Genomic DNA, 57,110 nt, shown 5'->3' with positions numbered 1-57,110 from the left:
CCTGTCCAATCCGCTGCAGTCCATAACCATGTCCGCTGCCCTGCTTCGCCCGCAAAACGAACGTGACATCGAGCTGAACCGGCACATTATTGCTGCGGGCAGGAAAATGAATCGCATGCTGGCTCAGGTACGCGACCTCAACCAGTTGCAGTCAGGCAACAAGATCAGTATCAACCCGGTAGCGACCAATCTGTCGGCTCTGCTCAAATCGGTTCTGGAAGACGAGCAGAAGCTATATGCGGATCTGATCATTGAAGCCCGGATCGAACCCGGCATACATGCGATGGTTGACGCCGAACGCTACACCGAGGTTGTTGCGCACCTTCTGAATAACGCAAGCCAGCAGAGTAAACCCCATACACCCACTGTTATTAATCTGCAAAGGCAGAATGACACCAGCAAGCTGACCGTCAGCAGTCAGATTGACCCGCTCAGCGCAGAACAGATGGCAGGACTTTTTCAGCCCGTGACCAGTGATAGCGCCATGCCGGAGCAAAGCGGCCTGAGCATGGGACTGTACATCTGTGCGGCAATCGTCCAGGCGCACGAGGGTTCCGTATGCGCCGATCAGGCGGATGGCTCGATTGATTTCTGTCTGACACTGCCGCTGCTGGAGCCGTGAGGCAGACGCCTTTCTCCTGATTGCGCGGTGCTGGCGGGTGTGCCCTACGCTCGTCGGACGCCCCTGTCAATAAACAAGCATTGCCCGTAGAATACGCGGTCCGGTTTTCTGGCCCGGTACAGCGCCCGATGACCACCCATTCTTTTCCCGCAGGACATTCTTTTGATCTCCACCGCCAATATCACCATGCAGTTCGGGGCCAAGCCTCTTTTCGAGAACGTGTCAGTCAAGTTTGGCGGTGGTAACCGTTACGGCCTGATCGGCGCCAACGGCTCGGGTAAATCCACCTTCATGAAAATCCTTGGCGGTGATCTGGAGCCCTCGGGCGGTCAGGTGATGCTCGAGCCCAATGTGCGCCTGGGTAAATTGCGTCAAGACCAGTTCGCTTACGAAAAATACAGCGTGCTGGACACCGTCATCATGGGTCATGAAGAACTGTGGAAGGTGCATGCCGAACGGGACCGCATCTATTCGATGGCGGAAATGAGCGAAGAAGACGGCATGAAAGTCGCCGAGTTGGAGACCGAGTTCGCTGAAATGGACGGCTATACCGCTGAATCCCGTGCTGGCGAGCTGCTGCTTGGCCTGGGCATTCCGTTAGCCCAGCACAGCGGCCCGATGAGCGAGATCGCCCCCGGCTGGAAGCTGCGTGTGCTGCTGGCCCAGGCGCTGTTTTCCGATCCGGAAGTGCTCTTGCTGGACGAGCCGACCAACCACCTGGATATCAATACCATTCGTTGGCTGGAAAGTCAGTTGACCATGCGCAACAGCACCATGATCATCATTTCCCACGATCGCCACTTCCTCAATAGCGTATGTACGCACATGGCGGACCTGGATTTCTGCGAGTTGCGCCTGTTCCCAGGCAACTACGATGAATACATGATGGCCGCAACTCAGGCCCGCGAGCGTCTGCTCTCCGACAACGCCAAGAAGAAGGCGCAGATCGCCGAGCTGCAGACCTTCGTCAGCCGCTTCTCCGCCAACGCCTCCAAGGCCAAGCAGGCGACCAGCCGCGCCAAGCAGATCGACAAGATCCAGCTCGATGAGGTCAAGCCTTCCAGCCGCATTAGCCCCTTCATCCGCTTCGATCAGAACAAGAAGCTGCACCGCCAGGCGGTGATCCTTGATCAGGTCAGCCAGGGTTTCGACGGAGAGGCACTGTTCAAGAACCTGAGCCTGCAAATCGAAGCCGGCGAACGGGTAGCGATCATCGGGCCCAACGGCATCGGCAAAACCACTTTGCTGCGCACACTGGTGGACGAGTTACCGCCAATGTCCGGCACCGTCAAATGGGCCGAAAGTGCCGACCTGGGCTATTTCGCTCAGGAACATGCCGACGATTTCAAAAACGACTGGACCCTGTTCGACTGGATGTCGCAGTGGACCACCGGTGGCGAGCAGCTGGTGCGCGGCACCCTGGGCCGTATGCTGTTTTCCAACGATGACATTCTGAAATCGGTGAAAGTGATTTCCGGCGGTGAGCAGGGCCGCATGCTGTTTGGCAAGCTGATCCTGCAGAAAGCCAACGTGATGATCATGGACGAACCGACCAACCACCTGGATATGGAATCCATCGAGGCGCTCAACCTGGCACTGGAAAACTACCCCGGCACGCTGATCTTCGTCAGCCATGACCGGGAGTTCGTATCCAGCCTGGCAACCCGCATCATCGAGCTGAACGAAAACGGCGTGACCGACTTCAACGGCACCTATGATGATTACCTGCGTGAACTGGGTGTGGCGGTATAAGCCTCAGTTGCCCAGTACACGCGCCAGGTATTTTCCATCCAGCAGCAGCCTGTCAGCCCAGAACAGCTGATGGGTTGCCACTATCAGCCAGAAGATAGTCTGGTACGAGGTCTTCCGGGTCTTGTGCCGGAAACGCTGCTGGGCAATCAAGGCCCCGGGCCACCCCCCTAACAGCTCGGACAGGTGCAGCAGATTCTCAGGGGTACGCTGACCTGACTCGCGGGCACTGCGCTTGTCGGATCGGTACATCAGAAAACTGATCACGCTGATTGCCAAGTACGCTGCCAGCGGCGCTATCCAGCCCTGTTGCAGGTACAGCATCAACGAGCCGGACCCTGGAAGGGCGCAGAGCCCGACCCAGATCATCAACTTGAGTGGCAGATTCTGAATACCGGCAGTGCGCGGAATACTTTTGCTCTGCGGTTTCCTCGCAGCGACCGGAGCCGGTCTTTCACGCTTGTCAGCTCCCGCTTCCCGAGGCTTGCGACGGATCGATGCCATATCAATACTCAGCCCCTCACCACGCATGTGCGTCGCTCGCAGACGGCCTTGCTCATCCTTGCCTGCCAGATAAAGAACAGTGTCGCCCTGACTTGGCCGCGCGTCGCCACGCATCACGGAGATATGCACGAAAAGCTTTGCGCCGCCGCCCTCCGGCTGGATAAAGCCAAAGCCCTTGTTGTCATCCCAACTCGATAACGTGCCCCGTTGTTCCATCAACTCATTTCCATCTGGCTGCCAGTTGCGGTCAGGATATTGTGCGTCAGCTTCACCCATTGCGAAAGCAGCGCACGCTCAACTCACATTTGCTCTCGGAAAGTCGTTACTGGCTCCCAGGCCCACGATACGGAACTTTTACCCGCTGAAAGCGCTCTGAATTAGGCCACAGGACAACACAGGCCATTCACCATGGGAACATCTCTATTGACCAAGGAAGAACTTCTCGCGCAACCAGCCGATGAGTACATGAGCGAATCCCAGCTGGCATTCTTCAAGCACCTGCTGACCACAGAGCGTGAAGAGCTGCGCGAAAGAATAGATCGCGACTTTCAGGGGCTGCGTGAATACGAAATGCCTTCCGATCCTGGAGACGTGGGCAGTGCCGAGGAACAGCGTCAATCGCAGCTGCATATGCTGGAGCGCGAAAAACGGCTGCTCGACAAGATCGATCAGGCGCTTGATCGTGTTGCCAGCGGGGAATACGGCTGGTGTGCGGAAACAGGTGACCCTATCGGGCTGCGTCGGCTTCTACTGCGCCCGACTGCCACACTCAGCATCGAAGCCAAGCAACGCCAGGAGCAACTCGAGCGCCATGTTCGCGAAGTATGACCTTTTACAGGACCGGCACAGCCGGCAGGAGTATTCCATAGTGAACCCCGACCATCAGATAACGTCGAAGCGCCTGCTTGCGGCGTTACACCGGTCGCTTGAGCTCGCCAAGCCGGAAGTGCCTGGTCTGGCATGGCTTATACCGCTAGCCGAGGGTTACCTCGATCCGACGGGGATTCATGTTGTATGGGTTTTCAATACGCGCGCCAGCCTCACGAACGCTCTGGAAGCAGGTAGCGGCAGGCTGTTGTATCAGCTGACCGCAACCGCACTGCGTGAGGCGCATATGCAAGTGGATGACATAGCCGTGAACGTGCACTTCGATACTGAAGAAGACTGTCAGCATGAGAACCAGGGCAACTGGCAGTCACGTCTTTCAATCCGCTACTATCCGGCCCGGGAAATGGACGAAGTGCAAGCAGGTCAGGGAGGAGACATATCCTCGAAACTCCCCTCTGCTTCTTGATCCTGCACCCCTCCATACCCGATGTGTTTCTGTGAGCAAGTCGACTGCTCCTCCTCTGGAATCGGCCCCTTCCTTTACTCAGCCTCAAATTCAAGGTTGTTTCACCGTTCTGTAACCATCCCGTCATCCTCGGCGCGCAAGTTGATCAGGTACTCACACAGCGGAGAACCACAATGTCTTTTGATTCCGATTTCGAAGATGGCAGCAGCTCGGTACGTAAACAGCGCCGGCAGAATGAAGATCGCAAGCGCATGGCCTATCGCAGGGCGATCGAGGAGTATCGGGAAAGTCAGGCGCTGCACGCCCAAGTATGCGACTTCCCGGACATCATCGAAGCGAGGCGTCCGGGTATCTGGATGCATTGATTATCCGGTTTACCGCTATCAGGCATTGAACTGCTCTGCCAGGCCCCGTATCTGAGCCCGTTCGGAGCGGAGAAATGCCAGAAAAGCCTGGGCCACAGGGCTGAGTCGCTTGCCACGCGCATGCACAGCGCACCAGCTGCGATACAGCGGCAGCTCGGTGAAATCCAGGCGCACCAGAGCGCCACTGCGGATAAATGCCGAAGCCGCGTGGCCAGACACAAGAGCGATACCCAGGCCAGCTATTGCTCCCTGGATCAGGCTTTCGCTTGAGCCCAGTTGCATTGATTGCTGTAGATGCACCCGTTTTTCCTGAAGAAAATCATCACTGGCCTTGCGTGTTCCCGAGCCCGGCTCACGCTGCAGCACCATCACTCCCTCGATCTCGGCAAGCGATAGGTCGCTGCGCCGTGCCAGCGGATGATCCGTATTGGCCACGGCGATAATCGGGTTGTTAAGGAATGGAAAGAACTCCAGAGCCCGGTCCTCCGGCACCAGCCCCATCAGCACTACATCATCCAGATTGTCGCGCAGGCGTTGAATGACCTGGCCCCGGGTGGCGATTTCGAGCCGGAATGACACTCCCGGATAGTGCTCACGAAAGGCAGCGAGCAGGTGAGGTGTCAGGTACTGAATGCTGCTGACCACGGCCAGACGCAGCTCGCCCTGCAAATTGCCCTGCAAAGTCGAAAGACTCATATCCAGACTTTCCAGACGCGCAAATATATCTTCGCTGGCCGCCAGCAGACTGTTAGCCGCTTCGGTGAGGTACAGCTTGCGGCCTACATATTCGAACAGCGGCTGCTCGACCTGCTCTTCCAGTTGCCTGATCTGCTGGCTGACTGCCGACTGGGTAAGGGCCATGTCCTCCGCTGCGCGGCTGAAGGAGTGGCAACTACATACTGCGCGGAATACCTGAAGCTGCCGTAGCGTCATCCTCAAAAGTGTCTTACGCACTCTGGTCTACCCTTGTATTGCGACTGTTCCACCTATGTATAAGCAATTACTAATGGATAATCCAATTATTATTCATTTCTCTTGCTTTTCTCTCTGGCGTACTTTGCCTGTATCCGGTCACCATCAGGAGGAACCAGGACGTGATCAAGAAAATCCTCATAGCCAACCGTGGCGAAATTGCCGTTCGTATCGTGCGCGCCTGCGCCGAAATGGGCATTCGCTCTGTGGCTATCTATTCCGAAGCAGACCGCTTCGCGCTCCACGTCAAACGCGCCGACGAGGCCTACAGTCTTGGCAGCGATCCCCTTTCCGGCTATCTCAATGCCCGGCAACTGGTCAACCTGGCAGTGGAGACCGGCTGTGATGCACTGCATCCCGGCTATGGCTTTCTGTCGGAGAACGCCGAACTGGCGGAGATCTGTAGTGAGCGCGGGATCAAGTTCATCGGACCTGCCGCCTCGGTCATCCGCGGCATGGGCGACAAGACCGAAGCTCGGCGCAGCATGATCAAGGCCGGCGTGCCGGTAACACCGGGTACCGAAGGCAATCTGGCCGACCTGCAGGAGGCTCTGAAGGAAGCCGAGCGCGTGGGCTACCCGATCATGCTCAAGGCCACCTCCGGTGGTGGCGGCCGCGGTATACGCCGCTGCAACACCCAGGCAGAGCTCGAGCAGGCCTGGCCGCGGGTCATTTCCGAAGCCACCAAGGCCTTTGGCTCGGCGGACGTGTTCCTGGAAAAGTGCATCGTCAATCCCAAGCATATCGAAGCGCAGATTCTGGCCGACAGTCACGGCAACACCGTGCATCTGTTCGAGCGTGACTGCTCGATCCAGCGGCGCAACCAGAAGCTGATCGAGATTGCACCCAGCCCGCAGCTGACTCCCGAGCAGCGCGCCTACATCGGTGATCTGGCGGTAAAAGCTGCGCAAGCGGTGGGTTACGAAAATGCCGGTACCGTGGAGTTTCTGCTCGCCGACGGCGAGGTGTATTTCATGGAAATGAACACTCGGGTGCAGGTGGAACACACCATCACCGAACAGATCACCGGTATCGACATAGTCCGTGAGCAGATCCGCATTGCCTCCGGTCTGCCGCTCTCGGTCAAGCAGGAAGACATCCAGCACCGGGGTTTCGCCATTCAATTCCGGATCAATGCGGAAGATCCGAAGAACGACTTCCTACCCTCTTTCGGCAAGATCACCCGTTACTACGCCCCGGGCGGTCCCGGTGTGCGCGTGGATACGGCGATCTATACCGGTTACAGCATTCCGCCCTATTACGATTCCATGTGCCTGAAGCTGATCGTCTGGGCCCTGACCTGGGAAGAAGCCCTGGACCGCGGGCTGCGCGCGCTGGACGACATGCGCCTGCAGGGTGTGAAAACCACCGCGGCCTATTACGCAGAGATTCTGGGTAACGACGAGTTTCGCAGCGGCGTATTCGACACCAGCTTCGTCGAAAGCCACCCGGAGCTGACCCGCTACTCGGTCAAACGCAAACCCGAAGAACTGGCGCTGGCCATTGCCACCGCAATTGCCGCGCACGCCGGACTATAAATTCAGCTATAAGCCGCAAGCTTCAAGCTGCAAGCAGTCCGCGCGCGAGCCGACTACCAGCTTCAGGCTTCCAGCTCATCAGGAGATAAAGAAATGAGCACCACACGCAAGATTACCGTTACCGACACCATCCTGCGCGATGCGCACCAGTCGTTGCTGGCCACCCGCATGCGCACCGAAGACATGCTGCCGATCTGCGACAAGCTCGATCAGGTCGGTTACTGGTCGCTGGAAGTCTGGGGCGGCGCGACGTTCGATGCCTGCGTGCGCTTTCTCAAGGAAGACCCCTGGGAGCGTCTACGCCAGTTGCGTGAAGCGCTTCCCAATACCCGTTTGCAGATGCTCCTGCGCGGCCAGAACCTGCTCGGCTACCGCCACTACAGCGATGACGTAGTAAAGGCCTTCGTCGCCAAAACGGCAGAGAACGGCATCGATGTGTACCGCATCTTCGACGCGATGAACGATGTGCGCAACCTCGAGACCTCGATCAAAGCGGTCAAGGATGCCGGTAAGCATGCCCAGGGCACCCTCGCCTATACCACCAGTCCGGTGCATAACGTGCAAGGCTACGTGGCGCAGGCCAAAGCCATGGCGGCCATGGGTATCGATTCCATTGCGATCAAGGACATGGCCGGTCTGCTGACCCCGTTCGCGACCGCCGAATTGGTCACCGCACTCAAGGCCGAACTCAGCCTCCCGGTATTCATCCATTCCCACGATACCGCCGGCATGGCTGCCATGTGCCAGATCAAGGCAATCGAAGCCGGTGCGGACCATATCGACACAGCGATTTCCAGCATGGCCTGGGGCACCAGCCATCCGGGCACCGAATCCATGGTCGCGGCGCTCAAGGGCACCCCCTACGACACCGGACTGGATCTGGCCTTATTGCAGGAAATCGGCATGTATTTCCATGCCGTGCGCAAGAAGTATCACCAGTTTGAAAGCGAGTTTACCGGCGTGGATACGCGGGTGCAGGTCAACCAGGTGCCTGGCGGGATGATGTCCAACCTGGCGAATCAGCTCAAGGAACAGAACGCGCTGAACCGGATTCAGGAAGTCTTCGAGGAAATTCCGCGCGTACGCGCCGATCTCGGTTTCCCGCCCCTGGTGACCCCGACGTCGCAGATTGTCGGCACCCAGGCGGTGTTCAACGTCTTGGCTGGCGAGCGCTACAAGACCATCACCAACGAGGTCAAGCTCTACCTGCAGGGCCGCTACGGTCAGGCCCCCGGCCAGGTCGACGCTGACCTGCAGCGCCGCGCCATCGGCAACGAACAGGTCATAGACGTGCGCCCGGCCGATCTCATCAAGCCGGAAATGGACAAGCTGCGCGCGGAAGTCGGCAGCCTGGCGCAAAGCGAAGAGGACGTGCTGACCTATGCCATGTTCCCCGACATGGGCCGCAAATTCCTGGAAGAGCGCGCCGCCGGCACACTCAAGCCCGAAGAACTGCTCCCCGTACCCAGCGTATCAGGTGCGCCAGGCAAGCCGATGGTGGAAGACGGCGCACCGACCGAGTTCATCATTGACGTTCACGGCGAAAGCTACCGTGTTGATATCACCGGTGTGAGCGTCAAGGGCGACGGCAAACGCCACTTCTACCTGAGCCTGGACGGCATGCCCGAGGAAGCCGTGTTCGAACCGCTTAACTCCTTTGCCGGTAGCGGCGGGGGCAGCCAGCGCAAGCAGGCGAGTCAACCCGGCCACGTCACCACCAACATGCCCGGTAACGTCGTCGATGTACTGGTCCAGGTCGGCGACACGGTCAAGGCCGGCCAGGCTGTACTGGTCAGCGAGGCCATGAAAATGGAAAGCGAAATCCAGGCCGCCATCGGCGGTACCGTCAAAGCCGTAAACGTGGCCAAGGGCGACCGGGTCAATCCGGGCGAGATATTGATCGAGATAGAATAAGGGCAGCGGCAAGCCCCAAGCTACAAGCCGCAAGATTGATCGGAGTCGTTGACGGGCACTAAGGCCCCACACCACTCCGGATCGCTTGCAGCTTGAAGCTTGCAGCTTGAAGCTGCTTTCCTGGAGGAAAGCATGGGTTTTGATCCGGTAGTACTGTTCTTTGTATTCGGTCTGATCGCCGGTCTGGTGAAGAGCGAACTGAAACTTCCACCGGGGCTGTATGACACCCTGTCGATCATCCTGTTGCTGGCGATCGGTCTGCATGGGGGTGTGGAGCTTGCCGAACAGGCCAGCCCGGCCTTGCTCGGGCAGACGCTGGCGGTCCTGGCGCTGGGTATCGCCCTGCCCCTGATAGCCTTTCCGCTGCTCCGCATGTTGCGCTTCCCACGGGTCGATGCCGCGAGCATCGCGGCCCACTACGGCTCGGTCAGCGCCGGTACCTTTGCAGTGGTAATCGCCTATCTGCTGGCGCGCGACATCATGTTCGAAAGCTATATGCCGCTTTTCGTGGCGGTGCTTGAAGTGCCTGCGATCATTGTTGGTATTCTGCTGGCCAAGGGCATTCGCCGGGATACTGACTGGAAAGCGCTCAGCCACGAAGTCTTCTTGGGCAAGAGCATCATGTTGCTGCTCGGCGGCCTGATCATCGGGGTACTCGCCGGCAAGGAAGCGATTGCTCCGCTCGAACCGCTATATACCAGCATGTTCAAACCGGTACTGGCGTTCTTCCTGCTGGAAATGGGCTTGATTGCGTCGCGCCACCTGGGCAGCCTGCGCACTACTGGTCCGCGGCTGGTGGCGTTCGCATTGGCGTTTCCGCTAGTTGGCGCACTAGCCGGAGCGCTTTTGGGCACCGCCCTGGGACTGACGGTGGGGGGCGTTACTGTTCTCGCCACCCTGGCAGCCAGCGGCTCCTACATCGCGGTGCCTGCCGCAATGCGTCTGGCGCTGCCCGAAGCCAATCCGGCGCTGTCCCTGACGGCATCATTGGGCATTACATTCCCTTTCAATATACTGGTGGGCATTCCCCTTTATCTTTCACTGGCCGAGTGGCTGGCCGCCTGAGGAGCAACCATGAGCATGTCAACCCGCACCCTGCTCACGCTGATCTGCGAAGCAGCCCTGGAACCCAGGCTCATCAAGGACCTGCAGCGCCTTGGAGCGCCCGGCTGGACTCTCTCTGATGCCCGGGGCAGTGGCACCCGAGGCGTGCGCAGCGCTGGCTGGGACAATGACGGCAACATCCGCCTGGAGGTGGTCTGCGGTAGGGAGCGTGCCGAACAGATCGTCCATCACCTGCAGGAACGTTACTACGACGACTACGCCATGATCTGCTATTTGTCAGACGTTGAGGTGCTCAGGCCGCAGAAGTTCTGATATTCCTCAATTCGGGTTATACTACGCGGCTTCATACAGTCAGCAGGCCGCACCCGGACACCGGGACCCGATCTGCTCCGCCAAGCCACGTCAGTAACCCTGCCGTGGCTTGTTGGTTTTTGCCGTAACCGCACGGCACAACAGAAAGCGAGGCACCGATAGATGACCGCATTGGTTGGCGTAATCATGGGCTCCAAATCAGACTGGTCCACCCTGAGTCATACGGTGGATATGCTCGAGCAGTTGGGCATACCCCATGAGGTCAAGGTCGTCTCCGCGCACCGTACGCCGGACCTGCTTTTCCAGTATGCCGAAGAAGCTGCCGGCAAGGGTATTGAAGTCATTATCGCGGGTGCCGGCGGTGCTGCGCACCTGCCAGGCATGTGCGCCGCCAAAACCCATTTGCCGGTACTTGGCGTACCAGTGCAGTCGTCAATGCTCTCGGGTGTGGATTCACTGTTGTCCATCGTGCAGATGCCTGCTGGTGTGCCGGTTGCCACCCTGGCGATAGGCAAAGCCGGAGCAATCAACGCCGCGCTATTGTCGGCAAGCATTCTTGGTGCCAAACACCCGCAATTTCATCAGGCGCTTCAGGAGTTCCGCACACGCCAGACTGACAAGGTGCTGGATAACCCGGACCCCCGACAGGACTGAGGACATATATATGAAGATCGGCGTAATCGGTGGTGGCCAACTGGGCCGTATGCTCGCACTGGCAGGGACTCCCCTCGGGCAACAATTCGTGTTTCTTGACCCTGCGGCGGACGCCTGCGCCCAGGCATTGGGCGAGCACATCCACGCCGACTACAGCGACCGCGATCATCTGCGCCAAATGGCTGATGAATGTGATGTAGTCACCTTCGAGTTTGAAAGTGTGCCTGCCGACACGGTCGCTTTTCTGTCCCAGTTCGTACCCGTCTTCCCCAACGCAGAGTCTCTGCGCATTGCCCGGGACAGGTGGTTCGAGAAATCAATGTTCCAGGACCTCGGCATTCCCACACCCGAGTTCGCCGATATTCAGTCGCAGGCAGATCTGGAAGCGGCAGTTACTCGCATCGGTTTACCTGCGGTGATGAAAACACGCACCCTGGGCTACGACGGCAAGGGTCAGAAGGTGCTCCGGCATCCCGAGGATGTGACAGGGGCCTTCGCTGAACTCGGCAGTGTGCCCTGTATTCTTGAGGGCTTTGTGCCGTTCCAGGGAGAAGTATCTTTGATCGCGGTGCGCGGTCGTAACGGTGAGACAGCCTTCTACCCGTTGGTACTCAACGTTCATGACAAGGGTATTCTGCGCCTGTCGGTGGCCAGCGCTGCACACCCGCTGCAGGCTCTGGCCGAAGACTACGCCCACCGGGTGCTCAAGCAACTTGATTATGTCGGCGTACTGGCGTTCGAGTTCTTCGAAATTGATGGCGGTCTTAAAGCCAACGAGATCGCCCCTCGTGTGCACAATTCAGGGCATTGGACAATTGAAGGCGCCCGCTGCAGCCAGTTCGAGAATCACCTGCGTGCCATAACCGGTTTGCCGCTGGGCTCCACTGCCAAGGTCGGCGAAAGCGCGATGTTGAATTTTATTGGCGAAGTGCCTCCTATCGAGCAGATCACCGCGATCGACGATTGCCATCTGCACCACTACGGCAAGGCATTCAAGGCAGGACGCAAGGTGGGACACGCTACGCTGCGTTGCACTGACAACCAGGCTCTGGACGCCCGAATCGCCGAATTGCAGGCACTGATCGGCGTCTGATCCGGGAGGCAACTCGCGCGGCTATAGGCTGCGTGGTCGCTAGCCCGGGCAAGTGACAGCTGCGATTACCCCTGGCGAGCAACATGCTCTATGCTCGAGGTAATCAGTTGCCAGATGCAGGCAGCCTGCCTCATCGAAAAAAACGGGCCCCTTATGGATTTCAAGGATTACTACGCCACGCTGGGTGTGCAACCCGATGCGGACGATAAGACAATCAAAACGGCTTATCGCAAGCTGGCACGCCAGTATCATCCGGATGTCAGCAGTCTTGCCGGCGCGGAAGAGAAATTCAAGGAAGTGGCCGAGGCCTACGAGGTATTGCACAGCGTCGAGAAGCGCGCCGAGTACGATGAGTTGCGCCAGGCTCGGCAGCAGCGACAGCATTACAGCGGCGCACCACCGGGTGCCTCCGGTTCCCGCGAGACAAATCAGGATTTTGCGGACTTTTTCGAGTCCATGTTTGGCTCTGCAGGTGCACGCCAAACGCCCTTTGACGACAACCGATTTGCTCAGAAAGGGCGTGATGTGGAAATTGAAATGCCGGTGTTTCTGGAAGAAACACTCGAAAACACCAGCAAGCCAGTCGAGTTCATGCTGCCATACCGTGACGAGCAGGGCCGCATGCAGGAGCTCAAGAAGTCCCTGAAGGTAAAGATTCCTGCGGGAGTGCGCGATGGCGAGCGTATTCGCCTCAAGGGCCAGGGCGCGCCTGGCAGCGGCAATGCAGCTAATGGTGACCTGTACCTGCACATAAGGCTGGTACCGCACCCGCTGTTCGATGTGGAGGGGCATAATCTGGTGATTACCGTGCCACTGGCTCCCTGGGAGGCGGCCCTTGGAACCAAGGTCACAATCCCGACACTGGTTGGCAAAATCCAGTTGACCATCCGGCCGGACAGTCAATCTGGACAGCGCCTGCGTATAAAGGGCAAAGGGCTGGTAGGCAAGAGTGGCCCTGGCGACCTCTTCGCAGTGCTGAAGGTGGTCATGCCTCGCCAGACAGACGAAGCCACGCGCAAACTGTGGGCACAGCTAGCTGATAAAGCCGGTTTCGACCCGCGAGCAGAATGGAGCCAGGCATGATGAGCACCGTGACCCATGTACATATCAACTTTGCAGAGCTGCGTCAGTGTGTGAGCATCAGCGAAGACCAGTTGCTTCAGCTCGTTACTGAAGGGATTCTCAACCCCAGGACCGGTCAAGGTCCCGAAGAGTGGGAATTTGACAGCACCAGCGTCAGCCTTGTTCACAAGGCAGAACGCATATGTCACGACCTTGCTGTTGATTGGAGCGACATGCCTCTGGTGCTTGGTCTGCTTGAGGAGGTACAGCAACTCAGGGCAGAAAATACCTATCTGCGGCAGCGCCTTGGCCGTTTCCTGCAGGACGAACAGTCCTGACGCCAGCTAGCTTTGCCCAGCGGGACCTGTAAAAATCCGGTCTTTGTAAAGCGCGTGCACTGCGGGATATTCCTTTTGCGGGAAGCATTCCCGGCCCGCCAATACCCTCTCGCTCCTGAGTATCATTATGCGCCTGCCTCTATTCATCGCTCTATGCCTCAGCCTGTCAGCCACGGTCCATGCGACCCCTCAAACCGTTGACTGGCTCGATCTCCTGCCGGAGGAAGACTATCAAGCGATGCTGGATATGCCCGAGATCGGGCATGACGTCAGTGAGGAGGCCCCCGGCGATTTCAGTACCGGGCTGCGCCAGCGCGACCGAAGCCTGCCCGACGTCATGTACTCTACAAACGTGGTTACAGAACTGAATAACCAGCAACTGCGTATTGCCGGTTATCCTGTGCCACTGGAAAGCAATGAGCGCGGACTCTACACCAGCTTCTTCCTGGTGCCATACGCCGGTGCGTGCATCCATGTTCCACCCCCGCCGCCCAACCAGATAATTCTGGTGGAATACCCCCAGGGCATCGCGATCGAGGATATCTACGAGCCCTTCTGGATCAGCGGCAACCTGCTGATAGACCAGACCAGTAACGAGCTCGCAGATGCCAGTTACCGTTTTACTGCCGACAGGGTATGGACCTACGACGGCGAGTGAAATAGCCTTTGGCCATCGCCCTTACGGGTGGGTCACGATTACCGGCATTCCGTTATGCTAGAGGTCGTGACCACATGGTCACAGGGAATTCTGATGGAGTTGTTCAGATGGAATCGCTAATCGGTTTGGTTGGCCTGGCAATATTGGTTGTTGTGTACTTGCGGCGCTGGCTGCTGAGACGCGAGATCCCCCAGCAGCAGGCAACCTCCTTCAAGGGAGAGGTATTTACGGTAGGACAGGCCAGCATAACGCGCAGAACGAGCGGGCAGCCACCCAGCGCAAGTGTCGTTGTGATGCCGGGTTTCATGGAGAATTTTCTGTACTTCACCGCGTATTACGAAGACCCGGCCATCGAGTTGATTCTGATTACCAGCGCGGACTATCACGTCCCCGTACTCGATTGCCGTCCCGGTGTGCCAGCCTGGAGCAGAGTTCCAGATACGGCCCCAGGTACCATCGCCTATGATGCCGAAGTTATGAATTTGGCACTGCGCAATCTGGTTACTACCGACAATGTCCGGGTCCATGGCCACTCTAGAGGAGGAGCCGTTACCCTGGAAGCGGCACGGCAACAGCCTGCATTGTTCGAGAACATTGAAGTTATTCTGGAGGCCCCCGTACTGCCCCAGGGCAAGCCATATGCCCCGATGCCCCCCCTGGCGCGCTGGTTTGTGCCTTTTTACCTGCCGATGTGGCAGCAGCAACCGATTTCTGCACGCAATCGCGCCATCTGGGGCCCACTGGACGACTCCCGTAAACGGGAGCTGATCATGGGTCTGCCATTTAATCCACGGCACTGCTCCACCATGGTCACCAATCTTAAGGACATGGCAGGCTGGATGGACGCAACCGGAAGTGAGATCTACCGACATGTAAAGCGTGGAGCCATTCTGGTTCCAGGTAAGGATCGGGTGTTGCAAACCGATGCCATGCGCGCAAGCGCCCAACAGGCGGAGAGTCTTCAGGTGATCGAGATCGAGGGCGGGAGCCATTTCGTTGTTCCCGACCATCCCGATTCGATACCTCCATTGTCGCTGGGTTAAAGCATGGCCTATAGCTTCGAGCCCGTAGGCGTGGTGCATTCGTGTTTCCACGAAAAGTTTGCCATACCCCGGCAGCCCAGCCTGGCCGCTGCCGCGCGCGGTGTGATCGAGCTGTTGGCCCCCTATGACAAACCCGAAGCGCTGGCAGGACTGGAACATGTCAGCCATCTGTGGCTGCTATTTGTGTTTCACGCAGCCCCTTCGGGTCCCGATTACCTGCGGGTGCGACCTCCTCGTCTGGGCGGTAATCAGCGTGTAGGGGTTTTTGCCAGCCGGTCGACCCACCGGCCTAATCCCTTGGGCCAATCAGTGGTTCGCCTGGACGCCGTAGAGCCGGGAAAGCTGTTGATTTCGGGCATAGACTTGCTCGATGGCACACCGATACTGGATATCAAGCCCTATGTACCCTACGCCGACCATGTAGCAGATGCCCGCAACGATATGGCGAGTAGTGCACCCGCCCTGGTGCCGGTCGCCTGGAAACCGGCTGCCTGGCAATCTGCGAGAGAACACGCACTGCGCCTGCAGCAACCGGTTATCGAGCTGATCGAGCAATGCCTGGCTCAGGACCCCAAACCAGCCTATCAACAGCCGGGGCCAGAACGGGAATACGGTGTCCGTTTCTGGGATCTGAACGTGCGTTGGCACTATCCACAAGCGGGTTGCATCCAGGTTCTGGTGGTCGAGAAACAGCCCACAGCCAAGGCCTGATCGCACATACAACACCCCCCATCACCGGCTATACTCGAACCTTGATCAATAGCAGGACGACGCCTTTTGTTGTACTACTCCCCCATGCTCCTGGGATTATGTCTACTGGTTGCCGTAGCGATTGCAGCAACTGCCCTGTGGCACATGTCTCGGCCTTACTCCGGCCCCGGATTCTGGATGGCCGGCAGTTGGTCCCTGATCGGTGGGATCATCCTGTTTATCGGGTTCATTCTCACCGGTAGCCCGACGTTGAATGTGCTTGGCAACGCCGGTCAGCTGGCGGGTGAGGCGCTCTTCCTCCTGGGTATTTTCCGTTTCATGGGCCGCCCGTTGCCCTGGTGGATAGTGCCACTTAGCGTCAGCCTGATGGTCCTGTTCAACATCCACTACTGGATGTATGAAGGCAATTCGGATTTTCTGATGGGTATCTATTCGACGATTGCCGGGCTGCTGCCTGTCCAGGCGATAGTGCTTTTATTGCGCGAAAAGTCCGATCCTGCCACCCGGCCCGCCCGCCTGCTGGTAGGCTTCAGTTTGTTGATATATTCGATCGTTACGCTACTGCGCGGATACCTGGGTTACCACGACTGGTGGCACGGCGCGCCCTACGTCAACCCCTATGAGTCGTTCAGCTATTTGTTGCCATACAACTTCGCCATTCCCGCGCTGGTCATGGGGTTTATCGGCGTCACGCTGATGACCATGCAACGCATTCTTGCCAACAGCCAGCAACACGCCGAGCAGGCGCGTAACAGTGCAATGCGCTTCGAACGCTTACTGGGCGCCTCTACCTCGGCAGTCATGATTGTAAAAGCCGGTCTGATCCAGGACGCCAATCTACGCCTGGAACAGCTTAGTGGTCTGTCGAGGGATCGTCTGGTTCACCAATCGGTTTTGGCCCTGTTTCCCGAAAGCAGCCACGACCTGATCCAGAAGCACTTGTCTCGTACCCATGCCAGCCAACTGGATGTGGACGCTGTGCATGCCAACGGTCAACACTTTCCCGCGGAAATCAGCATCGCGCCCCTGGGCGAGAAAAGCGATGATCTGGTCGTTGAAATCCGCGATGTGAGCCATCGCAAGGCACTGGAAGAGCAGCTGCTTCTGCTGGCTACCCAGGATTCCCTGACTGGCGCTCTCAATCGCCGCGCTTTCAACGCCGAGGCCCAATTGGCAATCAAACGGGCGACCCGCTATAAGCGCCCGTTGAGTTTTGCCATACTGGATCTGGACCACTTCAAGCTTATCAACGACAACCATGGACATCTTGCCGGCGATCAGGCGCTCCAGCGTTTCGCCGATCTGTGCCGCGCGGTCTTGCGTGAAGGAGATATCTTCGCGCGTTTCGGAGGCGAAGAGTTTGTTCTGCTACTGGCCGAGACCGACACGACTGCTTCCATGCAGTTGCTTGAGCGGTTGCGAGAAGCAGTGAATGGGCTGATCCTGGAACATGCTGGCGAGCCCTTCAGCTTACAGGTCAGTGCCGGTCTGGCGGGCTGGGAGCCTGGAGACACCATGGAGAGCTTGTTCAAGCGGGCAGACCAGGCACTGTACGCGGCAAAAACGAGCGGACGCAACCGTGTTGTACTCTGGACAGCCAACACCCCCGAGGGTGCTACCGGTATCTGACCGGGGCCCTATCGGCCCGCCCAGACACGACAGGCAAAACCGACAACTGTGCTAGGCTTGACGCTCTGTATTTCCCGAGGAAGTGGCTCGATGTTCGATCTTCGTCATGCTGGCCTTTTGATTCTGGCCGTCGCTATCGGTTTCTGGTTATGGCGCACTCTGGGGTTGCGCGATCGGGCACTGGCGCTGGTCAGGCAGCATTGCCGCCAGGCTGACGTACAGTTGCTGGATGAAAGTATCTATCTGAACAAGGTACGGATAGGTCGCAGCAAAGGTTTGCGCTTTGCCCTGGTACGCCGCTACGGATTCGAATTTACCGTCACCGGCGAGCGTCGTTACCATGGGTATGTCGAGTTGTACGGGCCCCGGCTCCGACATATCGAGCTGGCTCCCCATCCTTTCCCAGGCGGTAGCCCGGACAACGTTCAGGAATCCTTCGGACAACGTCTGAACTGATCGGTCATCTTCGGTTCCACGTGGAACTGCCCGCGACCTGGCGGTATGCTTGCCTGATGACTATTTCTTCCAAAATTGAGCACGTGGCCACCCACCTGATCGCTGGTCCTCTGGGTGCTGGCAAGACATCATTAATTCGGAGTCTACTGGCACAACGTCCGGCGCATGAGCGCTGGGCTGTCCTGATCAACGAATTCGGTCAGATCGGCATAGACGCGGCTTTGTTGCATACCGACGCTGCTGGGGTGCAGCTCGCAGAAATCCCTGGCGGCTGCCTGTGCTGCGTTAATGGTGTACCTTTTCAGGTCGGGCTGAACAGGCTTTTACGTCGTGCCCGACCGCACCGGCTATTTATCGAGGCGTCCGGGCTGGGGCATCCGCAGGCTCTGATGCGTCAATTGGCTGCCGACCCATGGCAGAGCGTATTGGCGTTGCAACCGTTGATCATGGTGATCGATGCGCCCCGGCTCCTGGCAGACGGGAAGCTGAGTGAGCCCCAGCAACTGGCCCTGGAAAGTGCCGGGCTTGCGGTTCTGAATAAAACCGAAGAGCTGACATCCGAGCAATGCACGGCACTGATACTGAAAGTACGCCCGGTACCCACAGTCTGTGCCGTCCAGGGCGTACTGGACCTCTCGCAACTGCCCGTCTCTGTGACATTTACCGGGCACGGTTTCAGTCCTCAGTTGCCCGACGCAACGCTGCCCCCGGGCAAACTCTGGCGTAACGTTGATGACTGGCACTGTCATAGACATCAACAGACAGATCAGCACAGCATTGGCTGGGTAATTCACCCCCATCAGATATTTCATCTTGATGAAGTGCGTTCCTGGTTGGATCGATTCTCCTGCCATCGTGCCAAGGGCGTACTGCATACCACTGACGGCTGGATGTCCTTCAATGCAGTGGCCGGAGATAAGCCGGTTTGGCACCCCAGTGCATGGCGTCGTGACAATCGTCTCGAGCTGATTTCAAGCAGCCCATTCGATGGCCATGAGCTGGAGTCTGCCCTGCGTGCCACCGTTGCAACACCGTCTACCCATAGCCAGAGGGAGCTGCCATGAAACTGCGTAAGGCCTTTATATCAATGATGCTCTGCGCCATCGGCACACAGGCTTTAGCCCAGCAGGCCTGCTTGATTACCTCGAGCGATGCTGAATTGCCGATTCGAATGTGTCAGCAGAACATCAGTATTCCAGATACCCTATTTTCCAGCAGCTTTTGTCAGCCACAGATTTCCGACCGGACCTTCAATATCGATTTTATGGACCAGTGCCCAACTGGGGCTTACGGAATATGCGAAGGAGCGAAAGCCCAGGGTGTCGCCTATGAGCAATCGATTCACTATTACAGTGATGCCACAGATGCGCCGGTACTGAAGGCCTATTGTGAAAGAATCAGTGAAGGAACCTGGCAAGAGCCCCCTCGAGAGTCGAGCGAATTGGTATCACCGGGCGTTAACCCCTGAGAAACTGGATTTACCATCTTGGCGCAGGTTCTTCGAGCAAATCGCCCAGATCCAGTATCTGACCTTCTTCAAGCCCCAGATTCCGCGCGGTGCCAGCTGGCACCTCAAGTACAAAGCGCAACGGCTGGTCGGCATGGTATATCTGGCACGGCATCGAAGAGCAAGGCGGCACATTGGGGAAGATCTGCGCTATTTCGCCCGTTTCATCAACATATAACAGGTCCAGACTGATCACCATGTTGCGCATCCAGATCGCCGGCTGAGTGCCTTGCGGGAAGTCAAACAACATACCGGTACCGGAGGCCAGGTTCTTGCGCCCCATCAATCCCTGCCGACGGCTGTCAGGGTCTGCGACGTACTCGACTACAAAGCGTTGGTCGGCCAGCATCAACTCAATGCGCTCGACAGATGCGGCAGCACTGGCTACAAAAACACTCAAGAGCAGAGCAAGACCGCAGATCCAGACTCCCACACCTCTCCAGCGGTATACCCTCTGAGAACAACTCATCAAAGATTATCTTTCAGCAAATTCTGATAAACCATGTTGGTCAGGTAGAGCCGATCCTGTTCGTTAAGATCAACGAATTCGACCCCGGTCGCCACCAGACCCTTGTTGCCTTCGTCCTTGCTCACCGCACGCACCTTGGCTTTGATACTCAGATAGACGTCCAGACCCGATGGGTTAATCCGGAAGGAGAGTGTCACATCGTCGTCCTTGTCGGCCACTGACTGCGGCGACAACATTCGCGCGCCACCCCAGCTCAGATCAACTATCTTAGCTGCGCCCTTACCCTGCGGGGCGACAACAGACGTAACCAGTTCCACCGGTACCCTCGCCGAGCCACGAATACGCATTGATTGAACGGATTCGGGATAGGCAAGATGCAGGTAGGGAAATGGCGAGAGGTTGGATTTGAGAACCCGTGTCTTGTAGGCGACAGCGTCTTTGCCAACAAAACCGCGAACCAGAAACTGTTGCCCTTCCTTGATAAATACCAGTTTTCCCTGAGCCGTGGGGCTGGTTACCATGATGCTGACTGGCGCATGAAAACCGAGCATTTTTACCTGATAGCGCTCGGTATGCGTGGCATGCAGCGTCTGCAATTGCACCATATCGCCTGGAGCCAACTGTATCTGGGCGAGCGTAGATATCTGCATTTCGTTGGCCAGAGGCGCATCACCTTCGGCGTTTTTGTCTTCTGCGGCATTGCGCTCCGGCGCAGCCCGATAAATACCCAGTTTGAACAACTGATCAAGCAGGGGCTGACTGTCGACGATCCGCGACTGCTCCATCAATACCTTCCCTTCAGAATCCATCAGATCCCAAGGCAAGGGGCTGCCAATATGAATGTCTTTTTCCGTCAGAGGTATCAAGGTCACCCGGTACTCCGTCACCTGCAAGCAGTAGGCAGTCAATGTAGCACAGTGCCGCCAATGCGCTAGGTCACCAGGCATGCATTTCAGGAATAGATATCAGCCCGGGTCAACGGGAGCTCATGGCTGCCATCGGCGTGCGGCCTGACTGCCAGAATCTGATGAATATTGATCCAGTTCTTGCGAAAGCCATAGGCGCATCCAGCCAGGTAGATGCGCCAGATGCGCAGGGCTTTATCAGAAACCAGTGTGCTGGCTTGTGCCAGCGAGGATTCAAGGTTGCTGCTCCAATGCTCCAGCGTCAGGGCGTAGTGCTGTCTCAGGCTCTCGACGTCCACCACCTCCAGTCCCTGCTCCGACATCTCGGCGACGGCGGTGGCCAGGTGCGGCAATTCCCCGTGGGGGAAAACATACCGGCCAATGAAGGTGCCTGCTCCCCGACCCACCGGTCGCCCATCCGTGTGTTTTGCGGTAATGCCATGATTCATGACAAGCCCCCCAGGCTTGACCTGCTGCTGCAGAATACGGAAATACTCGCCCAGATTCGCATGCCCCACATGTTCAAACATCCCGACGCTGACTACCTTGTCGAATTGTTCCTCACCTGGCAGATCACGGTAATCCTGAAGCTGTAGATCAATTATCTCGGAAAGCCCTGCCTGAGCATTCATCTGTCGCGCCAGATCCAACTGAGCCTGGCTTAGGGTGATGCCACAGACAGTAACGCCGTAATGCCTTGCCGCATGACGAGCGAGACCGCCCCAACCACAGCCCACATCCAGCAAGCGCTCGCCCGGCTTGAGACGTAATTTGCGACACAGGTGGTCGAACTTGTTCAGTTGCGCCTGGGCCAGGCTGTCTTGGGAACTATGAAAGTAGCCACATGAGTAGGCCATCTCCGGGTCCAGCCAGAGTCGATAGAAATCATTGGAAAGGTCATAGTGATAAGAGATGGCTTCGGCGTCTAATGCCTTGTCGTGGGCGGTACGCTCCAGAGGTGATGCGGAGAGGTCGCTGGGCGCGGCCATGCTGAGTTTGTCAGCTATCTCCATCACCTGCATGATCGGCCCCTGTATTTCCAGGCGCCGATCGATATAGGCTTCGCCCAGGACATCCAGCGTCGGGTGGGTCAGTTCCGCCAGTAGCCCGCTATCAAGAATCTTCAAAGTCACTGCTGGATCAGGACCCAGATCCAGACTGGGACCATTCTGGAGCGCGAGCCGTAATGGCAGCTGCATCTTGCTCAGGCTGTTGGAAAGTTGCGTCAGCATGACAAGTCTCCCCCGCATGTCCTATTTCTTGACTATAGGACAGCATGGGGAAATGTGTAGTCATATTTCCGACCAGAGAGTACTGACCAGAATCAGTCGGCTTTTTTTACCGGACGTTGCCAATTCTCGATGGCACGCTGGCGGGTACGGGCAACCGCCAGTGCGCCTGCAGGTACGTCCTGCGTAATTGTCGACCCTGCCCCGGTCGTGGCACCGGCTCCCACTTTGACAGGTGCCACCAATGCGGTATTGGAACCTATGAAGACCCGGTCGCCTATTTCGGTCACAAACTTGTTCACGCCATCATAGTTGCAGGTGATAGTGCCCGCGCCAATATTCACCTGCTCGCCAATCAAGGCATCACCGACATAGGACAAGTGATTGATCTTCGAGCCAGTGCCTATAGTGGTCTTCTTGGTTTCAACGAAATTGCCGACCTTGGCCCCCCGCTCCATGACGGTACCCGGCCGCAAGCGCGCATAAGGTCCGATGTCACATTCATCGCCAACCTCTGCGCCATCCAGATGGCTGAACGCCTTGATCACTGTGCCCCTGCGTACCACACTGTTGCGGATCACACAGTTCGGCCCGATTTCAACGTTATCCTCGATGGTCACCTGGCCTTCCAGCACCACATTGATATCCAGAAAAATATCGCGACCTACAGTCACCGTTCCGCGCACATCCAGACGGCCGGGGTCCGCCAGGGTGACACCTTCTGTCATCAGTCGCAGCGCTTCGCGGCTCTGGATGGCGCGCTCAAGCACAGACAGCTGTTGACGATTGTTGGCGCCCATGACTTCGACTTCGTCCTCTGGCTGCGCGACCTCGATCCCTGTCTTGCTTCCAACGGCGAGCGCCACCACATCGGTCAGATAGTATTCGCCCTGGGCGTTGTCGTTGGAGAGACTGTTAAGCCAGTCTGCCGCGTGGGCGCCCGGCAATGCCATGATCCCGGTGTTGGCCTCGGTAATCAGCAGGTGCTCAGCGCTGGCATCCTTCTGCTCGACGATCGACTGAACCTCCCCAGCGGGATTGCGCACGATACGACCGTAACCGGTAGGGTCATCCATGGTCACTGTAAGCAGACCCAGGGTGTTCTGACCGGCTTGCTCACTGAGGCGACGCAGAGTGCTGCTTCTGAGCAGGGGTACATCTCCGTAGAGCACCAGTATCTGATCTGCCCCTTTCGTATGGGGTATCGCCTGTGCTACCGCGTGGCCGGTACCCAACTGCTCACCCTGCAATACCCAGTTCAGATCGTCAGCGCCCAGAGTCTCGCGTACCTTCTCCGCGCCATGACCAATGACCACGTGAATATGGCGTGGCGATAACGCCCTGGCGCAGTCAATGACGTGCCCCAGCATGGGCTTGCCTGCCACGGGGTGAAGAACCTTGGGAAGCGCAGAGCGCATACGGGTGCCTTGTCCGGCAGCGAGAATGACGATGTCCAATATCATAGGGGAACCATAGCTGGATAAAAGTAAGGAGATGATAGCAAAGCTGCAAGCTGCAAGCTGCAAGCTGCAAGCTGCAAGCTGCAAGCTGCAAGCTGCAAGCTGCAAGCTGCAAGCTGCAAGCTGCAAGCGTTAACAGTTTGGGGTTGCGCTTGTCCCCGTCAAGCTCTTTCTGGCAGACAACGCGAAAGAACCCGATTCGCCGGGACTGCTTGAAGCTTGAAGCTTGGGGCTTGGGGCTTGCGGCTTGCGGCTAAAAAAAAAGGCAGCCGAAGCTGCCTTTTTTATTACCGACTGACTCAGCGATTGTTGATCGCTGGTCCGCCGTATTTCTTGCGCAGTTCCTGCACGGTACGCAGCTGGGCTGCGGCCTCGGCAAGACGTGCGGAGGCTGAGCCATAATCAAACTCGGCACCCTTGTCACTGAGAGCTGCTTCAGCGGCTTTTTTCGCCTCTACTGCTGCGGCCTCGTCGATGTCACCAGCACGGATAGCCGTGTCGGCAAGCACCTTGACCATGCTCGGCTGAATCTCGATGAACCCGCCAGAGATGTAGAACACCTCTTCGCTGCGATCCTGCTTGATCACCCGAACCGGGCCCGGCTTGAGGTCGGTGAGCAACGGCGTGTGACCTGGCAGAATGCCCAGATCACCCATATTGCCGTGTGCGACGACCATTTCAACCAGGCCTGAAAACAGCTCTTCTTCCGCGCTAACGATATCGCAGTGCACTGTCATAGCCATTTCATTGCCTCGATTCTGCGCCCGCTTGCGCGGGCGCTAGCATTACATTTTCTTCGCTTTCTCGATGGCTTCATCGATGGTGCCGACCATGTAGAACGCCTGCTCGGGCAGGTGGTCGAACTCGCCATCCAAGATGCCCTTGAAGGCACGGATGGTGTCCTTGAGCGAAACGTACTTGCCCGGTGCACCAGTAAAGACTTCGGCAACGAAGAAGGGCTGTGACAGGTAACGCTGGATCTTACGAGCGCGGGCTACCAGTTGCTTGTCTTCTTCGGACAATTCGTCCATACCCAGAATCGCGATGATGTCCTTCAGCTCTTTGTAGCGCTGCAGAACATACTGTACGCCGCGAGCGGTATCGTAGTGCTCCTGACCAATCACCTGGGGATCCAGCTGACGGGAAGTGGAGTCCAGAGGATCAACCGCAGGGTAGATACCCAGGGAGGCGATATCACGGGACAGTACCACGGTCGCGTCAAGGTGGGCGAAGGTGGTGGCTGGGGAGGGGTCGGTCAAGTCGTCGGCTGGTACGTATACCGCCTGGATCGAGGTAATGGAGCCCTGCTTGGTGGAGGTAATACGCTCCTGCAGAACACCCATCTCCTCGGCCAGAGTCGGCTGGTAACCTACCGCTGAAGGCATACGACCCAGCAGTGCAGATACCTCGGTACCGGCCAGGGTGTAACGGTAGATGTTGTCAATGAACAACAGTACGTCACGACCCTCGTCACGGAACTTCTCGGCCATGGTCAGACCAGTCAGGGCTACGCGCAGACGGTTACCCGGCGGCTCGTTCATCTGACCGTAAACCAGAGCTACCTTGTCCAGTACGTTGGAGTCCTTCATCTCGTGATAGAAGTCGTTACCCTCACGAGTACGCTCACCAACACCGGCGAATACGGAATAACCGCTGTGCTCGATCGCGATGTTACGGATCAACTCCATCATGTTTACGGTTTTACCTACACCGGCACCACCGAACAGACCTACTTTACCGCCTTTGGCGAACGGGCAGATCAGGTCGATAACCTTGATGCCGGTTTCCAGCAGTTCGTTAGAGCTGGCCTGTTCCGCGTAGGAAGGTGCAGGGCGGTGAATACCCCAGCGCTCTTCTTCGCCAATCGGGCCGGCTTCATCAATCGGGTTACCCAGCACGTCCATGATCCGGCCCAGGGTCTTGACCCCAACTGGTACGGAAATGGCTGCGCCGGTGCTGCTTACGGTCAGGCCGCGCTTGACACCTTCGGTGGTACCCATGGCGATGGTACGTACAATGCCATCACCGAGCTGCTGCTGAACTTCCAGGGTCAGACCCTTGTCGTCAACCAGCAACGCGTCATACACCTTCGGCACGCCTTCGCGTGGGAATTCCACGTCGATGACGGCACCGATGATTTGAACGATACGTCCGCTACTCATGTTTGGTTCCTCTAAAGTGGTATGAAACCGCTATCGTCTGGCCGGGTCTCAAGAGACCGCGGCGGCGCCGCCGACGATTTCCGAAATTTCCTGGGTGATCGCTGACTGACGAGCCTTGTTGTAGATAAGCTGCAGGCTGTCGATGATATCGCCCGCATTGTCAGTCGCATTCTTCATCGCGATCATACGTGCCGCCTGCTCGCTGGCGTTGTTCTCGATCACTGCCTGATACACCTGCGACTCGATATAACGGGTCAACAACCCATCGAGCAGCTCGTTGGCGTCAGGCTCGTAAACGTAGTCCCAATGCCCTTTGAGTTCCTCTTTGTCAGCAGGAACCAACGGAATCATCTGCTCCACCTTGGGCTGTTGCACCATGGTGTTGACGAATGCGTTGGAGACCAGATACAGACGATCGATACGACCCTCGTTGTAGCCGTCAAGCATTACCTTGACGCTGCCGATGAGATCGTTCAGCGAGGGCTGTTCACCCAGGTTGCTGATCGCCGCGACCACATTGCCGCCGTAGCTACGGAAGAACGTCGCGCCCTTGCTGCCAATCACGCACAACTCGGTTTCGACGTTACGGTCACGCCACTCTTTCATGTTCGTGATAAGAGCCTTGAACAGGTTGGTGTTCAGGCCCCCGCACAGACCACGATCCGTACTTACCACGATGTAACCCACCCTTTTCACTTCACGCTCTTGCATGAAGGGGTGACGATACTCGGGATTGGCATTGGCCAGATGGCCAATAACCTGACGGATACGCTCAGCGTAGGGACGGCTGGAAGCCATGCGCTGTTGTGCCTTGCGCATCTTGCTTACCGCCACTTTCTCCATGGCGCTGGTGATCTTCTGAGTACTCTTGATACTCGAAATTTTACCGCGTATCTCTTTTGCGCCTGCCATGTCTCACCTTTCAGGTTAGCCTGCGGCCAGATCGCACGAAGCGGAGCCTGACGATGTCAGACCCCGCAATCGGCTTACCAGCTCTGGGTCGCCTTGAAGTTCTCGATGCCAGACTTGATACCGGCTTCGATCTCGTCGTTGTAGTCGCCCTTCTCATTGATCTTGGCAACCAGATCAGCCTTGTCGCGCTTGAAGTAGGCCAGCAGACCCTTCTCGAACGAGCCGATCTTGTTCATCTCGACGTCGGTCAGGAAACCCTTCTCAGCTGCGTACAACACGATAGCCATTTCGGCAACCGACATGGGCGCGTACTGGCCCTGCTTCATCAGTTCGGTAACGCGCTGACCGTGCTCCAACTGCTTGCGGGTAGCCTCATCGAGGTCCGAAGCAAACTGGGCGAAAGCTGCCAGTTCACGATACTGTGCCAGAGCGGTACGAATACCACCGGACAGCTTCTTGATGATCTTGGTCTGCGCTGCACCACCTACACGAGATACCGATACACCAGCGTTTACGGCCGGACGGATACCCGCGTTGAACAGGTTGGATTCCAGGAAGATCTGACCGTCAGTGATCGAAATCACGTTGGTCGGAACGAAAGCAGATACGTCACCAGCCAGCGTTTCAATGATCGGCAGAGCCGTCAGGGAACCGGTCTTGCCTTTGACTTCACCGTTGGTGAGCTTCTCTACATAGTCTTCGGAAATGCGCGATGCACGCTCCAGCAAACGACTGTGGAGATAGAACACGTCACCGGGATAGGCTTCACGACCTGGCGGACGGCGCAGGAGCAGGGAGATCTGACGATAAGCCACAGCTTGCTTGGACAGGTCATCATAGATGATCAGTGCATCTTCGCCGCGGTCACGGAAGTACTCACCCATGGTGCAGCCGGCGTAGGGAGCCAGGAACTGCAGGGCTGCCGGCTCGGAAGCCGATGCCGCGACTACGATGGTGTTGCTCATCGCGCCGTTCTCTTCCAGCTTACGCACCACGTTGGCGATGGTCGACTGCTTCTGACCGATAGCCACGTACACACACTTGATACCGGAATCTTTCTGGTTGATGATCGCGTCGATCGCAATCGCCGTCTTACCAGTCTGACGGTCACCAATGATCAGCTCACGCTGGCCACGGCCGATCGGGATCATGGCGTCGATTGACTTGTAGCCGGTCTGAACCGGCTGGTCTACCGACTTACGCCAGATCACGCCCGGCGCCACTTTCTCGACTGCGTCAGTCAACTTGGCGTCGATTACGCCCTTACCGTCGATCGGGTTGCCCAGAGCGTCAACAACGCGCCCGAGCAATTCCGGACCTACAGGGACTTCAAGAATACGACCGGTACATTTGGCGGTCATGCCCTCGGCGAGACCCAGGTAGTCACCCAGTACCACCGAACCCACGGAGTCCTGCTCCAGGTTCAGTGCCATACCGTATACACCACCGGGAAACTCGATCATTTCACCGTACATCACATCAGCAAGGCCGTGAATGCGCACGATACCGTCAGAAACGCTGACGATGGTGCCCACGTTCCGGGCCTGCGAAGACACATCGAGTTTCTCGATGCGCTGCTTGATAATTTCGCTAATTTCGGAAGGATTCAATTGCTGCATGCCATGTCCCTCAAATCAGGATTTCAACGCCTCGGCCAGCTTATCCAGCTTGCCGCGGACCGAACCGTCGATGACCAGGTCACCCGCACGAATCAACACACCGCCGATCAAGGCCGGGTTGATGGTCACATGAGGAGTTACTGTCCGGTCTAACCGCTTGGTTAATGCGGTTGCCAGCGTTTTCTGTTGATCGTCGCTCAGCTCGAAGGCGGATTCCACCTCGACCACTATGCTCCGATCGTGTTCTGCCTTGTGTTGCTCATAAAGCTCGGCAATTACCGGGATCAAGGGCAAACGGTCATGCTCGGCCAGGGTTTTGACAAAATTGCCAAACCCTTCGTCGATATGACCCTCGCACACCATGAGCAGGTCTTCCGCCTTGCGCTCATCGGTCAAACCGGGATTGCGCATCCTCTGAGCAAAAGCCTCATCCTCGACCGCCGCAGCCGCCAACGCCAGCATGCCCGACCAGGCATCCAGCGCGTTGGCGGAAGAAGCGAACTCGAACGCTGCTTTCGCATAAGGTCGAGCTAGCGTGTTGATAGTAGCCATCGCTCGCCTCGCTTAGAGTTGTGCGGCCAGTTTGTTAACCAGCTCACTGTGTGCCTTGGAATCCACTTCGGACTCCAGAATCTGCTCGGCACCCTTGACAGCCAGCACGGCTACCTGGGCACGGAGTTCATCCTTGGCGCGATTTACTTCCTGTTCGATCTCAGCCTTGGCGGCTGTGATCAGGCGTTCACCTTCGGAACGTGCCGTGTCTTTCGCTTCCTCGACAATGAGGTTGGCACTCTTGTTGGCTTGCTCGATGATCTGAGTAGCCTGTTCCTTGGTCTCACGCAGGGTCTGGGAAGCTTTCTCCTGGGCTAGATCCAGGTCACGCTGGGCGCGGCCAGCCGCATCCAGGCCTTCGGCGATTTTTTTCTGGCGTTCCTGCATGGCCTGCGTAATCGGTGGCCATACATACTTCATGGTGAACCAGACAAAAATAGCGAAGGCAATCGTTTGACCAAACAGCGTCAGATTAATATTCACAGCGATTTACCTCGTGCTATTCGTTGAGTCCCGGATGTGTCGATCCAGATGATTTTTCGGCGAGGCACTTACCAGAAGCAGCCTCGCCGAAGATCAAACTGGATTAAGCGGCAACGCCAGGGGCAACAACGAAGATCAGGTACATCGCGATACCAACACCGATCATCGGCACGGCGTCGAGCAGACCGGCCATCAGGAAGGTCTTGGTTTGCAGCTGCGGGCCAAGCTCAGGCTGACGTGCAGTAGATTCCAGCAGCTTGCCACCCAACAGGGCGAAGCCAATACCAGTACCCAGTGCGCCCAGACCGATCATGATAGCGGCAGACATGATTACGAGTTCCATAATTACTCCTAAAGTTCAAGGTTGCAGTTCAAGGTTAGTTATTGATTGAACACGGTTCGAGTGCGTCAGTGAGCATCCTCATGAGCAGCACTCAGATACACCACAGTCAGCACCATGAAGATGAAGGCCTGCAGCGGAATTACAAGAATATGGAAGATGGCCCATGGCACGTTCAGCCCCCACTGGAGGTAGAAGGGTAACAGAGCGATCAGAATAAACACCACTTCACCGGCATACATGTTACCGAAGAGTCGTAGCGCCAGGCTCAACGGCTTGGTCAGCAGGCCGAGAATTTCAAGGAACAGGTTGAAGGGAATCAGAGCCCAATGCTTGAACGGCGTGAATGATAGTTCCTTGATGAAGCCACCGAAGCCCTTCACCTTGAAGCTATAGAAGATAATCAGGATGAACACACCCAGGGAGATACCAAAAGTACCGTTAGGATCTGCTGTTGGAACGATCTTGAAGTATTCCAGACCCAGGGCCTTGGCCAGACCCGGTATGTAGTCAACCGGAATCCACTTCAACGAGTTCATCAAAAATACCCAGACAAAAATCGTCAGGGCCAGAGGCGCGACCAGAGCATTGCGGCCGTGGAAAGTATCCTTCACCACACCCTGGACGAATTCAACCACCATTTCGACCACGTTCTGGGTCTTGCCGGGAATACCCGCGGTAGCCTTTTTGGCAACGCTACGGAAGATGAACAGAAAGACCAGACCCATGAATACCGACCAACCCAGGGTATCAATGTGAAAAGCCATGAAGCCCATATCGGTCGCTTCCGCGCCGCTCTTGGCCAGCGTCCACGTCGCTTCCTGCACAACACTGCCGTCGTATCGCTCATACCCGGCCGGCAGCTTGCCGTAAGTCAGGTTCTGCAAATGGTGCTGGATATAATCCGCTGAAGAAGTTGCCATATTTGCCTCTAACTCAATGCTTTTGAAAACGTCGGACGATGAGTAGAGCGCTGGCCCCTACTGCCAGTACCGCGAGATAACCGGCAAAAACCGCGGTCGGCTCAAGGGGCTCAACACCTACCCACACCAGCACAAAAAGTGCGGCTGTCAAAATAAGCTTGCCGGCCTCGCCGGAGTAAAACTCCTTGACGATGACCCGCGCCGACCGGGCTCCGCTGTAGCGGTACACCCGGTAGGCAAAATAGGCATTGGGGAGCAGAGCAACAAGCCCCCCGAGCAAACCGGAATATCCGGCCACATAACCCTGGAAAATCCACAGGGTCAGAGCTGCCATCAAGGCAACCGCGCATTGCATACTCAGCACCGGAAAGGCGGGTAACTGGCGAAACGGCGTTTTGTTGGGCGTTCTTGCGTCCATCCACCCGCCTCGCAATGATTACCTCTCGCTTCTTTTCGAGTCGCTGTGTGCAACACACTGGTGCATTTACACCAGCTAAAATAGCGCGAGGAGTATAGGTTGAAAAAAGATCAGGTTCAACAGCAACCGGCCAAATGCCGCGGTATCCGCCAAGGTTGGCCGGTTAGGCCTCACTTGATGTGCATAAGAACGCCGTCGAGCTCGTCCAGGGAACCGTAACTGATTACCAGCTTGCCCTTGCCCTTGGCCCCGTGTTGGATGCTGACAGAGGCGCCAATACGTTCCGCCAGGTCCTGTTCCAGACGCTCTATGTCGGGGTTTACTCGAGTGTCACCGGGCTCACGGCGGGGGTTGAGCCATTGCCGCACCAGTGCTTCGGTCTGTCTTACAGTCAGTCCCTTGGCTACAACCTGGCGTGCGGCTTGGGTCTGCTGCTCGGCAGGAAGGCCTAGCAGTGCGCGAGCATGCCCCATTTCCAGGTCACCACGCTCGAGAAGTAATTTGACCTCATCGGGAAGAGACATCAGCCGCAACAAATTGGTGATGGTGACGCGAGACTTACCCACCGCGTCGGCGACCTGCTGCTGGGTCAATTCGAACTCCTGCTGCAAGCGCTGGAGGGCGATACCCTCTTCGATCGGATTGAGGTCCTCACGCTGGATGTTCTCGATCAGAGCCATGGCTATGGCAGCTTCGTCGGGCACATCGCGGATTACCGCTGGAATGGTATCAAGTCCAGCCTGCTGCGTAGCGCGCCAACGGCGCTCACCAGCAATGATCTCATAACGGCCATCGGCAATCGGGCGCACCACAATAGGCTGCATGACGCCCTGGACGCGGATCGAGTTGGCCAACTCTTCAAGTGCCTGTGGATCCATGTCCCGTCGCGGCTGGTATTTACCGCGCTGGATCAGATCAACCGGCAGATCCTTGAGTTGCTGTTCCTTGCTTTCTGCTTCCTGCCCGGTATTTCCAGGCTGGCCCAGCAATGCATCGAGTCCCCGCCCCAAGCCGCGTTTCTTGACCGCCATGCGTCTATTGTCCTTTTTCGATTAGTCGTTCGCGTTGGCCAGGGCTGCTGCCCGGGCTGCCTGCTTGTTGCGCCGCACCACCTCACCTGCCAGGGCAAGATAGGCGACGGCGCCCCGGGACTGCTTGTCATAGCTCAATGCAGGCATGCCGAAACTGGGTGCCTCGGCCAGACGCACATTACGCGGAATAACCGTTTGGTAGAGTTTGTCACCAAAGTGATTGGTCAATTGAGCCGATACGTCGAGTGTCAGACTGTTGCGCGGATCGTACATGGTCCGTAGTAGTCCCTCGATCTGCAAACTGGGGTTGAGCACTGACGCGATACGCTCAATGGTATTGACCAGAGCTGACAGACCTTCCAGGGCGTAGTACTCACATTGCATCGGAATGATCACCGCATCGGCAGCGACCAGTCCATTGACAGTCAGCATGTTAAGCGAAGGCGGACAATCGATGAGTACAAAGTCATAGTCGTTGCGGGCGGAAGCGAGCGCGTAGCGCAATCGGCTTTCCTTCATTTTCATTGCCAGCAATTCGACTTCAGCGGCTGTCAGGTCACCGTTGGCCGGTAAGAGATCATAACCACCATTATCCGAGCGCTGTACCGCCTGCTTGAAATCGCAACGATCGGTAAGCAGTTCGTATACCGAATTTTCCAGCCCAGCCTTGTCGATGCCGCTACCCATGGTAGCGTTACCCTGTGGATCGAGATCCACCAACAGAACCTTGCGTTTGGTTGCTGCCAATGAAGCAGCCAGGTTGATGCAGGTGGTGGTCTTGCCGACACCGCCCTTCTGGTTGGCTATTGCCAATACCTTGCCCACAACGACCTCCTATCCGTTCACCGCCTGAACCAGGCGCCGCAGTATCAGCAGGTGACGGTGCCCCTGGCAACCAGGTACCGTCAAGCGGCTACTGCGATCCACTTCGAAATCGACCGGCAGGGCTGCTAGCTCCTCTTCCGGGTATTGTCCTTTCATCGCCAGCCAGCGGGTTTCAGCGTGACTCAAGTGCCGAGTCATCTGGGTAAAATCCGCCAGCGAACTGAAAGCTCGGGAAACAATACCATCAAAGGCGGTATCGGTCTGAAAGGCTTCAACCCTGCCTTGGGTCACCTTCAGATTTTCCAGCCCCAGCTCAAGCTTGACCTGGGTAAGAAAACGGGTTTTCTTGCCGTTGCTATCGAGCAGCATGAAACGAATATCAGGTCTCATGATGGTCAATATGATCCCGGGCATGCCGCCCCCGCTCCCTACGTCGAGCCAATGCTGACCGTCAACGAAGGGAAGAATACTCAAGCTATCAAGCAGATGCCGACTGACCATTTCATCCGGGTCACGTACCGCAGTGAGATTATAGGCCTTGTTCCATTTGTGCAGCAGCGCAAGATATTCAAGCAGCTGGCGACTCTGGGTATCACTCAGGGCTATGCCCAGCTCGGCGGCACCATTGGCCAGCTCTGTAGCGTGATCAGTCATCGCAATCAGGCCTCGCGCATGAGGCTGCTGCCAGCCGCACTGCGCTTTTTCAGATGAATCAGCAACAGGCTGACGGCAGCGGGTGTGACACCAGGGATACGCGAAGCCTGCCCCAGTGTCTGGGGCCGTATGTCTGCGAGCTTGTGTTTTATCTCGTTGGACAACCCATTCAGTGCAAGGTAATCCAGGCTGTCGGGAATAGTGGTCTGTTCATGTTGACGCAGACGGTTGATCTCGTCCTGCTGACGCTCGATATAACCGGCGTACTTGGTATGAATCTCGACTTGTTCCGCAGCGTCAGCAGGAATATCAACCTTGCCTGTCAGTTCGCACAGGGCGTGGTAGTCAACTTCAGGGCGACGCAATAAATCAAGCAGACTGTATTCGTGGGTAAGGGGTGTCGCGAATTTTTCGGCGAAGGCCTTGCCAACGTCGCTGGTAGGCTGAACCCAGGTGCTGCGCAGGCGCTGATGCTCGAGATCAATCGCTTCGCGCTTGGCGCTGAATACAGCCCAGCGATGATCATCAACCAGGCCCAGCTCACGGCCCTTTTCGGTCAGGCGCAGGTCCGCGTTATCCTCGCGCAGCACCAGACGGTATTCGGCCCGTGAAGTAAACATTCGATAGGGCTCGCGGGTACCCATGGTGATCAGATCATCCACCAGCACACCGATGTAGGCTTCGTCCCGGCGCGGGCACCAGGCCTCCTGGTCAGTTGCCCGCCGTGCCGCGTTCATACCGGCCAACAAGCCCTGGGCGGCCGCTTCTTCGTAGCCGGTTGTGCCATTGATCTGCCCGGCGAAAAACAACCCCCCGATGACCTTGGTTTCCAGCGAGTACTTCAGATCCTGTGGGTTGAAGTAGTCGTACTCGATCGCGTAGCCGGGCCGCAGGATATGTGCGTTCTCCATACCCTCGATCGATTGTACGACCTGAAGTTGAACATCGAAGGGCAATGACGTGGAAATACCGTTCGGGTACAGCTCGTGGGTAGTCAGACCTTCTGGCTCGATGAACACCTGATGCTGGTTCTTGTCAGCGAAACGGTGAATCTTGTCTTCGATCGAGGGGCAATAGCGTGGGCCCACACCTTCGATCACGCCGGTATACATCGGCGATCGGTCGAGGTTATTGCGAATGATCTCGTGGGTCCGCTCGTTGGTGTAGGTGATCCAGCAGTTGACCTGCTCCGGATGCTCCTCGACCTTGCCCAGGAACGACATCACCGGCAAGGGGGAATCACCCGGTTGCGCGGTCATTTTGCTGAAATCGACCGAGCGACCATCGATGCGAGGAGGTGTGCCAGTCTTGAGTCGGTCGACGCGTAACGGTAGTTCACGCAGCCGATTGGCCAAAGTGGTGGCTGGCGGATCGCCGGCGCGACCGCCGGAATAGTTGTCCAGACCAATATGAATTAGTCCACCCAGAAAGGTGCCCGTGGTCAGCACTACGTTGCTGGCGTGAAAACGCATACCCATCTGGGTCACAACGCCGCACACCTGATCGTTCTCGACAATCAGGTCATCACAGGCCTGCTGGAATATCCACAGATTGGGCTGGTTCTCGAGTATTTCGCGAATGGCTGCCTTGTACAGGATTCGATCTGCCTGAGCCCGCGTGGCTCTGACCGCAGGGCCTTTGCGGCTGTTCAATACTCTGAACTGGATACCGGCAAGGTCTGTTGCTCTGGCCATGGCTCCGCCAAGAGCATCGATTTCCTTGACCAGGTGACTCTTGCCGATTCCACCGATCGCCGGGTTGCAGCTCATCTGTCCGAGGGTTTCGACGTTATGGGTCAGCAGTAGGGTTTTCACGCCCATCCGGGCAGCCGCCAGCGCAGCCTCCGTACCGGCATGACCACCACCTACTACGATCACATCAAAACTATCTGGAAATTGCACAGCTGACCTCGTTCCGGGCAAATCGCCGGCGTCGGGAAAAGGGCGGTGATTATAGGGCCTGAAGCAGAAAAATGCAGCCTTGCATTGGCTATTTTTTGAGCAGCTGGTTTGTAGTTCCGCTCAACTGATCCATTAATAGAATATAGAAAGAAAAGATTTTAAAAGCTTTATGTTGTTAATGCTAATGGTGAAGCCAATATCTGTGGATAAGTGCGTAAAACCCTTCTATTACAGTAATTTCAGGAAGAAGAAACTCTGTGTGCATCCTGCGTCTGGATGGGTCCTTGGGCGGTGATCAACCTGTGTACAAGTAGGTGACTTATACACAGGGTATTTTAAAGACCGTTTGTGCACAGTTTTCGACCCCCCTCTCAAGGGCAGTTATACACAGGCCTCATAGGCATTTTATGGAGGAATATAAGTGTGAGAAAACGGTTCTTTTCAGCCCTATGGACTATTTCCCGATGCAGAAACTGGAAAATATCCGTCCCAATAAATCATCTGCGCTGAATTCACCCGTTATGGATCCAAGCGTTTGCTGAGCCATGCGCAGATCCTCCGCAAGCAGTTCGCCTGCTCCAAGCAGGGTCAACTGAGCATGACCGTGCTCTAGCAACTCACTGGCATCCTCCAGGGCTTCGAGGTGTCGTCGGCGGGCACTGAACAGACTCTCGTTGGTCTGTGTGAAGCCCATGCAGCCTTTAAGGTGCTCGCGAAGCAGATCCACACCTTCACCACTGCGGGCGCTCATACGCAGGGTGACACTGCCGTCAGGGGATGTCTCTTCACCAACGGGTTGTCCTGTGAGATCTATCTTGTTCAATACGAGTGTGACTTTCGCAGGGTCCGGTGGAGTGGTCAGAAATTCAGGCCAGAGTTGATCCGGGTGTCGTGCTTCGGGTTGGGATGCGTCTACCATCAGCAGAATGCGGTCGGCATCACCGATGGCCTGCATCGCGCGCTCCACACCGATGCGCTCTACCTGGTCCTGGGTATCTCTCAATCCGGCGGTATCGATGATATGCACCGGCATTCCGTCAATGTGGATATGTTCACGAAGCACGTCCCGCGTGGTACCTGCGATATCCGTGACAATCGCACTTTCCTTTCCCGCCAGTGCATTGAGCAAGCTGGATTTGCCAGCGTTGGGGCGCCCCGCAATAACCACTGTCATCCCGTCTCGTAGTAAGGCGCCCTGGCCCGCCTCACGCTGTACTTCCCGGAGCCTCTGACGAATCTCCTGTAATTGGTCGAGCACGTGGCCATCAGCCAGAAAATCGATCTCTTCCTCAGGAAAGTCGATAGCTGCTTCTACGTAGATACGCAGCCCGATCAACGCTTCGGTCAATCCGTGAACCCGGGTTGAAAATGCGCCCTGAAGTGAATGCAGGGCATTACGTGCTGCCTGTTCTGAACTGGCTTCGATAAGGTCTGCAATGGCTTCTGCCTGAGCCAGGTCGAGTTTGTCGTTGAGAAATGCTCTTTCACTGAACTCGCCCGGCCGGGCTGGTCTGGCACCAGCGTCAAAGCAAGCCTTGAGTAACAGGTCCAGCACCACGGGACCGCCGTGACCCTGTAGCTCGAGAACGTCTTCGCCAGTGAAGGAGTTTGGACCTGGAAAAAACAGGGTCAGTCCCTGGTCCAGAGCTGTGTCACCTTGCCAGAAAGTGCCGTAATGGGCATGTCGGGGTTTTGGCTGCAGACGACTGATCTGTTGTGCGATCTGTAACGCTGCAGGCCCGGATACACGGACTATGCCAACACCACCCTGCCCAGGAGGGGTTGCGATCGCAGCGATAGTATCTACGTGATAACTGGGGCCCATGTGCGATCTCCAATATGTTGTCTTTTGGGCTTACAGCAAAACGCCCCGATTACGGGGCGTTTGCTTGGACCATTGCGAGGTCAGTTCTTTGCGGCAGCGCCTTTCTCTATCTGCCTGGTAATGTACCACTGCTGTGCAATGGACAGGATGTTGTTGACCACCCAGTACAGCACCAGACCAGCCGGGAACCACAGGAAGAAAAAGGTAAACACTATGGGTAGCATCTTGAGTACCTTGGCCTGCATCGGATCAGGCGGCGTTGGGTTCAACTGCTGTTGAATGAACATCGTCGCGCCCATCAGGATCGGCAGAATGAAATAGGGATCCTTGAGTGACAGGTCGGTGATCCAGCCAAGCCAGGGGGCCTGACGCATCTCTACGCTTTCCATCAACGTCCAGTACAAGGCAATGAAGACCGGCATCTGAACCAGGATAGGCAGGCAGCCACCCAGCGGGTTGATCTTCTCCTTCTTATAGAGCTCCATCATGCCCTGGGACATTTTCTGCCGATCATCGCCGTGTTGTTCCTTCAACGCGGCCAGTTTTGGGGCTACACGGCGCATATTGGCCATGGAGCGATAGCTGGTGGCCGATAGCGGGAAGAATACGAGTTTGATCAAAAGGGTGAGCAGGATGATGCTCCAGCCCCAGTTGCCAACGAAACCGTGAATGAAACTCAGAACCCAGAATAGCGGCTGTGCGATCCACCAGAGGAAGCCGTAGTCAACGGTCAGCTCCAGACCGGGCGAAATTGCCTCCAATCGATCCTGAATTTTCGGACCGGCGTAAAAATCGGCTGAAATGCTTGCCTGTTGGCCGGCTGGTACCACTGTTGCAGGACTGGTGAAGCCGACGATGTAATTGCCAGCACTATCCTTGCGGGTCTGATACACATGCTGTTGGCCAGCTGGCGGAACCCAGGCACTGACGAAATAATGCTGTAGCCAGGCAACCCAACCGCCTTCAACGGTTTCTTTCAGAGCACGCTTGTCCATGTCGGAAAAATCGACTTTGGTGTAGGACTCATCAGCTGCCCAGTAAGCTGCACCCAGGTAAGTCGCCATCCCTGTGGCGCTGGAGCTTGAGGGATCAGGACTGTCATCGCGTTTGATCTGGCCGTAGAGATTTCCGCTCCAGCTCTCACCGCTCTGGTTATCAATCAGATAGTCGACATCAACCAGGTACTGACCGCGAGTAAAGGTGAAACGTTTGATATAACTGACGCCAGCATCTTCATAGCTCAGGTCAACTACTACCTGATCGTCATCACCGAGGCTGTAGTTCTGACTCTCGGATGTATACAGAGGGCGACCTGTAGGTCGCGCATCAACGCCATTCTTGCCGGTCAGACCACTTTGCGCTACGTAAGTCATGCCGCCGGAGCGTTCCAGAATCGGAAATGGCAGGTCTGGACGATCCTTGCGCACCGGGTATTGGGGCAAGGACAGATCGACCAGATCACCGCCACGTGGGTCAATGGCCACCAGCAAGGTATCTGTCGCTACCTTGATAAGGTTTCCGTTTGCCTGTGAGGAGGCAGGCGCATCGGGTATTTCGGCAGTGCCGGGTTCGACTGCCGTGGGCACATCATCTGCCGAAGCCGCCGCAGTCTGGTTGGATATCGCTGCGGGTACGTCCGAGCCTGGATTCTGATCAGCAGGTTGCTGATTGGTAACCGCCTCAGGCAGCTCAGGTTGGCCGTAGTCTGAATTCCACTGCAGAACCATGAGATAGGTAATCACGAGCAAAGCAGCTATCAGGATATTTCGTTGCATGTTCATGGCTTGTTCATCTGGGAAGAATGGTTGGCAGTGGCGGGTGGTACGGGATCATAACCCCCGTCGCCCCAGGGATTACAGCGGCCAAGTCGTTTCGCGCTCAACAGGCTGCCGCGTAGCAGACCATGTGATTCGATGGCCTCCTGGGCATAGCAGGAACAGGAAGGATAGAAACGACAATGACTAGCCATCAGGGGACTGATAGCGTAACGGTAAACCTTGATCAGTCCGACTGCGAGATTACGCATTGGATGATGGGGGTCCGGAATGGCGTGAACGGGGTGGCTTGTCAGCAGACTTTGCCAGCTTGCGCCACATGCCTCTATACATATCGTGTAGCGCGGCATTATCAAGTTCGCCCAGGCCCTTGCGGGCCAGGACAACAATGTCGAGATTGCCGAGTTCTGACTTGTTCAGCCTGAATGACTCTCTGGCAATGCGTTTGACCCGATTGCGATCAACAGCGCGTTTGACACTTTTCTTGGCAATGACCAGACCCAGGCGCGGGTGGCCCAGGTCGTTAGACCTGGCCAACAGCAGCACGTAGGGCCCGGAGGCTTTGCGAGTGGCACCATCAAATACAAGCTTGAATTGCCCAGGCGTAAGTAGCCTGTATTCAGGTTTGAATCCGCGGTCCACCAGTACAACCGGTCTTAAGCTGACAGGCGCTTGCGACCTTTGGCACGACGACGGGCCAGTACGTTGCGACCGTTGGAAGTAGCCATGCGAGCACGGAAACCGTGGTTACGCTTGCGCTTCAAAACGCTGGGTTGAAATGTTCTTTTCATCTTGGGATACCTGATTGATTCGCGTCAGAGCAGTGAGCCCCTTCAAGGGACCGGCAATTCTAGAGAATAACCCTTGGCAGGTCAATTCGATTTGGCGTTCCATGTCATTAAAAACAATATATAAAAGATCTTTTCTTAAAGACTGATGATGTTAATGCTAATGGTCAGCAGGTTTTCTGTGGGTAACCCAGTTTTCTCCTTGTTTTTCATTGTCTTGGCGAGGTTAAAAGATTGTAGATAAACAGTGTTCGGATGGGTGCTAGTCGTGTGTGGAGGGTGTGGATAACCTGCCTTTATATCCACAGGCTGTTTTACCCACAGATTTTTGGGCATCTTTTCAACAGGTCTCACCATGACTTGTACACACGGCTTATGCCGCCAGTCATTGACTATTCGGGGACTTTGGCGGTCCAACCATAACCTCAGGTTGCTGGGTTCACGTGCCTCACGCCAGCGGTAAGAGTGTGGATAAGTAGGGCCTTTAGAGGCTAGAATGAACCCTTAATTTAGCCGGTAGGTCAGCCCTTGGCGCTGTCCTGTCAGACCAATAATAATGTCGTTCCAGACGGAAGGACCGGGGGAATACGTGTCGGTTGTACTCTGGCAGCAATGCATCGATTTTTTGCGTGATGAGCTACCATCCCAAGAGTTCAATACCTGGATCCGACCGTTGCAGGTTGATGGTGACCAGGCTGAGCTGAGACTTTACGCGCCTAACAGGTTCGTTCTCGACTGGGTTAACGATAAGTACCTGAACAGGGTCCAAGAGCTGCTTGATGATCTGTCTCAGGGGCAAGCGCCACTGGTATCTCTTCTTATAGGCAGCCGCAGGGCAGCCTCTGCGGCGCCTACACCGCGTGCTCAGCCGGCGCAGTCTGTGGCTGCTTCCGAAGATACCCTTCGCTCGGCAAGCGCCCCTGTGATGCCTCGCACGCAGGTTATTGCCCAGGGGTTTCAACCTGAGCAGGGTCAACGGTCAAGGATCGAGGAAGATGATCCGCGCCCGCCACAACGCGCGGATCAGGGTGGCCCTAGCTCCCCCGTTATCAAACACACCAGCTATCTGAACCGCAGCTTCACCTTTGAGAATTTTGTTGAGGGCAAGTCCAACCAGTTGGCCCGAGCTGCAGCTTGGCAGGTAGCTGATAATCCCAAACACGGCTACAACCCGTTGTTTCTTTATGGCGGAGTTGGCCTGGGCAAGACCCACCTGATGCATGCGGTCGGCAATCACCTACTCAAACGCAATCCTGCTGCCAAGATCGTTTATCTCCATTCCGAGCGTTTTGTCGCCGATATGGTTAAAGCGTTGCAGATGAATGCGATCAATGACTTCAAGCGATATTACCGCTCGGTCGATGCGTTGCTTATTGACGATATCCAGTTCTTTGCCAAGAAAGAACGTTCCCAGGAAGAGTTTTTTCACACCTTCAATGCGTTGCTTGAGGGTGGGCAACAGGTAATCCTCACCAGTGACCGTTACCCGAAAGAAATCGATGGCCTTGAAGAGCGTCTCAAATCCCGATTTGGTTGGGGGCTGACGGTTGCTGTAGAGCCACCTGAGCTGGAAACACGGGTCGCTATTCTTATGAAGAAGGCCGAGCAGTCCCGAGTGGATTTACCCCATGATGCCGCTTTTTTTATAGCCCAGCGCATTCGGTCAAACGTTCGTGAGCTGGAGGGGGCATTGAAGCGTGTTATCGCCAGCGCTCACTTCATGGGCAGGGACATCACGATCGAGTTGATTCGTGAATCGCTCAAGGACCTTCTGGCGTTACAGGACAAATTGGTCAGTATCGACAATATTCAACGCACCGTGGCCGAGTACTACAAGATCAAGGTGTCGGATGTGCTGTCCAAGCGCCGGTCCAGGTCGGTTGCCAGGCCACGCCAGGTAGCCATGGCGCTGTCCAAGGAGCTGACTAATCATAGTCTTCCTGAAATCGGCGATGCCTTTGGCGGCCGTGATCACACCACGGTACTGCACGCCACAAGAAAGATTGCCGAGCTGCGCGAGATGGATGCAGACATAAGGGAAGACTACAAAAATCTGCTGAGGACGTTGACCACTTGAGGTTGACTACCCGGTAACCGTTTTCATACTGCACGAGGTCGAAGGAAGACAATGCAATTTACCATTCAGCGTGAAGCCCTGTTGAAACCCTTGCAACTGGTAGCCGGGGTCGTGGAGCGTCGTCAGACCCTACCGGTCCTTTCGAACGTTCTGCTGGTAGTGGATGGAAACACGCTGTCGCTGACCGGCACTGACCTTGAGGTTGAGCTGGTCGGAAGGATCCAGCTGGATGAGCCTGCGGAGGCTGGTGAGATAACTGTACCCGCGCGCAAACTCATGGACATCTGCAAGTCATTACCTGACGACGTTGCCATAACGCTCAAGGTTGAAGACAACAAGGCAGTAATCAAGGCCGGCCGCAGCCGTTTTACGTTGGCTACCCTGCCCGCTTCGGATTTCCCTAATGTGGAAGAAGGTCCGGGTTCCATGACCTTCCAGGTCAACCAGAATAAATTGCGCCGTCTTATTGAGCGAACCAGTTTTGCGATGGCGCAACAGGACGTGCGGTATTACCTCAACGGCATGTTACTGGAAATCAACAAAGGACAACTGCGCGCCGTTGCCACAGATGGGCATCGTATGGCCATGTGTACTCTGGACGCAGACATTGACTATCAGGAACGCTATCAGTTGATTGTCCCGCGTAAGGGCATACTCGAACTGGCTCGGCTTCTCGGAGAAGCTGACGACATGGTCTCTATCGTATTGGGTACCCATCATATACGCGCGACTACTGGCGACTTCACTTTTACGTCCAAACTGGTTGACGGAAAATTTCCCGACTACGAACGGGTTCTGCCCCGTGGTGGTGACAAGATTGTTCTTGCTGACCGTCAGGTGTTACGCAATGCATTCAGCCGTACCGCGATTCTCTCCAACGAGAAGTACCGCGGTATTCGTTTGATGCTGAGTGATTCACTGTTGAAGATTCAGGCGAACAATCCTGAACAGGAAGAGGCCGAAGAAGATATTGCTGTTGATTATAACGGCAGTGCTCTCGAAATTGGCTTCAACGTCAGTTATCTGCTGGACGTGATGAACGTCTTGAGTAACGAGCAAGTGAAGATGATTCTTTCTGACGCCAACAGTAGTGCCTTGGTACAGGAATCCGAAACTGATGACAGTGTTTATGTTGTCATGCCGATGCGTCTGTAGGTAACTCGATACTTCATGCCCCTCAAGCGATTGTCAGTCACCGCGGTGCGTAATCTGCACCCGGTGACGATCTACCCCTCCCCACATATCAACCTCATCTACGGCGATAACGGCAGCGGCAAAACCAGCCTGCTTGAAGCTATTCATATTCTTGGCCTGGCCCGCTCATTTCGTAGCACGCGTCTGCAGCCCGTTATCCAGCATGAACATGACGCCTGCACAGTCTTTGGTGAGTTATTGCTCAATAATGGCGTGCAAACCACTATGGGGATTACACGCAGCAAGGCGGCGGATTATCAGATCCGTATTGATGGCCAAACTGTACGTAGCACGGCCCAGCTGGCAGACACCTTACCCTTGCAGTTGATTAATCCTGATAGTTTCAGGCTGCTCGAAGGTGCTCCAAAACAGCGACGTCAGTACCTCGACTGGGGTGTGTTCCACGTGGAACATCAATTTCTGAGCACCTGGCAGCGGCTGCAAAAAAGCCTCAAGCAACGGAATTCGCTGCTCCGACGTGGTAGAATTGAGCGTTCACAATTGGCTCCTTGGGAAGCGGAGCTGGTCAGTTCAAGTGAAAGAATTGATCTGTATAGGCGCGCGTACATTGCCAAGCTGAAGCCGGTATTTGAGGACGTCCTCGCCCAGCTCGTCAGCCTGGAAGATTTAACACTTAGCTATTACCGTGGCTGGGATAAAGAGCGTGATTTGCAATTGGTGCTCGACTCTCAGTTTGAGCGCGATTGTCAGTTAGGGCATACCCAGGCAGGCCCTCAGCGAGCCGATCTGAGACTACGCATCAAAGGTATGAACGCTGCCGAGGTTCTTTCCCGAGGCCAGCAAAAGCTTGTGGTATGCGCGCTGAAGATCGCCCAGGGTTACCTGCTCAAGGAGCGGGGGCGTCAACAGGATTGCATTTTTCTGGTGGATGATCTGCCCTCGGAGCTTGATGAGCATCACCGAAAAGCCCTTTGTGCATTACTTGAGGGCTTGAATTGCCAGGTATTTATTACCGGTGTAGAGGCTGAACAGCTCGCCCGGTCCTGGCAAAAAGAAACATTACTGACCATGTTCCACGTGGAACATGGACACATTGTGCAGACCGAAAGTTGTCTGGAGTGACGAGATTATGACCGAAGAAAGAGCCTACGATTCATCAAGCATCAAGGTCCTCAAGGGCCTGGATGCAGTGCGAAAACGCCCTGGCATGTACATCGGCGACACGGATGACGGTACTGGTCTGCACCATATGGTATTTGAGGTAGTAGATAACTCAATCGACGAGGCCCTTGCAGGTCACTGTACCGATATCACCATTGTGATCCATACCGACGAGTCGATCACGGTTCGGGACAATGGCCGTGGAATACCGGTGGATATGCACGAAGAGGGTGTGTCTGCAGCGGAGGTCATCATGACCGTTCTGCATGCGGGTGGTAAGTTTGACGATAACAGCTACAAGGTCTCTGGTGGTTTGCACGGCGTTGGCGTCTCGGTTGTAAACGCTCTGTCCGAGGAGCTTATTCTGACTGTTCGCCGTGCCGGTAAGGTATGGGAGCAGGTATATGTCCATGGCGTCCCTCAACACCCGCTAAAGGCTGTCGGTGATACCGAAACAACGGGCACCCAGATTCACTTCAAGCCATCAGCCGAGACCTTTACCAGCATTGGTTTCAGCTGGGATATTCTGGCCAAGCGCCTGCGTGAACTTTCTTTCCTGAACTCTGGCGTAGGTATTCACCTTTCGGATGAGCGCACGGGGAAAAAGGAACTGTTCAAGTATGAGGGTGGGTTACGTGCGTTTGTTGATTACCTCAACGTCAACAAGACCACAATCAACTCCGTTTTTCACTTCAACTTTCAACGTGAAGACGGCATCGCGGTAGAAGTAGCGATGCAGTGGAATGACAGCTTCAACGAAAGCATTCTGTGCTTCACCAACAATATTCCCCAACGTGATGGTGGAGCGCACCTTGCTGGCTTCCGTAGTGCTCTAACTCGTACGCTTAACAGCTACATCGAGCAGGAGAACCTGCTAAAAAAACTCAAGGTAAGTACGTCAGGTGATGACGCCCGTGAAGGCCTGACCGCAATTATCTCGGTCAAGGTTCCCGATCCCAAGTTTTCCTCCCAGACCAAAGACAAATTGGTCTCCTCCGAGGTCAAGACTGCTGTAGAGCAGGAAATGAATAAATCATTTTCTGATTATCTTCTCGAGCGTCCAAACGAAGCCAAGGCCGTAGTGGGTAAGATGATCGACGCCGCTCGTGCGCGTGAAGCCGCTCGTAAGGCACGTGAGATGACACGCCGTAAAGGCGCTCTGGACATTGCAGGCCTGCCCGGTAAGTTGGCTGATTGCCAGGAGAAAGATCCAGCACTCTCAGAACTGTACATAGTGGAGGGTGATTCTGCGGGCGGCTCTGCCAAACAGGGCCGCAACCGCAAGACTCAGGCAATCCTGCCACTCAAGGGCAAGATTCTCAACGTGGAAAAGGCGCGGTTCGACAAGATGCTCTCCTCCGCCGAGGTGGGCACTCTGATCACAGCCCTGGGCTGCGGTATCGGTCGTGATGAGTTCAACGTAGACAAGCTCCGGTATCACAACATCATCATCATGACCGACGCCGACGTTGACGGCTCGCACATTCGCACACTGCTACTGACCTTCTTCTTCCGGCAAATGCCATTGCTGATCGAGCGTGGTTATATCTATATAGCGCAGCCACCGCTCTACAAAATCAAGAAAGGCAAGCAGGAGCAGTACCTTAAGGACGATGAGGCTCTGGAAGAATACCTGACCCAGTCGGCCCTTGAAGACTCCTACCTGTTCGTCAACGAAGATGCCCCAGGCATCACAGGAGAAGGCCTGGAGCGTATCGTCCAGGAGTTCCGCGCGGTAATGAAGACCCTCAAGCGTCTTGCTCGCCTCTATCCACTGGAGCTGATGGAGCACTTTATCTACCTGCCTCGTCTTTCCCAGGAAAATCTGGCCGATAAGGCCTTTATGGATAACTGGGTTGCTCAATTCGAGACCATGGTCAAGACAGGCGAGAAATCCGGCCAGCAATATAACGTAAGCCTGCGTGAAGACCGCGAGCGCCACCTTTGGCTGCCCGAGGTCGAGTCTATCTCCCACGGTCTTTCCAGCTATGTGACGTTCAACCGCGACCTGTTCGCCAGTAATGATTACCGCACCATGGCCGAACTCGGCGAGAAGCTGCAGAGCCTCCTTGAAGAGGGTGCCTACATGCAGCGCGGCGAGAAGAAGAAACCGATCACCCATTTCAAGGAAGGCCTGGAATGGATGATGAGTGAGACGGCTCGTCGGCACACTATTCAGCGCTATAAGGGCTTGGGTGAGATGAACCCGGATCAGCTCTGGGAAACCACCATGGATCCCGATAGCCGTCGCATGTTGCGTGTGAACATCGAAGACGCCATCGCAGCGGATCAGATATTCAACACGCTCATGGGCGACCATGTGGAGCCCCGGCGGGAGTTCATTGAGACGAATGCCTTGGCCGTTTCGAATCTCGATGTGTAAAAATCTGTAGCTTGTTCTTGTCAAAAAAGAAACCCCCGGTAGCATCGTGCTACCGGGGGTTTCTTTTTTACTATCAGTAAGTTACGAGTGATTTCCGGCTCTGATGCAGTTTTGCCGCTTACCGTTGGCTGGTTTTCAGCGGAAATCATCCGTCAAATCAGAGTCAAACGAGGTGGACTGAGCGGGTTGAGCCGGCTTTTCTTTGAGCTCCGCCGAGTTTGGGGCGGATACAGGCTTGGCGACCGGGGTGGGCGTACTACTTGATGCCTCCATTCGGGTGCGCAGAATAAGATCGTTCCGTGAGTCTGCCAGCCGCACAGCTTCCTTGAGGGTAATGGCTTTTTCGGTAATCAATTGGAAAAGGTGCTGGTCGTACGTCTGCAGTGCCTTGTCGTCGGTCGCTCTGGACATCGCATCGCGAATATCCTGAATTTCTCCACGGGCGATCAGGTTCACGATGTAGGGTGTTCTGACCATGACCTCAACAACGGGGATCCTCGGTTTGTTAATACCTTTGGCCAAGCGTTGGCCAATGATTGCTGCCAGGTTCATCGAGATATCTCCGAGGATCTGCGGCCGCGCATCCTCGGGGAACATATTGGCCATGCGGTCCACCGCTTGTACGGTGTTGGTAGCATGCATGGTTGCCAGCACAAGGTGACCCGTTTCGCTATAGTGAAGGGCGTGCTGCATGGTTTCGCGATCACGTATTTCACCGATCATGATCACATTGGGAGCTTCGCGGAGCACGTTGTGCAAGGCATCCTTGAAGCTGTGGGTGTCGAGGCCGACTTCCCGTTGATCAATGATCGATTCCTTATGATGATGCAGGAATTCGATGGGATCTTCGATGCATACAATGTGACCGGCGCGGTTGGTGTTCCGGTAATCCAGCATGGCAGCCAGTGTCGTGGATTTGCCCGAGCCGGTTGAGCCGGTTACCAGAATCAGGCCCCGATCCAGCATGACCAGGCGTTCCAGTACGGGCGGTAAGCCCAGTTCGGCAAAACTGGGTATCTGATCGTTGATATAACGCACCACCATGGCTACTTCACCACGTTGCAAATACACGTTCGCGCGAAAACGCCCTGCACCGGCAATGCCGACAGCCAGGTTCATCTCCAGATCCCGTTCAAACTCCTGGGCCTGGCGCTCACTCATCAGCTCGTAGGCCATAGCCTTGACTGAGCCTTTGGGTAGCGGTTCTGAGCCCAGACGTACATAGGAGCCTTCACACTTGGCGGTAGGTGGCGCACCAACGCTCAGGAACAGGTCCGATCCCTTGAGTTCTGCCAGACGACGCAGATAATCATTAATACCCATAGTGAACGGTCTCCTGACAATAACTGGCAGATCTGGATTCAGTCTCGAACGACTGAAGCGAGAGCCTGATTGATCCACGCTTCGGTTTGCTTGTTGAGTTCCACAATAGCACGTGGATCCCTGCCCTTAGGATACAGCGCCGGGCCAATCATCACGCGGATAGTACCCGGTTTCTTGCCCCACCCCACCTTTGGCCAGAACTCACCGGCATTGTGTGCCACAGGTACCACCGGCGCATCGTTCATGCAGGCCAGGGCGGCGCCGCCGCGGGAAAATTTCACAGGCTCTCCGGGTAACTTGCGAGTGCCTTCGGGGAAAACCAGAATCCAGATGCCTTCAGCCAGACGTTTGCCGCCCAGTTGGCTGAGTTGCTTGAGTGAGTCCCGCCCGTTGGCCCGGTCGATAGCAATGGGTTTGGCGAGGGCAAAAGCCCAGCCAAAAAAAGGAACATAAAGAAGTTCTTTCTTGATCAACTGAGTCTGCGGACGGAATACCTGCTGCAGGAAAAACGTCTCCCAGGTGCTCTGATGGTTGGCCAGAATCACGCCAGCCCGATCGGGAATATTTTCCTGCCCCGTCACTTCGTAGCGGATGCCGACAATATGCACTGTCAGCCAGATGGCCACTCGGCTCCACCAGCCGACGATGAGGGTAAACCGCCAGCGGTAGGGCAGCCAGGGGGCTATTATCAGCATCAGCAAACCCCAGATGCCTGCGCTGATGGCCAACAGTAGATAGAACAGAACGACGCGCAGGGGCATCAGTGACATGGTTCAATTATCCAGAAGATGATCGGCCACAGCGGCCAGGTTATCGAATATACGAGTGCCATCCGGTAGCGCCTTGAGCTCGGTCTGGCTTCCCTTTCCGGTTCTTACCAGAAAGGGTTCACAACCGACGGCAACGCCGGCCTCCAGGTCACGCAGGCTGTCGCCAACAACGGGCACGCCCTCAAGTGGCAGGCAGAAATGCTCGGCAATCTGTCTGAACAATCCGCTACGGGGCTTGCGACAGTCACATAGATCGTCCGGGCCATGGGGACAGAAACGTATCAGGTCAACGCGACCACCCTGCCCAGCCACCCTTTGCTGCAAGGCGTCATGCATGAGTTGCAGGTCGTCATGGTCGAAAAACCCCCGCGCCAGACCCGATTGGTTGGTGGCTACGGCAACCAGCCAACCGGCCTTGCTCAATCTGGCGATGGCCTCGATGGAGCCCGGTATGGGTATCCATTCGTCGAGGCTCTTCACGTAAGCATCGGAGTCCTCGTTGATCACGCCATCACGGTCGAGAATGATCAGCTTATCCATGCCCTTGCCCGCTCCAGCCATCAGCTCAACAACGAGATATCAGCGACACCAAGAAACAGCCCACGGAGCTTGGCCAGCAAGGCGTAGCGATTGGCTTTTAGCTGCTCGTCATCCGCGTTCACCAGCACCTGTTCAAAGAAGCCGTCGACTGGGCCTCGCAATGATGCCAGACGCTCCAGGGCGTCGCTGTAACGTCTTTCCGTGGCCAGGGGTGCAACACGCTCTTCGGCTTCGACTATCGCCTTGGCGAGTGTCTGCTCGGCTGGCTCGGTGAGCAATGTCTGATTGATGTCAGTGCTGACCTCCGTTCCTGCCTTGCTGAGCAGGTTGGAAACCCGCTTGTTGGCAGCGGCTAGAGCCTCGGCTTCCGGCAGGCGGCGGAAATGCTGCACAGCCTGAACACGTTGATCAAAATCCAGCGGCGAGGCGGGGGCTACTGCCCTTACGGATTGATACACCGCAACATCAATCCCCTCATCCTCATAGCGGGCACGCAGACGATCAAACACAAATTCCTGCACCTGTGCGCCAAGGTCCGGTGTGGTCTTGATCTGCGAAGCATATTGCTCAACAGCTACGGTGATGGTGGCAATCAGGTCCAGCTCCAGGCGTTTCTCGATCAGAATCCGCAACACACCCAGCGCGGCCCTGCGCAGGGCGTAAGGGTCCTTGCTGCCGGTGGGCAGCATACCGATACCAAAAATGCCGACCAGGGTATCCAGCTTGTCTGCCAGTGCAACGGCAGCGCCGGTAAGGGTAGTTGGCAACTCGGCGCCTGCGCCACGGGGCATGTATTGTTCATTTAGCGCCAGCGCTACGTCTTCGGGCTCGCCGTCATGCAATGCGTAGTAATACCCGGCAATGCCCTGAAGCTCTGGAAACTCACCGACCATTTCTGTTGCCAGATCACACTTGCTCAGCAGGCCCGCGCGCCCTGCACGGCCAGCGTCGCCGCCAATCTGTGCTGCGATGTACTCTGCCAGTGCCGAGACCCGCTGGGCCTTGTCGAATACGCTGCCGAGCTGGGCCTGGAAAACGACATTGGCAAGCTGCGTATTGCGCTCAGCCAGTGGGTTCTTCTTGTCCTGGCGAAAAAAGAACTCGGCATCGGTCAGGCGTGGACGCACGACCTTTTCATTACCGGAAATGATTTGCGCCGGGTCCTTACTCTCGATGTTCGCCACGGTAATAAAACGTGGCAGCAGCTTGCCAGCGTTATCCAGCAGGCAGAAATACTTCTGGTTGTCCTGCATGGTCGAGATCAGCGCTTCCTGGGGAACGTCAAGGAAGCGCTCCTCGAAACTGCATACCAGAGGCACGGGCCATTCCACCAGTGCGGTGACCTCATCGAGCAGATCGTCAGGCATGATTGCCGTGCCCTGCTCTGCAGCCGCCAGCTCATTAACACGTGCCCGAATCATTTCCCGGCGTTCGGCAAAATCGGCAATCACGTGGGCGTCACGCATCTGTTCAACATAGCTTGCCGGCGTGCTGATGCGTACTTGATCGGGATGATGGAAGCGATGCCCCCGCGAGCTGCGATCAGCGGTCTGGGAAAGAATCTCGCCGGGGACGATCGAGTCCCCCTGGAGCATGACCAGCCACTGGGTAGGACGGACAAATTCGGTCTTGCGAGCGCCCCAGCGCATACGCTTGGGAATCGGCAGCGCAGCCAGGGCACTGTCGACGATGCCCGGCAGTAGCTGGGCGGCAGCCTGGCCTGGAATGCTCTGAACGTAACGCAGTTTGGGACCGCTGCTATCAAGGTCGGATACCGCAACTCCGCACTTGCGGGCAAAGCCTTCCGCGGCCTTGGTTGGTTTACCTTCCGCGTCAAAGGCGGCCTGTAGCGGTGGGCCATCCATCTGATTGTTGCGATCAGGCTGTTGGGTCTCGAGTGCGTCCACCAGTATTGCCAGGCGCCGGGGCGCAGCGTAATAGCGTGCTGCACTATAGCCAAGCCCAGCGTCCTGCAGACCCTTTTCGACACCACTCAGAAACGCTTCGGCCAGTCGCTTGAGGGATTTTGGGGGCAGCTCTTCGGTGCCCAGTTCAACCAGAAAATCCTGCTGCATTATTCGGCCTCCTTCAATTTGGCCAGTACTTCATCGCGCAGTTCCGCCGTCGCCATTGGAAAGCCCAGACGCGCCCTGGCCATCAGATAGCTCTGGGCAATGGCGCGTGACAACGTACGCACGCGCAGGATGTAACGCTGACGCTCGGTCACCGAAATGGCGCGGCGGGCGTCGAGCAGATTGAAGGTGTGTGAAGCCTTGATCACCATTTCATAGGCTGGCAGCGGCAGTTCGGCGGCCATCAGGCGATTGGCCTCGCTCTCGTAGAAGTCGAACAGTTCGAGCAACTTTTCGACGTTGGCGTGCTCGAAGTTGTAGGTCGATTGCTCCACTTCGTTCTGGTGGAACACGTCGCCGTAGGTCACCTTGCCGAAGGGACCATCGGAATACACCAGGTCGTACACCGAGTCTACGCCCTGCAGGTACATTGCCAGACGTTCCAGACCGTAGGTGATCTCGCCGGTAACCGGATAGCACTCGACACCACCCACTTGCTGGAAATAAGTGAACTGGGTCACTTCCATGCCGTTCAGCCATACCTCCCAGCCCAGGCCCCAGGCGCCCAGCGTTGGCGACTCCCAGTTGTCCTCGACAAAGCGCACGTCATGTACGCTGGTGTCGATGCCGATATGATTCAGCGAGTCCAGATACAGCTCCTGCATATCAGCCGGATTGGGCTTGAGCACGACCTGGAACTGGTAATAATGCTGCAGGCGATTGGGGTTTTCGCCATAGCGCCCGTCACCTGGACGACGGCTTGGCTGGACGTAGGCGGCGTGCCAGGCTTCGGGGCCGATCGCACGCAGGAAGGTGGCCGTGTGGAAGGTGCCGGCACCCATTTCCATATCGTAGGGCTGGAGCAGTACACAGCCCTTTTCGGCCCAGTAACTTTGCAGGGCAAGGATCAATCCTTGGAAGCTTTGGGTGGCTGGGTTGGTCTGAGTCACGTTGTCTGTCCGATTTGGCATTTTAAGAAAGGGCGCAGTATACAATCAGACGGGCCTGTACATACAGGAGTGCAGCCGCCGCGTGGCGTAACTTCACTGTCTGACCACGTGTTGCAAGCCCAGGGAGTGAGTATGAATTCAGAAAAAGCGCCCACCAGAGCGGTGCAACACCGATGCGCATGGTGCTCGGATGACCCGATATACCAGCGTTACCATGACGCGGAATGGGGCGTGCCGGAGTACGACGCCCAGCGGCTGTTCGAAAAACTGCTGCTTGATGGTTTTCAGGCCGGTCTGTCATGGATCACCGTGCTGAAAAAGCGCGACCGCTACCGTCAGGTGTACCAGGGGTTCGACCCCCAGTTCATGGCGCAACAGAGTGAAGATGACCTGCTTGAGCTACTTGAAGATCCGGGGATCATCCGCAACCGCCTGAAAGTTCGGGGTGCACGGCAGAATGCCCAGGCCTGGTTGCGGCTTGCCGAACAGACCGACCCGGGTGAATGGCTTTGGGCTTTTGTTGGCGGCGCACCTCGAATCAACGCGTTTGCCAATATCAGTGAGGTGCCGGTAACGACCGATCAGGCTCAGGCGATGAGCAAGGCATTGAAGCGGGCCGGCTTCACCTTTGTCGGGCCAACTATCTGTTATGCCTTTATGCAGGCCACCGGCATGGTGATGGACCACACCAGGGATTGCTTCCGTTATTGCGAGCTGGCCGGGGCCTGAAACCCACCGGGCGCTGGCCCTGTTCGCCTGCAAAGCGGACTCAGGTGCTTATTGCCTTCAGGTTTATGCGGCTACAATACAATTTTCTCTCAAGCGAGGTATCTGTGGAGCGGTTCAAGGGCGCAATCATCGTTGGTTTTCTCAGGTTGTTTTCCCTGCTGCCATTCAAGCTGGCTCAGGGCCTGGGCGCCGCAGCCGGATGGCTGCTGTGGAAGCTCCCCAATCGCTCGAAAGAGGTGGTGCGCATCAATTTGACCCACTGCATGCCGGAAATGGCTGAAACCGACCGCCAACAGTTGATACGCCAAACTCTGCTGGATACAGGCCGCAGCTTCGCTGAAAGCGCCTGCGCCTGGATGTGGAAGCCCGAGCGCACTGTCAGGCTGGTGACCGAAGTGGAAGGCGCTCAATTGCTGCATGGAGCGCTCGAGGCGGGCAAAGCGGTAGTGGCTATCACCAGCCACCTGGGCAACTGGGAAGTGCTCAATCACTGGTTTTGTTCGCAATGCTCACCGGTCATCTTCTTTCGACCCCCCAAACAGCCCGCTGTGGACGAGCTGTTGCGCAGTCAGCGCGCGCAACTGGGTAATCGGGTAGCGCCCTCGACACGGGAAGGCATCGCGATGATCATGCGGGAGGTGCGCCGTGGCGGTGTGGTGGGCATTCCAGCCGATCCTGAACCTGCGGTTAAGAGCGGCGAGTTTGTGCCCTTTTTTGCGGTGTCTGCGCTAACCAGCAAATTCGTTCCCAATCTCCTGCGGGGTGGCGATGCACAGGCTCTGTTCATGCACTGTGTGCGCCTGCCCGGTGGCCGCGGGTTCAAAGTGATTGTGGAAGCCGCGCCCGATGCCCTTTACAGTAGCGATGTCACCGAGGCGACTGCCTGCATGAGCGCAATGATTGAGAGCTATGTGCGGCGCTGGCCCAGCCAGTACATGTGGAGCATGAAGCGTTTCAAGAAACGCCCGCCGGGTGAGAAAAAATGGTACTGACCTTGCAGTCATAAGACAGGATTAGAACATGTCAAATCAGCGGCAGCACCCGCGTACCCCGATGAAATGCAGAATCCGGATAAGCCATCCGGACATCGGTGATGTGTACGGACAGACCCGGGATCTTTCAGATGGTGGTGTGTTCGTTGAAAATCCGGACCTTGCCGCTCTGGCCGCAGGCACCATCGTTGAGGGTCAGGTGCAGGATATGCCCATCGAGGCCCCGATCCTGAAGATGATCATCCAGCGCCGTATTGCCGGCGAAGGTGCCGGTCTGGCATTTGTGGATGATGAAGAGGACCTGTGATGGTCCTCCTGTTTCAACGGGCCCAGAACATCGGAGTAAACAGGACCAGCAGGGTAAACACTTCAAGACGCCCGAGTAGCATGGCAAAGCTGAGAATCCATTTCACCGTAGCGCTCAACTCACCGTAGTGGGTTGAAACCTCGCCAAGACCCGGGCCCAGGTTATTCATGCAGGCTGCCAGGGCCGAAAAGGCGGTAACAAAATCCAGCCCGGTGCTCAGTAGAATCAGAAACAGCACCGCAAACGCGAACACATAAACGGCACAGAACCCCCAGACCGCTTCCACGACCCGGTCGGGTACGGGCTTGTTGCCGAGTTTGACCGGAAAGACCCCGTGGGGGTGGATCAGCTTCTTGGTCTCTCGGGTGCCCTGTTTGTAGAGCAGTAGCACGCGAATCACCTTCATCCCGCCACCAGTCGAGCCGGCACTGGCACCGATAAAGCTTGCATAGAGCAGCAGGAAAGGCAGAACCGTTGGCCAGGCGGAAAAGTCAGTCACCCCGAAGCCTGTGGTGGTCGCTATCGATACCGTCTGGAAGGCGGCAAAGCGGATCGACGTCCAGATGTCGTAGGTCTGAAAGTGGATCAGCACCACGCAGCAGGCAATAAAGAGCGCGCCAAGAATCAGCACATAGGCCCGGCATTCCGGATCGAGCCAATAGTTGGCAATCGAGCGGAACCGCCAAGCAAGGAAATGCAGTGCAAAGTTGATCCCGGAGATGAACATGAAGACGATACAGATGAATTCGATCAGGGCACTGTCGAAGTAACCAATGCTCGCGTCATGAGTCGAGAAGCCGCCGATGGCTACTGTCGAAAAAGCGTGGCTCACCGCATCAAACAACGTCATACCTGCGGCCCAGTAGGCCAGAGCGCAGGCTAGTGTCAGGCCGGCGTAGATGTACCAGAGTACTTTCGCTGTCTCGGCAATCCGCGGCGTGAGCTTGTTCTCCTTTAGCGGTCCGGGCATTTCAGCGCGATACAGTTGCATGCCGCCAACCCCGAGCATCGGCAGTATGGCCACGGCCAGCACGATGATCCCCATGCCTCCGAACCACTGAAGTTGCTGACGGTAGAACAAGAGCGAGCGCGGTAGCGTATCCAGGCCAGTGATAACGGTGGCCCCGGTGGTGGTTAGCCCCGAGAAGGATTCAAACACCGAGTCGGCAATGGTCAGTTCCGGCATTTCGAGCAAATACAGCGGCACTGCCCCGAACAACCCCAGAACCAGCCAGAACATCACCACAATCAAGTAGCCATCCCGGATGCGCAGTTCATTGCGCTGATGACGTGCGGGTATCCATATCAGCAGACCAGCTAACGCAGTGATCGCAAATGCCACGACGAAGGCCTCTAGCGCCTGTTCGCCGTAATACAGGCCGACCGCCGCCGCCGGCAGCATGCTGGTGGAAAACAGCATGAGCAGTATGCCGAGAATGCGCTGGATCTGGGTGTACTGCATGCGGCGTTTACCTGCGAGTCGGAGTCAGGGGAGTCATCAGAAAAAGGTCAGGCCGACCTGGAACAGGCGCTCGACGTCGCGGATATGTCTCTTGTCGATCACAAACAGAATCACATGATCCTCGGACTCGATCAGGGTGTTGTCGTGGGCAATGAGAACTTCCTCGCCGCGCACTACCGCGCCGATGGTCGTACCCGGCGGCAGGTCGATCTCACCGATCATCTTGCCGACGACTTTTGAGGAGCGGGAGTCGCCGTGTGCCACAGCTTCGATTGCCTCGGCGGCACCGCGGCGCAGCGAGTAGACGTTGACAATATCCCCACGCCGCACATGGGTCAGCAGCGTGCCGATCGTTGCCTGGGACGGCGAGATGGCGATATCGATCTCGCCGCCCTGGACCAGATCTACATAGGCGGGATTATTGATCAGAGCCATCACCTTGCGTGCGCCCAGTCGCTTGGCCAACATGGAAGACATGATATTGGCTTCGTCATCGTTGGTCAGGGCGCAGAATATATCCACGTCCTTGATATTTTCTTCGAGCAGCAATTCCTTGTCCGAAGCACTGCCGTGCAGGACGACGGTCTTGTCCAGATTCTGCGACAGATAGTCGGCCCGCGACTTGTTCTTTTCAATAATACGCACCTGGTAGCGATTCTCGATCGCTTCAGCCAGGCGTTCGCCGATGTTGCCGCCGCCGGCGATAAGCACCCGCTTGTAGTTCTTCTCCAGGCGTCGCAGTTCGCTCATCACCGCGCGTATGTCGTGGGTCGCGGCGAGAAAGAACACCTCGTCGTCAGCTTCGATAATGGTGTCGCCACGGGGGATGATTGGCCGATCCTTGCGGAATATTGCCGCGACCCGGGTATCCACACCGGGCATGTGCTGGCGCAAAAAGCGCAGTTCCTGACCAACCAGGGGGCCGCCATAGTAGGCACGCACCGCCACCAACTGAACCTTGCCCTCGGCGAAATCCAGTACCTGCAGGGCGCCTGGATGTTCGATAAGGCGTTTCACATAGGTGGTGACGGCCTGTTCCGGGCTGATCAGTACATCAATAGGTATCGATTCGTTATGAAAGAGGCCACCGCGAGTCAGATAAGCGGACTCGCGTATGCGGGCAATTTTTGTCGGGGTGCGAAACAGGGTGTAGGCGACCTGGCAAGCAATCATGTTGGTTTCATCACTGCTGGTGACCGCGATGAGCATGTCGGCATCATCCGCGCCGGCCTGGCGCAGAACGGTCGGGAACGACCCGCGGCCCACCACGGTACGGATATCCAGGCGGTCACCCAATTCGCGCAGGCGGGTGCTGTCGGTGTCGATCACAGTGATGTCGTTGGCTTCGCTGGCCAGCTCGGCAGCCAGACTGCCACCCACCTGGCCGGCGCCGAGAATGATGATCTTCATATTGCGGACGTCCCCTTGTCTT

General features: G+C 56.5%; 59 protein-coding genes (2 of these 59 only partly in view). 27 read left to right on the top strand and 32 right to left on the bottom strand.

Annotated elements, in window-relative coordinates; genetic code table 11:
* Together IEV54_RS06300 and IEV54_RS06295 are read left to right on the top strand one after the other, a co-directional pair.
* On the top strand, positions 1–622 hold the 3' portion of the coding sequence (locus tag IEV54_RS06300) for a sensor histidine kinase (RefSeq protein WP_188434343.1). It extends 524 nt beyond the left edge of the window; only the last 622 of its 1,146 coding nucleotides appear in the window; the start codon falls outside the window, past its left edge; it ends in the stop codon at positions 620–622.
* A gap of 162 nt (positions 623–784) precedes the next feature.
* The gene (locus tag IEV54_RS06295; protein ID WP_150276476.1) at positions 785–2,374 is read left to right on the top strand and encodes an ABC-F family ATPase; all 1,590 of its coding nucleotides are present in this window, start codon (positions 785–787) and stop codon (positions 2,372–2,374) included.
* Positions 2,375–2,377: 3 nt separating this feature from the next.
* Here the strand turns inward: IEV54_RS06295 and IEV54_RS06290 are convergent, their stop codons facing one another.
* Positions 2,378–3,091, bottom strand: a complete 714-nt coding sequence (locus IEV54_RS06290; RefSeq protein WP_150276725.1) for a DUF1294 domain-containing protein — start codon at positions 3,089–3,091, stop codon at positions 2,378–2,380.
* Between the two features lie 207 nt (positions 3,092–3,298).
* Here IEV54_RS06290 and IEV54_RS06285 point away from each other — a divergent pair, with 207 nt between their 5' ends.
* From IEV54_RS06285 to IEV54_RS06275, 3 genes are all read left to right on the top strand, one after another.
* Positions 3,299–3,703, top strand: coding sequence for a TraR/DksA C4-type zinc finger protein (locus IEV54_RS06285; RefSeq protein WP_150276724.1), 405 nt, complete (start codon positions 3,299–3,301; stop codon positions 3,701–3,703).
* Positions 3,687–4,169, top strand: a complete 483-nt coding sequence (locus IEV54_RS06280; protein ID WP_150276475.1) for a hypothetical protein — start codon at positions 3,687–3,689, stop codon at positions 4,167–4,169. Before IEV54_RS06285 ends, IEV54_RS06280 begins: the two co-directional genes overlap by 17 nt.
* A gap of 173 nt (positions 4,170–4,342) precedes the next feature.
* Positions 4,343–4,534 carry a PA3496 family putative envelope integrity protein gene (locus IEV54_RS06275; protein ID WP_150276474.1) on the top strand — a complete coding sequence of 64 codons (192 nt, stop codon included), beginning with the start codon at positions 4,343–4,345 and terminating at the stop codon, positions 4,532–4,534.
* Between the two features lie 18 nt (positions 4,535–4,552).
* On the opposite strand, the gene IEV54_RS06270 is transcribed toward IEV54_RS06275, so the two are convergent.
* Positions 4,553–5,473 (bottom strand): LysR family transcriptional regulator, encoded by a 921-nt coding sequence (locus IEV54_RS06270; protein ID WP_194434074.1) that lies wholly within the window; start codon positions 5,471–5,473, stop codon positions 4,553–4,555.
* Between the two features lie 155 nt (positions 5,474–5,628).
* On the opposite strand from IEV54_RS06270, the gene IEV54_RS06265 reads away from it, so the two are divergent.
* The 15 genes from IEV54_RS06265 to IEV54_RS06195 all read left to right on the top strand — a co-directional run bounded on the left by IEV54_RS06265 (position 5,629) and on the right by IEV54_RS06195 (position 19,447).
* On the top strand, positions 5,629–7,044 hold the full coding sequence (locus IEV54_RS06265; protein ID WP_150276472.1) for an acetyl-CoA carboxylase biotin carboxylase subunit: 1,416 nt from the start codon (positions 5,629–5,631) through the stop codon (positions 7,042–7,044).
* A 93-nt stretch (positions 7,045–7,137) separates the two neighbouring features.
* A complete protein-coding gene (gene oadA, locus IEV54_RS06260; protein WP_150276471.1) occupies positions 7,138–8,958 on the top strand; it encodes a sodium-extruding oxaloacetate decarboxylase subunit alpha in 1,821 nt (606 codons plus the stop codon).
* Between the two features lie 132 nt (positions 8,959–9,090).
* Positions 9,091–10,023, top strand: a complete 933-nt coding sequence (locus IEV54_RS06255) for a sodium-dependent bicarbonate transport family permease (RefSeq protein WP_150276470.1) — start codon at positions 9,091–9,093, stop codon at positions 10,021–10,023.
* Between the two features lie 9 nt (positions 10,024–10,032).
* Entirely contained in the window at positions 10,033–10,335 is a 303-nt protein-coding gene (locus IEV54_RS06250) for a P-II family nitrogen regulator (RefSeq protein WP_150276469.1), read from the top strand.
* Positions 10,336–10,497: 162 nt separating this feature from the next.
* Complete coding sequence (purE, locus tag IEV54_RS06245; RefSeq protein ID WP_150276468.1) at positions 10,498–10,989, top strand: 5-(carboxyamino)imidazole ribonucleotide mutase; 492 nt, start codon at positions 10,498–10,500, stop codon at positions 10,987–10,989.
* Positions 10,990–10,999: 10 nt separating this feature from the next.
* The gene (locus IEV54_RS06240) at positions 11,000–12,082 is read left to right on the top strand and encodes a 5-(carboxyamino)imidazole ribonucleotide synthase (RefSeq protein WP_150276467.1); all 1,083 of its coding nucleotides are present in this window, start codon (positions 11,000–11,002) and stop codon (positions 12,080–12,082) included.
* Between the two features lie 153 nt (positions 12,083–12,235).
* Positions 12,236–13,165 carry a curved DNA-binding protein gene (gene cbpA / locus IEV54_RS06235; RefSeq protein WP_150276723.1) on the top strand — a complete coding sequence of 310 codons (930 nt, stop codon included), beginning with the start codon at positions 12,236–12,238 and terminating at the stop codon, positions 13,163–13,165.
* The gene (locus IEV54_RS06230; protein ID WP_223825355.1) at positions 13,162–13,482 is read left to right on the top strand and encodes a chaperone modulator CbpM; all 321 of its coding nucleotides are present in this window, start codon (positions 13,162–13,164) and stop codon (positions 13,480–13,482) included. Before cbpA ends, IEV54_RS06230 begins: the two co-directional genes overlap by 4 nt.
* Before the next feature lie 127 nt (positions 13,483–13,609).
* On the top strand, positions 13,610–14,140 hold the full coding sequence (locus IEV54_RS06225; RefSeq protein WP_150276466.1) for a DUF3299 domain-containing protein: 531 nt from the start codon (positions 13,610–13,612) through the stop codon (positions 14,138–14,140).
* A 107-nt stretch (positions 14,141–14,247) separates the two neighbouring features.
* Positions 14,248–15,183, top strand: coding sequence for an alpha/beta hydrolase (locus IEV54_RS06220; protein WP_188434342.1), 936 nt, complete (start codon positions 14,248–14,250; stop codon positions 15,181–15,183).
* A 3-nt stretch (positions 15,184–15,186) separates the two neighbouring features.
* The gene (tsaA, locus tag IEV54_RS06215; RefSeq protein ID WP_150276464.1) at positions 15,187–15,894 is read left to right on the top strand and encodes a tRNA (N6-threonylcarbamoyladenosine(37)-N6)-methyltransferase TrmO; all 708 of its coding nucleotides are present in this window, start codon (positions 15,187–15,189) and stop codon (positions 15,892–15,894) included.
* 177 nt (positions 15,895–16,071) lie between these two features.
* The gene (locus IEV54_RS06210; RefSeq protein ID WP_188434341.1) at positions 16,072–17,523 is read left to right on the top strand and encodes a GGDEF domain-containing protein; all 1,452 of its coding nucleotides are present in this window, start codon (positions 16,072–16,074) and stop codon (positions 17,521–17,523) included.
* A 90-nt stretch (positions 17,524–17,613) separates the two neighbouring features.
* Positions 17,614–17,979: a DUF3301 domain-containing protein gene (locus tag IEV54_RS06205; RefSeq protein ID WP_150276462.1), complete on the top strand. Its 366-nt coding sequence runs from the start codon at positions 17,614–17,616 to the stop codon at positions 17,977–17,979.
* Between the two features lie 56 nt (positions 17,980–18,035).
* On the top strand, positions 18,036–19,043 hold the full coding sequence (locus IEV54_RS06200; RefSeq protein ID WP_150276461.1) for a CobW family GTP-binding protein: 1,008 nt from the start codon (positions 18,036–18,038) through the stop codon (positions 19,041–19,043).
* Positions 19,040–19,447: an NADH:ubiquinone oxidoreductase gene (locus IEV54_RS06195; protein WP_150276460.1), complete on the top strand. Its 408-nt coding sequence runs from the start codon at positions 19,040–19,042 to the stop codon at positions 19,445–19,447. Before IEV54_RS06200 ends, IEV54_RS06195 begins: the two co-directional genes overlap by 4 nt.
* Before the next feature lie 10 nt (positions 19,448–19,457).
* Here the strand turns inward: IEV54_RS06195 and IEV54_RS06190 are convergent, their stop codons facing one another.
* The 22 genes from IEV54_RS06190 to rpmH form a co-directional block, all read right to left on the bottom strand.
* The gene (locus IEV54_RS06190) at positions 19,458–19,919 is read right to left on the bottom strand and encodes a DUF192 domain-containing protein (protein WP_188434340.1); all 462 of its coding nucleotides are present in this window, start codon (positions 19,917–19,919) and stop codon (positions 19,458–19,460) included.
* Positions 19,920–19,954: 35 nt separating this feature from the next.
* Positions 19,955–20,827 (bottom strand): flagellar brake protein, encoded by an 873-nt coding sequence (locus tag IEV54_RS06185; RefSeq protein ID WP_188434339.1) that lies wholly within the window; start codon positions 20,825–20,827, stop codon positions 19,955–19,957.
* Between the two features lie 80 nt (positions 20,828–20,907).
* Entirely contained in the window at positions 20,908–22,092 is a 1,185-nt protein-coding gene (cfaB, locus tag IEV54_RS06180; RefSeq protein WP_150276457.1) for a C17 cyclopropane fatty acid synthase CfaB, read from the bottom strand.
* A 92-nt stretch (positions 22,093–22,184) separates the two neighbouring features.
* Complete coding sequence (gene glmU, locus IEV54_RS06175; RefSeq protein WP_150276456.1) at positions 22,185–23,552, bottom strand: bifunctional UDP-N-acetylglucosamine diphosphorylase/glucosamine-1-phosphate N-acetyltransferase GlmU; 1,368 nt, start codon at positions 23,550–23,552, stop codon at positions 22,185–22,187.
* A gap of 296 nt (positions 23,553–23,848) precedes the next feature.
* Entirely contained in the window at positions 23,849–24,292 is a 444-nt protein-coding gene (locus tag IEV54_RS06170; RefSeq protein WP_150276455.1) for a F0F1 ATP synthase subunit epsilon, read from the bottom strand.
* Positions 24,293–24,334: 42 nt separating this feature from the next.
* Entirely contained in the window at positions 24,335–25,711 is a 1,377-nt protein-coding gene (gene atpD / locus IEV54_RS06165) for a F0F1 ATP synthase subunit beta (RefSeq protein ID WP_150276454.1), read from the bottom strand.
* 48 nt (positions 25,712–25,759) lie between these two features.
* Positions 25,760–26,623: a F0F1 ATP synthase subunit gamma gene (atpG, locus tag IEV54_RS06160; protein WP_150276453.1), complete on the bottom strand. Its 864-nt coding sequence runs from the start codon at positions 26,621–26,623 to the stop codon at positions 25,760–25,762.
* Between the two features lie 74 nt (positions 26,624–26,697).
* Positions 26,698–28,242, bottom strand: a complete 1,545-nt coding sequence (atpA, locus tag IEV54_RS06155; protein WP_150276452.1) for a F0F1 ATP synthase subunit alpha — start codon at positions 28,240–28,242, stop codon at positions 26,698–26,700.
* A gap of 15 nt (positions 28,243–28,257) precedes the next feature.
* A complete protein-coding gene (locus IEV54_RS06150; protein ID WP_150276451.1) occupies positions 28,258–28,794 on the bottom strand; it encodes a F0F1 ATP synthase subunit delta in 537 nt (178 codons plus the stop codon).
* A 12-nt stretch (positions 28,795–28,806) separates the two neighbouring features.
* On the bottom strand, positions 28,807–29,277 hold the full coding sequence (locus tag IEV54_RS06145) for a F0F1 ATP synthase subunit B (RefSeq protein ID WP_150276450.1): 471 nt from the start codon (positions 29,275–29,277) through the stop codon (positions 28,807–28,809).
* A gap of 103 nt (positions 29,278–29,380) precedes the next feature.
* Positions 29,381–29,620 (bottom strand): F0F1 ATP synthase subunit C, encoded by a 240-nt coding sequence (gene atpE / locus IEV54_RS06140; protein ID WP_150276449.1) that lies wholly within the window; start codon positions 29,618–29,620, stop codon positions 29,381–29,383.
* A gap of 65 nt (positions 29,621–29,685) precedes the next feature.
* Positions 29,686–30,540, bottom strand: a complete 855-nt coding sequence (atpB, locus tag IEV54_RS06135) for a F0F1 ATP synthase subunit A (protein ID WP_150276448.1) — start codon at positions 30,538–30,540, stop codon at positions 29,686–29,688.
* A gap of 13 nt (positions 30,541–30,553) precedes the next feature.
* Positions 30,554–30,958 carry a F0F1 ATP synthase subunit I gene (locus IEV54_RS06130; RefSeq protein ID WP_150276447.1) on the bottom strand — a complete coding sequence of 135 codons (405 nt, stop codon included), beginning with the start codon at positions 30,956–30,958 and terminating at the stop codon, positions 30,554–30,556.
* A gap of 170 nt (positions 30,959–31,128) precedes the next feature.
* The gene (locus IEV54_RS06125; RefSeq protein ID WP_150276446.1) at positions 31,129–31,989 is read right to left on the bottom strand and encodes a ParB/RepB/Spo0J family partition protein; all 861 of its coding nucleotides are present in this window, start codon (positions 31,987–31,989) and stop codon (positions 31,129–31,131) included.
* A 21-nt stretch (positions 31,990–32,010) separates the two neighbouring features.
* Entirely contained in the window at positions 32,011–32,814 is an 804-nt protein-coding gene (locus tag IEV54_RS06120; RefSeq protein ID WP_150276445.1) for a ParA family protein, read from the bottom strand.
* A gap of 9 nt (positions 32,815–32,823) precedes the next feature.
* Positions 32,824–33,468, bottom strand: coding sequence for a 16S rRNA (guanine(527)-N(7))-methyltransferase RsmG (gene rsmG, locus IEV54_RS06115; protein ID WP_150276444.1), 645 nt, complete (start codon positions 33,466–33,468; stop codon positions 32,824–32,826).
* Positions 33,469–33,473: 5 nt separating this feature from the next.
* Positions 33,474–35,369 (bottom strand): tRNA uridine-5-carboxymethylaminomethyl(34) synthesis enzyme MnmG, encoded by a 1,896-nt coding sequence (mnmG, locus tag IEV54_RS06110; protein WP_150276443.1) that lies wholly within the window; start codon positions 35,367–35,369, stop codon positions 33,474–33,476.
* Between the two features lie 454 nt (positions 35,370–35,823).
* Entirely contained in the window at positions 35,824–37,194 is a 1,371-nt protein-coding gene (gene mnmE, locus IEV54_RS06105; RefSeq protein ID WP_150276442.1) for a tRNA uridine-5-carboxymethylaminomethyl(34) synthesis GTPase MnmE, read from the bottom strand.
* 80 nt (positions 37,195–37,274) lie between these two features.
* Positions 37,275–38,975, bottom strand: a complete 1,701-nt coding sequence (gene yidC / locus IEV54_RS06100) for a membrane protein insertase YidC (RefSeq protein WP_150276441.1) — start codon at positions 38,973–38,975, stop codon at positions 37,275–37,277.
* Positions 38,972–39,220 (bottom strand): membrane protein insertion efficiency factor YidD, encoded by a 249-nt coding sequence (gene yidD / locus IEV54_RS06095; protein ID WP_223825354.1) that lies wholly within the window; start codon positions 39,218–39,220, stop codon positions 38,972–38,974. Before yidD ends, yidC begins: the two co-directional genes overlap by 4 nt.
* A complete protein-coding gene (gene rnpA / locus IEV54_RS06090) occupies positions 39,213–39,614 on the bottom strand; it encodes a ribonuclease P protein component (protein WP_150276721.1) in 402 nt (133 codons plus the stop codon). The genes yidD and rnpA overlap by 8 nt, the downstream gene beginning before the upstream one ends.
* Before the next feature lie 11 nt (positions 39,615–39,625).
* Positions 39,626–39,760, bottom strand: coding sequence for a 50S ribosomal protein L34 (rpmH, locus tag IEV54_RS06085; RefSeq protein ID WP_150276439.1), 135 nt, complete (start codon positions 39,758–39,760; stop codon positions 39,626–39,628).
* A 553-nt stretch (positions 39,761–40,313) separates the two neighbouring features.
* On the opposite strand from rpmH, the gene dnaA reads away from it, so the two are divergent.
* From dnaA to gyrB, 4 genes are read left to right on the top strand one after another with little or no spacing between them, the layout of a single operon-like run.
* Positions 40,314–41,834: a chromosomal replication initiator protein DnaA gene (gene dnaA / locus IEV54_RS06080; protein WP_373286423.1), complete on the top strand. Its 1,521-nt coding sequence runs from the start codon at positions 40,314–40,316 to the stop codon at positions 41,832–41,834.
* 51 nt (positions 41,835–41,885) lie between these two features.
* A complete protein-coding gene (gene dnaN / locus IEV54_RS06075; protein ID WP_150276437.1) occupies positions 41,886–42,989 on the top strand; it encodes a DNA polymerase III subunit beta in 1,104 nt (367 codons plus the stop codon).
* Positions 42,990–43,004: 15 nt separating this feature from the next.
* Positions 43,005–44,111 carry a DNA replication/repair protein RecF gene (gene recF, locus IEV54_RS06070; RefSeq protein WP_150276436.1) on the top strand — a complete coding sequence of 369 codons (1,107 nt, stop codon included), beginning with the start codon at positions 43,005–43,007 and terminating at the stop codon, positions 44,109–44,111.
* Between the two features lie 7 nt (positions 44,112–44,118).
* Positions 44,119–46,533: a DNA topoisomerase (ATP-hydrolyzing) subunit B gene (gene gyrB / locus IEV54_RS06065; RefSeq protein ID WP_150276435.1), complete on the top strand. Its 2,415-nt coding sequence runs from the start codon at positions 44,119–44,121 to the stop codon at positions 46,531–46,533.
* A 135-nt stretch (positions 46,534–46,668) separates the two neighbouring features.
* Here gyrB and IEV54_RS06060 read toward each other — a convergent pair whose 3' ends face one another.
* The 5 genes from IEV54_RS06060 to glyQ are packed head-to-tail and all read right to left on the bottom strand — an operon-like array spanning position 46,669 to position 52,188.
* Positions 46,669–47,856, bottom strand: a complete 1,188-nt coding sequence (locus IEV54_RS06060; RefSeq protein ID WP_150276434.1) for a PilT/PilU family type 4a pilus ATPase — start codon at positions 47,854–47,856, stop codon at positions 46,669–46,671.
* A gap of 38 nt (positions 47,857–47,894) precedes the next feature.
* Positions 47,895–48,626, bottom strand: a complete 732-nt coding sequence (locus IEV54_RS06055) for a lysophospholipid acyltransferase family protein (protein WP_150276433.1) — start codon at positions 48,624–48,626, stop codon at positions 47,895–47,897.
* A gap of 3 nt (positions 48,627–48,629) precedes the next feature.
* The gene (gene gmhB / locus IEV54_RS06050) at positions 48,630–49,166 is read right to left on the bottom strand and encodes a D-glycero-beta-D-manno-heptose 1,7-bisphosphate 7-phosphatase (RefSeq protein WP_150276432.1); all 537 of its coding nucleotides are present in this window, start codon (positions 49,164–49,166) and stop codon (positions 48,630–48,632) included.
* Positions 49,167–49,186: 20 nt separating this feature from the next.
* Positions 49,187–51,244, bottom strand: a complete 2,058-nt coding sequence (gene glyS, locus IEV54_RS06045) for a glycine--tRNA ligase subunit beta (protein ID WP_150276431.1) — start codon at positions 51,242–51,244, stop codon at positions 49,187–49,189.
* Positions 51,241–52,188 (bottom strand): glycine--tRNA ligase subunit alpha, encoded by a 948-nt coding sequence (glyQ, locus tag IEV54_RS06040; protein ID WP_150276430.1) that lies wholly within the window; start codon positions 52,186–52,188, stop codon positions 51,241–51,243. The genes glyS and glyQ overlap by 4 nt, the downstream gene beginning before the upstream one ends.
* A gap of 132 nt (positions 52,189–52,320) precedes the next feature.
* On the opposite strand from glyQ, the gene IEV54_RS06035 reads away from it, so the two are divergent.
* The 3 genes from IEV54_RS06035 (at position 52,321) to IEV54_RS06025 (ending at position 54,216) form a co-directional block, all read left to right on the top strand.
* The gene (locus tag IEV54_RS06035; RefSeq protein WP_150276429.1) at positions 52,321–52,917 is read left to right on the top strand and encodes a DNA-3-methyladenine glycosylase I; all 597 of its coding nucleotides are present in this window, start codon (positions 52,321–52,323) and stop codon (positions 52,915–52,917) included.
* Between the two features lie 104 nt (positions 52,918–53,021).
* Complete coding sequence (locus IEV54_RS06030) at positions 53,022–53,909, top strand: lysophospholipid acyltransferase (protein WP_150276428.1); 888 nt, start codon at positions 53,022–53,024, stop codon at positions 53,907–53,909.
* A gap of 28 nt (positions 53,910–53,937) precedes the next feature.
* On the top strand, positions 53,938–54,216 hold the full coding sequence (locus IEV54_RS06025; RefSeq protein WP_150276427.1) for a PilZ domain-containing protein: 279 nt from the start codon (positions 53,938–53,940) through the stop codon (positions 54,214–54,216).
* Between the two features lie 13 nt (positions 54,217–54,229).
* On the opposite strand, the gene IEV54_RS06020 is transcribed toward IEV54_RS06025, so the two are convergent.
* The 3 genes in view from IEV54_RS06020 to rsmB are tightly spaced (at most 36 nt apart) and all read right to left on the bottom strand, a layout consistent with a single transcriptional unit that may run on beyond the window.
* A complete protein-coding gene (locus IEV54_RS06020) occupies positions 54,230–55,678 on the bottom strand; it encodes a TrkH family potassium uptake protein (RefSeq protein ID WP_150276426.1) in 1,449 nt (482 codons plus the stop codon).
* Between the two features lie 36 nt (positions 55,679–55,714).
* Positions 55,715–57,088, bottom strand: a complete 1,374-nt coding sequence (gene trkA, locus IEV54_RS06015) for a Trk system potassium transporter TrkA (protein ID WP_150276425.1) — start codon at positions 57,086–57,088, stop codon at positions 55,715–55,717.
* Positions 57,085–57,110 carry the 3' end of a 16S rRNA (cytosine(967)-C(5))-methyltransferase RsmB gene (gene rsmB, locus IEV54_RS06010; RefSeq protein ID WP_150276424.1) on the bottom strand. 1,327 nt of this gene lie beyond the right edge of the window, so only the last 26 of its 1,353 coding nucleotides appear in the window; its start codon lies beyond the right edge, outside the window — the gene reads right to left on this strand; its stop codon occupies positions 57,085–57,087. The genes trkA and rsmB overlap by 4 nt, the downstream gene beginning before the upstream one ends.

This window comes from Halopseudomonas salina, assembly GCF_014637955.1.
Classification (GTDB): domain Bacteria; phylum Pseudomonadota; class Gammaproteobacteria; order Pseudomonadales; family Pseudomonadaceae; genus Halopseudomonas; species Halopseudomonas salina.
This window is presented reverse-complemented; position numbering and strand designations above follow the sequence as displayed.

Excerpts from the sequence above, each read along its gene's own strand:
- yidC (WP_150276441.1), bottom strand. The coding sequence starts at position 38,975 with ATGAACATGCAACGAAATATCCTGATAGCTGCTTTGCTCGTGATTACC.
- atpG (WP_150276453.1), bottom strand. The coding sequence starts at position 26,623 with ATGGCAGGCGCAAAAGAGATACGCGGTAAAATTTCGAGTATCAAGAGT.
- IEV54_RS06200 (WP_150276461.1), top strand. The coding sequence starts at position 18,036 with ATGACTATTTCTTCCAAAATTGAGCACGTGGCCACCCACCTGATCGCT.
- trkA (WP_150276425.1), bottom strand. The coding sequence starts at position 57,088 with ATGAAGATCATCATTCTCGGCGCCGGCCAGGTGGGTGGCAGTCTGGCT.
- IEV54_RS06205 (WP_150276462.1), top strand. The coding sequence starts at position 17,614 with ATGTTCGATCTTCGTCATGCTGGCCTTTTGATTCTGGCCGTCGCTATC.
- dnaN (WP_150276437.1), top strand. The coding sequence starts at position 41,886 with ATGCAATTTACCATTCAGCGTGAAGCCCTGTTGAAACCCTTGCAACTG.
- IEV54_RS06210 (WP_188434341.1), top strand. The coding sequence starts at position 16,072 with ATGGCCGGCAGTTGGTCCCTGATCGGTGGGATCATCCTGTTTATCGGG.
- IEV54_RS06125 (WP_150276446.1), bottom strand. The coding sequence starts at position 31,989 with ATGGCGGTCAAGAAACGCGGCTTGGGGCGGGGACTCGATGCATTGCTG.
- rpmH (WP_150276439.1), bottom strand. The coding sequence starts at position 39,760 with ATGAAAAGAACATTTCAACCCAGCGTTTTGAAGCGCAAGCGTAACCAC.
- IEV54_RS06055 (WP_150276433.1), bottom strand. The coding sequence starts at position 48,626 with ATGTCACTGATGCCCCTGCGCGTCGTTCTGTTCTATCTACTGTTGGCC.
- IEV54_RS06170 (WP_150276455.1), bottom strand. The coding sequence starts at position 24,292 with ATGGCTATGACAGTGCACTGCGATATCGTTAGCGCGGAAGAAGAGCTG.
- IEV54_RS06230 (WP_223825355.1), top strand. The coding sequence starts at position 13,162 with ATGATGAGCACCGTGACCCATGTACATATCAACTTTGCAGAGCTGCGT.
- purE (WP_150276468.1), top strand. The coding sequence starts at position 10,498 with ATGACCGCATTGGTTGGCGTAATCATGGGCTCCAAATCAGACTGGTCC.
- IEV54_RS06240 (WP_150276467.1), top strand. The coding sequence starts at position 11,000 with ATGAAGATCGGCGTAATCGGTGGTGGCCAACTGGGCCGTATGCTCGCA.
- IEV54_RS06025 (WP_150276427.1), top strand. The coding sequence starts at position 53,938 with ATGTCAAATCAGCGGCAGCACCCGCGTACCCCGATGAAATGCAGAATC.
- yidD (WP_223825354.1), bottom strand. The coding sequence starts at position 39,220 with ATGCGTAATCTCGCAGTCGGACTGATCAAGGTTTACCGTTACGCTATC.
- IEV54_RS06150 (WP_150276451.1), bottom strand. The coding sequence starts at position 28,794 with ATGGCTACTATCAACACGCTAGCTCGACCTTATGCGAAAGCAGCGTTC.
- cbpA (WP_150276723.1), top strand. The coding sequence starts at position 12,236 with ATGGATTTCAAGGATTACTACGCCACGCTGGGTGTGCAACCCGATGCG.
- atpE (WP_150276449.1), bottom strand. The coding sequence starts at position 29,620 with ATGGAACTCGTAATCATGTCTGCCGCTATCATGATCGGTCTGGGCGCA.
- gmhB (WP_150276432.1), bottom strand. The coding sequence starts at position 49,166 with ATGGATAAGCTGATCATTCTCGACCGTGATGGCGTGATCAACGAGGAC.
- IEV54_RS06035 (WP_150276429.1), top strand. The coding sequence starts at position 52,321 with ATGAATTCAGAAAAAGCGCCCACCAGAGCGGTGCAACACCGATGCGCA.
- dnaA (WP_373286423.1), top strand. The coding sequence starts at position 40,314 with ATGTCGTTCCAGACGGAAGGACCGGGGGAATACGTGTCGGTTGTACTC.
- atpA (WP_150276452.1), bottom strand. The coding sequence starts at position 28,242 with ATGCAGCAATTGAATCCTTCCGAAATTAGCGAAATTATCAAGCAGCGC.
- IEV54_RS06280 (WP_150276475.1), top strand. The coding sequence starts at position 3,687 with ATGTTCGCGAAGTATGACCTTTTACAGGACCGGCACAGCCGGCAGGAG.
- glmU (WP_150276456.1), bottom strand. The coding sequence starts at position 23,552 with ATGATATTGGACATCGTCATTCTCGCTGCCGGACAAGGCACCCGTATG.
- tsaA (WP_150276464.1), top strand. The coding sequence starts at position 15,187 with ATGGCCTATAGCTTCGAGCCCGTAGGCGTGGTGCATTCGTGTTTCCAC.
- oadA (WP_150276471.1), top strand. The coding sequence starts at position 7,138 with ATGAGCACCACACGCAAGATTACCGTTACCGACACCATCCTGCGCGAT.
- IEV54_RS06130 (WP_150276447.1), bottom strand. The coding sequence starts at position 30,958 with ATGGACGCAAGAACGCCCAACAAAACGCCGTTTCGCCAGTTACCCGCC.
- IEV54_RS06060 (WP_150276434.1), bottom strand. The coding sequence starts at position 47,856 with ATGGGTATTAATGATTATCTGCGTCGTCTGGCAGAACTCAAGGGATCG.
- rsmG (WP_150276444.1), bottom strand. The coding sequence starts at position 33,468 with ATGACTGATCACGCTACAGAGCTGGCCAATGGTGCCGCCGAGCTGGGC.
- IEV54_RS06020 (WP_150276426.1), bottom strand. The coding sequence starts at position 55,678 with ATGCAGTACACCCAGATCCAGCGCATTCTCGGCATACTGCTCATGCTG.
- IEV54_RS06275 (WP_150276474.1), top strand. The coding sequence starts at position 4,343 with ATGTCTTTTGATTCCGATTTCGAAGATGGCAGCAGCTCGGTACGTAAA.
- gyrB (WP_150276435.1), top strand. The coding sequence starts at position 44,119 with ATGACCGAAGAAAGAGCCTACGATTCATCAAGCATCAAGGTCCTCAAG.
- atpB (WP_150276448.1), bottom strand. The coding sequence starts at position 30,540 with ATGGCAACTTCTTCAGCGGATTATATCCAGCACCATTTGCAGAACCTG.
- IEV54_RS06250 (WP_150276469.1), top strand. The coding sequence starts at position 10,033 with ATGAGCATGTCAACCCGCACCCTGCTCACGCTGATCTGCGAAGCAGCC.
- recF (WP_150276436.1), top strand. The coding sequence starts at position 43,005 with ATGCCCCTCAAGCGATTGTCAGTCACCGCGGTGCGTAATCTGCACCCG.
- cfaB (WP_150276457.1), bottom strand. The coding sequence starts at position 22,092 with ATGCTGACGCAACTTTCCAACAGCCTGAGCAAGATGCAGCTGCCATTA.
- atpD (WP_150276454.1), bottom strand. The coding sequence starts at position 25,711 with ATGAGTAGCGGACGTATCGTTCAAATCATCGGTGCCGTCATCGACGTG.
- IEV54_RS06255 (WP_150276470.1), top strand. The coding sequence starts at position 9,091 with ATGGGTTTTGATCCGGTAGTACTGTTCTTTGTATTCGGTCTGATCGCC.
- IEV54_RS06290 (WP_150276725.1), bottom strand. The coding sequence starts at position 3,091 with ATGGAACAACGGGGCACGTTATCGAGTTGGGATGACAACAAGGGCTTT.
- IEV54_RS06220 (WP_188434342.1), top strand. The coding sequence starts at position 14,248 with ATGGAATCGCTAATCGGTTTGGTTGGCCTGGCAATATTGGTTGTTGTG.
- IEV54_RS06195 (WP_150276460.1), top strand. The coding sequence starts at position 19,040 with ATGAAACTGCGTAAGGCCTTTATATCAATGATGCTCTGCGCCATCGGC.
- mnmE (WP_150276442.1), bottom strand. The coding sequence starts at position 37,194 with ATGGGCCCCAGTTATCACGTAGATACTATCGCTGCGATCGCAACCCCT.
- IEV54_RS06225 (WP_150276466.1), top strand. The coding sequence starts at position 13,610 with ATGCGCCTGCCTCTATTCATCGCTCTATGCCTCAGCCTGTCAGCCACG.